This window comes from Pseudomonas sp. NPDC077186, from assembly GCF_044543505.1.
Lineage (GTDB): Bacteria > Pseudomonadota > Gammaproteobacteria > Pseudomonadales > Pseudomonadaceae > Aquipseudomonas.
In genome coordinates this window covers 786,854-843,163 of sequence record NZ_JBITWE010000001.1, presented here as the reverse complement: position 1 = coordinate 843,163, position 56,310 = coordinate 786,854, and the positions used below count along the sequence as shown (strand labels likewise).

Sequence of the window (56,310 nt, the reverse complement as noted above, 5' to 3'; positions counted from 1 at the left end):
CGAGCCCAGCTGTTCTTCCGCCAGCGGCCCTTCGGCGGTGCCGCTATCCGCCGCTGCTTCGCCGTCCGGCGGCTCTGCGGCGGCGCTGTCGTCGCCGCTCTCGGCCGGCTGTGATTCGCTATTGTCGCCGGCTTCGTCTGGGCGGTTCGGTTGCGCCGGTTGGCTCGGCGGCGGCTCGGCCGCCTGGCCGGACGGGGCGTCGTTGGGCTCGCCGCCGTCCGCCTCCTGGCTCGGTTGCTGCTCCTGGCCTTGTTCGCCGGACTGCTGTTGCGCCTGACGCTGGCGCAATGCTTCCTCGACCAGGGCCTTGTTGTGCTGCGCCGCGCTCAGCTCGGGCTGGCGCTCCAGGGCCTGCTCGTAGGCGTCCAGCGCCGCCTCCAGTTCGCCGCCCTTGGCCAGGGCGTTGCCGCGGTTGTAGTGGTCGGCGGCGCCGTCGCCCTGGGCGAAGCGCTCGGCGGCGGCGGCGTAGTCGCCGGCCTGGTATAGCGCCTTGCCCTGCCACTGCGGATCGGCGAAGCGTTGCGCCGCCTCGGCCGGGCGCTGCGCCTGGAGCAGGCGCTGGCCCTGCTGGTCCGGGCGCAGCCACAGGTCGTCGAAGGTCACGGCCTGGCTGGTCTGCGGCGGCAGCATCAGCAGCAGGGGCAGACAGAACAGCCAGCCGCGCCGCCCGGCGCAGGCGGCCAGCAGCAGCAGCGGCAGCAGCAGCCAGTAGCCCTGGTCGATCCGCGCCTCGAGCTGGGTCGGCTCGCCGGCGGCGCGCAGCGCCTGCGGGCCATCGAGCAGGCCGAGGCGGCGCAGGTCGTCGTCGTCGAGGCGGGCTTGGGCGTAGCGGCCGCCGTGGGCCTCGGCGACCTCGCGCAGGCCGGGCGCGTCCAGGCGCGGGATGAGGATGGCGCCGCGCTCGTCCTTGAGGAAGCTGCCGTCCTCCTGCACCACCGGCGCGCCTTCGCGGCTGCCGATGCCGAGGATCAGCAGCGGTGTGGCGCGGCGTTCCAGCGCCTGGCGAATGCCGCTGCGTTCCTGCTCGTCGAGCGCGCTGGTGATCAGCAGCAGGCGGCCCTGGCCCAGTTGCGCCTGCTCGAGCAACTGCAGGCCGCGCGCCACGGCCAGGTCGGCGCGCCGGCCCGCTTCGGGCATCAGCGAGGGCTTGAGCGCTTCGAGCAGGTTGCGGCTGGTGGCTAGGTCGTCGGACAGCGGCACCAGGCTGTGCGCGCTGCCGGCGTAGACGATGATCGCGGTCTGCGCGTCGCGCCGCGCCTCGAGCAGGTCGAGCAGCTTGCGCCGGGCCTGTTCCAGGCGGTTCGGCGGGCCGTCCGCGGCGAGCATCTGCGGCGTCAGTTCGAGCAGCACCAGCAGCGGGTCGGCCGGTTTCTGGTTGCTCTGCTCGACGCGCTGCCAGCTCGGCCCGAGCAGCGCCAGCACGGCCAGCAGCCAGGCCAGGCCGAGGGCCAGCCAGGGCAGCCGGCTGCCACGGCCGTTGCCGCCCGCCAGCAGCGTCTGATGAAAGGCGGCCGGCAGCAGCAGCTGCCAGCGTCCGCTCTGCCGCTCGCGGTGCCACAGGCGCCACAGCAGCCAGACCAGCAGCGGCACCAGCAGCAGCCACAGCGGGCGCAGCCATTGCGGCCAGAGCAGGCTCATGCGCGCCTCCGCAGGCGTTGCGGCAGGTCCGGCCAGAGCGTGCGGCTGGCCAGCAGCAGGCTGCCGAGCAGTGCCAGGGCCAGCGGCCAGGCGTACAGCGCCCGGGCTGGGCGGGCCAGGGTGGGTTGCTGGGCGACCGGTTCGAGGCGGTCCAGGGTCAGCTCGATCTGGCTCAGCTCGGCCTGGCTGCGCGCGCGGAAGTACTCGCCGCCGGTGGCGTCGGCGATGGCACGCAGGCTGGTTTCGTCCAGGTCGAGGGTGCTGAAGCCGAGCGCACCGAGCACGCCGCTTTGCTGCGGATCGGCGCCGATGCCGATGGTGTAGATGCGCACGCCTTCCTCGGCGGCCAGTTGCGCGGCGGTCAGCGGTTCGATCTCGCCGCCGTTGTTGGCGCCGTCGGTGATCAGTACCAGCACGCGGCTCTGCGCCGGGCGCTGGCGCAGGCGCTTGACGGCCAGGCCGATGGCGTCGCCGATGGCGGTGTTCTTGCCGGCGATGCCGATCAGCGCCTCGTCCAGCCAGGTGCGCACGGTGTGGCGGTCGAAGGTCAGCGGCGCCTGCAGGTAGGCCTGGCTGCCGAACAGGATCAGGCCGACGCGATCGCCGCGGCGATCTTCGATGAAGTCGCCGAGCAGGCGCTTGACCAGTTCCAGGCGGCTGATCGGCTCGTCGTCCCAGAGCATGTCGGCGTAATCCATGGAGCCGGAGACATCCACCGCCAGCAGCAGGTCGCGGCCGCTGGCCGGCAGCGGCAGCGGCTCGCCGACCCACTGCGGGCGGGCCGCGGCGCACAGCAGCAGGAGCCAGAGCAGGGCCAGCGGCGCCTGCTGGCGCCAGCTCGGCAGACCGGCGCGGGCGCGGCGGCCGCTGAGCGCCTGCAGCTCGTCGAGAAAGGCCACGCGCAGCGCCGCGTCGCCGCTGTCGGCGGCTGGCAGCAGCAGGCGCAGCAGCCAGGGCAGCGGGGCGAGGGCGAAGAGCCAGGGCCAGGCGAACTCAAACATGCTTGCGAATCCAGATGGCGACGGCCTGCTCGAGCTCGCCGATGGCCTTGTCGCTGAGCGTGCACTGCGGCTTGTAGGCGCCCTCGACCAGCACCATCCAGCGGGTCAGGCCGGCGGCCGGGCAGCGGTTGTCGAGGAAGGCCAGCCAGGCGCGACTGCTCAGCACGTGGCTGTGGCTGTCCGGGTAGCGTTCGCGGCACAGGCGCTTGAGCAGGGCGTTGAGCTGCTGCAGCCAGGGCCCGGCCGGGGCGCCGTCGTAGGGTTTGCGCAGTTGCGCCAGCTCGGCCAGGGCGGCCTGGCGCAGCGGCTCCAGCGGCGCCTCGGCGCGCACCTGGCGGCGGTGGACGCGCCAGCGCCGCAGCAGGCGCCACAGGCCCCAGCCGGCCAGCGGCAGCAGCACGGCCAGCAGCCACCAGCCGGGCGCCGGCGGCCACCAGGGCACCGGCGGCGGGTCGATCAAGGGCTGCAGCTGGTCGAGCGGATTCATGGCGCCTTCCTCGGGCGCAGGGCGCTGAGCAGTTCCTGCAGCTGTTCGATCAGCTCGACCTGGGTGCTCAGCGGCAGCAGCGGCACGCCGAGCTTCTGCGCCAGGCGTTGCCAGCGCGCCTCGCGGGCCTGCGCCTGGGCGCGATAGGCCTGGCGCAGGTCGCCGTTATGGCTGTCGAGCTCCAGCTGCGCGCCGCCCTGGGTGAAGCGCAGCAGGCCGGCGGCCGGCAGGGCGTGGTCGAGCGGGTCGGACAGCGGCAGCAGCAGCAGGTCGGTGTGGCGGGCGAGCAGGGCCAGCTGCTGCTCGGCGTTGTCGTTCAGCGCGCGTTCGTCGCACAGCACTATGACCAGGCTGCCCGGGCGCAGCACCTCGCGGGCGCGGCGCAGGGCCAGGCCGAGCGTGTCGCGCGCGGCGCCGGGCGGGGCGTCGGGGCCCAGCGCCCGGTTGGCGCGGGCCAGCAGGTTGAGCAGTTGCAGCAGGCTCTGCTTGCTGCGCCGCGGCTTGACCTCATGGTGCTCGGCGTCGGCGAACACCAGGCCGCCGATGCGGTCGTTGTGCGCCAGCGCGGCCCAGCCGATCAGCGCCGCGGCGCGGGCGGCGAGCACCGACTTGAAGCATTGCCCGGAGCCGAAGAACAGGCGCTGGCTTTGTTCGGCGAGGATGAAGATCGGCCGCTCGCGCTCCTCGTGGAACAGCTTGGTGTGCGGCTCCTGGGTGCGCGCGGTGACGCGCCAGTCGATGTTGCGCACGTCGTCGCCGGCCTGGTAGACGCGCACCTGGTCGAAGTCGACGCCGCGCCCGCGCAGCTTGGAGTGGTGCAGGCCGATCAGCGGGCTGCGCCGCGCCGGGGTGGAGAACAGCGGCACCTCGTGCACACGGTGGCGCATCTCGATCAGCTCGGCGAGATCGAGGTGGATGCCGTTGGCGCCAGCGGGGCTGGGCATGGTCTAGGCGGCGTTCCCGGATGGCATCCGGGCGACGGCGGTGCGGCCAGGCGCGCGCATTCAGGCCACCGCCACCACGTCGAGGATGCGCTGGATCACCCGGTCCTGGTCGATGCCCGAGGCCTCGGCCTCGAACGACAGGATGATGCGGTGGCGCAGCACGTCGAACAGCATCGCCTGGATGTCCTCGGGGCTGACGAAGTCGCGGCCGGCCAGCCAGGCGTGGGCGCGTGCGCAGCGATCCAGGGAGATGGAGCCGCGCGGGCTGGCGCCGTAGGCGATCCACTCGGCCAGCTCGGGGTCGAACTTGGCCGGGGTGCGGCTGGCCATCACCAGCTGCACCAGGTACTCCTCCACCGCGTCGGCCATGTACAGGCCGAGGATTTCCTTGCGTGCGGCGAACACCGCCTGCTGGCTGAGCCGGTGCTCCGGCTTGGTCTCGCCGTGCAGCGCCTCGCCGCGGGCCTGGGCGAGGATCTTGCGCTCCACCGCGGCGTCGGGAAAACCGATCTTCACGTGCATCAAAAAGCGGTCGAGCTGGGCTTCGGGCAGCGGGTAGGTGCCTTCCTGCTCGATGGGGTTCTGCGTCGCCATCACTAGAAACAGCGGCGACAGGTCGTAGGTCGAGCGGCCCACCGAGACCTGGCGCTCGGCCATGGCCTCGAGCAGCGCCGACTGCACCTTGGCCGGGGCGCGGTTGATCTCGTCGGCCAGCACCAGGTTGTGGAAGATCGGCCCCTGCTGGAACACGAAGCTGCCGGTTTCCGGGCGGTAGATCTCGGTGCCGGTGATGTCCGCCGGCAGCAGGTCAGGGGTGAACTGGATGCGGTGGAACTCGCCCTCGACGCCTTCGGCCAGCTCCTTGATCGCCTTGGTCTTGGCCAGCCCGGGAGCGCCCTCGACCAGCAGGTGGCCGTCGGCGAGCAGGGCGATCAGCAGCCGTTCGATGAGCTTTTCCTGGCCGAGAATCTGGGTGGAAAGAAAGTTTCGCAACGCGACCAGCGCTTCACGGTGTTCCATCGTCGGGCTCTTTGAATACGGAGGGGCGAGGCCTGTGCCGGCCTCGCGTGCAGATCGCCGACTTTAATGCATTTGCCGCGTCAGCCGCTATGCGCCACTCGGCAAAGCCGCCGTCGCGCCGCCCAGCTGGAAGCGCCGCGCGCTGCGATCGAGCGCCTCGACCTGGGACGACAGGCCGGCGCTGTGGCGGTCGAGCGAGTGGCGCAGGTCCTTGCTCTGCTCGGTATGCAGGTTGATGGTGTCCATCTTGCCGGCGATGTCCTCGGTGCTGGTGGAGACCTCCTCGATGGCCACCACCACCTGGCTCATCTCGCCGCTCAGGCGCTCCATGGCCTGGGTGATCGCGCCGATCGCGCCGGCCACCTCGGCGGCGTGGCGCTCGCCGTCGGTGGCCAGGCTCAGGCCGTTGCCCATCAACTGCTGCATGTGCCGGGTCTGCTGCTGGAACTCGCCGACTATGGCGCCGATGTCGGTGGTGGCGGCCACGGTCTTCTGCGCCAGCGAGCGCACCTCGTCGGCCACCACCGAGGAACCGCGCCCGGCCTCGCCGGCGCGGGCGGCCTCGATGGCGGCGTTGAGGGCGAGCAGGTTGGTCTGGTCGGCCAGGCCGTTGATCACCTCGACGATGCCGCTGACCCGCGCGCTGCTCTGCTGCAGGGCGCCGACCTGGGCGTGGGTGGCCTGGATCAGCTGCGCCAGGCGACTCATGCTGTCGACGCTGGCGGCGATCACCGCGCCGCCGTTGCGTGCGGCGTCGTAGGCGCTGTGGGTGGCGCTGCCGACCTCGGCGGTGCGCTGCGCCATCTCGTTGAGCGTGGCGCTGATCTGCTGCGAGGCGCAGGCGGCCTGCTCGGTCTGCAGTTCCACCTGGCTGCCGTTGTCGCCGAGTTGGCGCATGGCCTGGCCCAGGTGGCGGTGCAGGCGGGTCAGCTCGGCGTTGGCCTGCACCACCTGGGCGACTATCGCGCCGATGCCGGCGATCATGCGGTTGGCGGCGTCGGCCAGCTGGTTGAACTCGTCCTTGGGGTTGGTGCCGACCGCCAACTGGCCGCTGAGGTCGCCCGCGGCCACCTGGCCGAGCAACTGGGCGATGCGCTGCAGCTGGGCGACCAGGGTGCGCGAGACCTGCAGCAGGGTCAGTGACAGCAGCGCGGCGACCGCGACGAAACTCAGCCCCATTAGCCACAGCGCGGACAGTCGCGCCTGCTCGGCGGCCTGCGCCCGGCGCAGCAGCAGGCCGCTGGCGAGGTCGCGCGCCTGCGCGTCGATGCGCGCCTGCAGCTGCTGGCCGAGCTGAGCCAGGCGCTGGTTGCTCGCGCCGATCTGCTCGATGCTGCGCTGCGCCGCGGCGAACGCCTCGGCGAAGGCCTGCACGTTCTGCCCGATCGGCGTGTCCTGCCAGTCGAGGTCGGCCACCTGGGCCTGCAGCTTGGCGATGGCCGCCTGGGTGATCTGGGCGAACGCCGGGTCGAAGGTCGCCAGGTAGTCGCGCTGGCTGCTCAGGGCGCTGCCGATGAACGGCTGGATCAGGCCGAAGGTGATCGCCTCCAGCGCCTTGGCCTTGTCGGCCAGGGTCTTGCGCTGGCCCTCGAAGGGCGTCAGGCCGAGGGCCTGGTTGAGGCTCAGCCAACTGCGCTGCTGTGCCACTTCCTCCTGCAGCACGGCCTGGATTTGCTGCGCGTGCTGCAGGGTGGCGGCGTCGTCGAGCGCTTGCGCCTGGGTCAGCAGTTGTCCGACGAGTTCAAGCAGTGCGTCCAGGCTCGCGCCGAAGGCCTCGCGGTTGTCCGCGTCGAGCTGCTGGCGCTGGGCGTTGCCGCGCCACCACTGGTTCATCAGCGCGGTGCTGGCGCTGGCGTATGCCGCCGCGTTATCCCTGGCCTGCAGCGAGGCGTCGAGGCGCTGGCTGGCCCACAGCGAGGCGGCCGCCATCAGCGTCAGGCTGATCAGGGTGAGGGCGATAAGGACTCGGAATTTTTGTTGCCAGGACAGGAAGAACTGCACGGTTGCGCCTCGCCATCTGCGGGATTGTTATTGGAATTCGGCATGTTGTCGTACAACTTGAGGCAATTGTCTATGGCCGATTTGCCAGCCGGCGGCCGCCGCGGCGGCTAGGCCTGCACCTTGTCGGTGCGCCCGTGAAAGAAAATGTCGCAGCGCCGCAAGCCGGGTCGGGGCTTTGCTCGTTAAGCTCGCCGGGCATATGTGACCAGTCGGTCGCTGTCGTCGCGGCGGTCCGCCAGCGGCCGGCGGATGTCATTGCCGCTTCATGGACTAACGTTGAACTAACGGCGAGCGGCCGCGATTCAGACCCGCGATAGCCCCCAGTCGAACCACCAGCCCAACGGAGCACAACCATGGCGTTCTTTACGGCGGCCAGCAAAGCCGACTTCCAGCATCAACTGCAAGCGGCCCTGGCGCAGCACGTGAGCGAGCAGACGCTGCCACAAGTGGCGCTGTTCGCCGAACAATTCTTCGGCATCATCGCCCTCGAGGAGCTGACCCAGCGGCGCCTGTCCGACCTGGTCGGCTGCACCCTGTCGGCCTGGCGCATGCTGGAGCGTTTCGATCACGGCAAACCGCAGGTGCGCGCGTTCAACCCCGACTACGAGAAGCACGGCTGGCAGTCGACCCATACCGCGGTGGAGATCCTGCATGGCGACATCCCGTTCCTGGTCGACTCGGTGCGCATGGAACTCAACCGTCGCGGCTACAGCATCCACACCCTGCAGAACAGCGTGTTCAGCGTGCGCCGCGACGCCAACGGCGAGCTGCTGGAGATCCTGCCCAAGGGCAGCCAGGGCGAGGGCGTGCTGCAAGAAGCGCTGATGTTCCTGGAGATCGACCGCTGCGCCAGCGCCGGCGAACTGAAGACCCTGGAGAAGGCCATTCACGAGGTGTTCGGCGACGTGCGCATGAGCGTCGCCGACTTCCAGCCGATGAAGGCCAAGGCCCGCGAGCTGCTGGCCTGGCTCGACCGCGCCAAGCTCAAGGTGGACAAGGCCGAGCTGGACGAGATCAAGGTGTTCCTCGGCTGGCTGCTGGACAACCACTTCACCTTCCTCGGCTACGAGGAGTTCACCGTGACGCCGAGCGCCGACGGCGGCACCCTGGTCTACGACGAGAAATCCCTGCTCGGCCTGTCCAAGCGCCTGCGCAGTGGGCTCAAGGCCGAGGAGCTGCATATCGAGCCGGAAGCGGTGGCCTACCTGCGCGAGCCGCAGCTGCTGTCGTTCGCCAAGGCCGCGGTGCCCAGCCGCGTGCACCGCCCGGCCTATCCGGACCTGGTGTCGATCCGCGAGCTGGATGCCAAGGGCAACGTGGTCAAGGAATGCCGCTTCATGGGCCTGTACACCTCGGCGGTATACGCCGAGAGCGTGTGGAACATCCCCTACATCCGCCGCAAGGTAGATGAAATCGAGCAGCGTGCCGGCTTTGGCAGCAGCGCCCACCTGGGCAAGGAACTGGCCCAGGTACTGGAAGTGCTGCCGCGCGACGACCTGTTCCAGACCTCGGTGGATGAGCTGTTCAGTACCGCCATGGCCATCGTGCAGATCCAGGAGCGCAACAAGATCCGCGTGTTCCTGCGCCGCGACCCCTACGGCCGTTTCTGCTACTGCCTGGCCTATGTGCCGCGCGACGTCTACTCCACCGAGACCCGGATGAAGATCCAGCAGGTGCTGATGGAGCGTCTGCAGGCCACCGATTGCGAGTTCTGGACCTTCTTCTCCGAGTCGGTGCTGGCGCGGGTGCAGTTCATCCTGCGCGTCGACCCGAAGAACAAGGTGCAGATCGACCCCGTGCGCCTGGAGAAGGAAGTGATCCAGGCCTGCCGTTCGTGGAAGGACGACTACGTCGGGCTGATGGTCGAGAGCCTCGGCGAGGCCCAGGGCACCAACGTCCTGGCCGAGTTCCCCGGCGGCTTCCCGGCCGGCTACCGCGAGCGTTTCGCCCCGCACTCGGCGGTGGTGGACATGCAGCACCTGCTCAGCCTGAGCAGCGAGCGGCCGCTGGTGATGAGCTTCTACCAGCCGCTGGCGCAGGGCGACCAGCAGCTGCACTGCAAGCTGTATCACGCCGACACGCCGCTGCCGCTGTCGGACGTGTTGCCGATCTTGGAGAACCTCGGCCTGCGCGTGCTCGGCGAGTTCCCCTACAAGCTGCGCCGCGCCGACGGCCGCGAGTTCTGGATCCACGACTTCGCCTTCACCTACGCCGAAGGCCTCAACGTCGACATCCAGCAGCTCAACGACACCCTGCAGGACGCCTTCATTCATATCGTCGGCGGCAATGCCGAGAACGACGCCTTCAACCGCCTGGTGCTGACCGCCGCCATGCCCTGGCGCGACGTCGCCCTGCTGCGCGCCTATGCGCGCTACCTCAAGCAGATCCGCCTGGGTTTCGACCTGAGCTACATCGCCGCCACCCTGGTCAACCACGCCGATATCGCCAAGGAGCTGGTGCGCCTGTTCCGCACCCGTTTCTACCTGGCGCGCAAACTCGCCGCGGAGGATCTGGAAGACAAGCAGCAGAAGCTCGAGCAGGCCATCCTCGCCGCCCTGGACAACGTCGCGGTGCTCAACGAAGACCGCATCCTGCGGCGCTACCTGGACCTGATCAAGGCCACTCTGCGCAGCAACTTCTACCAGGTCGACGCCAGCGGCGCGCCGAAGAGCTATTTCAGCTTCAAGCTCAACCCGCGAGCGATTCCGGACATCCCGCGGCCGACGCCGAAGTTCGAGATCTTCGTCTACAGCCCGCGCGTCGAGGGCGTGCACCTGCGCTTCGGCGACGTCGCCCGCGGCGGCCTGCGCTGGTCGGATCGCGAGGAAGACTTCCGCACCGAGGTGCTCGGCCTGGTCAAGGCGCAGCAGGTGAAGAACGCGGTGATCGTGCCGATGGGCGCCAAGGGCGGCTTCGTGCCGCGCAAGATGCCGGTCGGCGGTAGCCGCGACGAAGTGCTGGCCGAGGGCATCGCCTGCTACCGCATCTTCATCAGCGGCCTGCTCGACATCACCGACAACCTCAAGGACGGCGCCGTGCTGCCGCCGGCCAACGTGGTGCGCCACGACGCCGACGACCCCTACCTGGTGGTGGCGGCGGACAAGGGCACCGCGACCTTCTCCGATATCGCCAACGGCATCGCCGCCGAGTACGGCTTCTGGCTGGGCGACGCCTTCGCCTCCGGCGGCTCGGCCGGTTACGACCACAAGGGCATGGGCATCACCGCCAAGGGCGGCTGGGTCAGCGTGCAGCGCCACTTCCGCGAGCGCGGCATCGACGTGCAGCAGGACAACGTCACGGTGATCGGCATCGGCGACATGGCCGGCGACGTGTTCGGCAACGGCATGCTGCTATCGGACAAGCTGCAGCTGGTGGCGGCCTTCAACCACCTGCATATCTTCATCGACCCCAATCCGGACGCGGCCAAGAGCTTCGCCGAGCGCCAGCGCCTGTTCGACCTGCCGCGCTCGAGCTGGGCCGACTACGACGCCGGGCTGATCTCCGAGGGCGGCGGCATCTTCCTGCGCAGCGCCAAGAGCATCGCCATCAGTCCGCAGATGAAGGCGCGCTTCGACATCGCCGCCGACAAGCTGGCGCCCACCGAGCTGCTCAACGCGCTGCTCAAGGCGCCGGTCGACCTGCTGTGGAACGGCGGCATCGGCACCTACGTGAAATCCAGCAAGGAAAGCCACGCCGACGTCGGCGACAAGGCCAACGACGCCCTGCGCGTGGACGGCTGCGAGCTGCGCGCCAAGGTGGTGGGCGAGGGCGGCAACCTGGGCATGACCCAGCTCGGCCGCGTCGAGTTCGGCCTGCACGGCGGGGCGAGCAACACCGACTTCATCGACAACGCCGGCGGCGTGGACTGCTCCGACCATGAGGTCAATATCAAGATCCTGCTGGGTGAGATCGTTTCGGGCGGCGACATGACCGAGAAGCAGCGCAACAAGCTGCTGGTGGAGATGACCGACGACGTCTCCGAGCTGGTGCTGGGCAACAACTACAAGCAGACCCAGGCGCTGTCGCTGGCCGAGCGCCGCGCGCGTGAGCGGCTCGGCGAGTACAAGCGCCTGATGAACGCCCTGGAGGGCGCCGGCAAGCTGGACCGGGCGCTGGAGTTCCTGCCCAGCGACGAAACGCTCAACGAACGTGCCGCAGGCGGCCTCGGCCTGACCCGGCCGGAGCTGTCGGTGCTGATTTCCTACAGCAAGATCGACCTCAAGGAATCGCTGCTCAAGTCCCTGGTGCCGGACGACGACTACCTGGCGCGCGAGATGGAGACCGCCTTCCCGGCGGTGCTCAGCGAGAAGTTCGGCGACGCCATGCGCCGCCATCGCCTCAAGCGCGAGATCGTCAGCACGCAGATCGCCAACGACCTGGTCAACCATATGGGCATCACCTTCGTGCAGCGCCTGAAGGAGTCCACCGGCATGAGCGCGGCCAACGTCGCCGGCGCCTATGTGATCGTCCGCGACCTGTTCCGCCTGCCGCACTGGTGGGCGCAGATCGAGGCGCTGGACTACCGGGTGCCGGCCGAGCTGCAGCTGCAGCTGATGGACGAGCTGATGCGCCTGGGCCGCCGCGCCACGCGCTGGTTCCTGCGCAGCCGACGCAACGAGCTGGACGCCGCGCGCGACGTGGCGCACTTCGCGCCGCGCATCGAGGCGCTGGTCGGGCGCCTGGACGAGCTGCTCGAGGGCCCGGCGCGCGAGCAGTGGCTGGCGCGCTACCAGAGCTTCGTCGAGGCGGGCACGCCGGAGGAACTGGCCCGCGTGGTGGCCGGCACCAGCCACCTGTACACCCTGCTGCCGATCATCGAGGCGGCGGACGTCACCGGCAAGGACGCCAGCGAGGTGGCCACCGCCTACTTCGCCGTCGGCGGCGCGCTGGAGCTGTCCTGGTACCTGCAGCAGATCACCGGCCTGCCGGTGGAGAACAACTGGCAGGCGCTGGCTCGCGAAGCCTTCCGCGACGACCTGGACTGGCAGCAGCGCGCCATCACCGTGTCGGTGCTGCAGATGGCCGACGGCCCGCAGGAAATCGAGGCGCGGGTGGCGCTGTGGCTGGAGCAGCACCACCGCCTGGTCGAGCGCTGGAAGCTGATGCTGGCCGAGCTGCGCGCGGCCACCGGCACCGACTATGCCATGTATGCGGTGGCCAACCGCGAGCTGATGGACCTGGCGCAGAGCGCCTGAGCCGCTAGCTGAATGAAATGGCCCCGCCCCAGTGCGGGGCTTTTTCATGGGGCATATGTCGAGGCTGCGAGCCGCTTTCTGTAGGTTGGCGCTGAGCGCAGCGAAGCCCAACGGGGGGGCACGCAGTGCTCTGCTCGACGATCTCTGGCTCGTTGGGCTTCGGCGCTACGCGCCTCAACCCAACCTAGGATTAAGCCTTAGGCACTTGTTCATGGCGATGTCGCCCGCGCCGAACGCTGGCCCTCGTGGGAGGCGCTTTAGCGGCGAGCCGTCAGCGACTAAAGCCCCTACTGCGAATCTCAGCGCAGCATCTGCTCCACCAAGCGCTTCTCCTCGGCCAGCTCGCGCTGGCGGGCGTCGATGCGCGAGGCCAGCTGGAAGTTGTTGCTGGCGCGGCGCTTGGCGAAGTCGAGCTGTTCGATGGCCTGGTTGTAGTCGCCGACCAGGGCGAAGAACTCGGCGCGGGCCTGGTGCAGGCCGATGGTGTTGCCGCTCAGGCCGCGCACCTCGGCGACCTGGTACCAGACGTCCGGGTCCTTGGCGCGGTTCTTCAGCAGCTCGTCCAGCGCCCGTTCGGCCTCGCGGGTGCGCTGCTGCTTGAGCAGCAGGTCGATATGCGCCTGCTGCAGCGGGTAGTTGCTGGGGTACAGCGCGAACATGCGTTCCTGGCGCTTTTGCGCGGCGTCCAGGCGATTGGCGGCCATGTCCAGTTCGATCTGCGCCAGGTTGTAGACGATATCCTCCGGCGCCTTGCTCAGTAGCGGCGCCAGGGTCTGCCCGGCTTCGCCGAGCTGGCCGGTTTTCATCTGCGCCAATACCAGGCCGTAGCGCGCGGCGTCGAGGCCGGGGTTCTCGTCGAGCATGGCGCGAAAACGCTTGGCCGCCACCCCCGGGGTTTCCTCGTAGGTCAGCTGCACGCGGGCGCGCATCAGCTGGTAGCGCAGGCTGTCTTCGCGGCCCTGGGCCGGGTACTGCTCGGCGCGGTTGCGGGTGTCGGCGATACGCGATTCGGACACCGGGTGGGTGAGCAGGAATTCCGGCGGCTTGGCGTCGTAGCGGTACTGGCGCATCAGCCGCTCGAACATCAGCGGCATGGCGCGCGGGTCGTAGCCGGCCTTTTCCAGGTTGAGCAGGCCGATACGGTCGGCCTCCTGTTCGTTCTGCCGGGAGAAGCGCCGCTGCTCCTGAATCGCCGCCGCCTGGGTCGACATGATCGCCGCCATGCCGGCATCGCCGGCGCCGGCCGCCGCCGCGACTATGCCGGCGAGCATGGCCGCCATCACCGGCAGCTGCATGCGTTGCTGGGCCTCGACGCCGCGGGCGAAGTGGCGCTGCGACAGGTGCGCCAGTTCGTGCGCCATCACCGAGGCGTACTCGGCTTCGGTCTGCGCGTAGAGGAACAGGCCGCCGTTGACCCCGATGATCCCGCCGGGCGCGGCGAAGGCATTCAGCTGTGGGCTGTTGAGCAGGACGAACTCCAGGCGGCGATCCTGCAGCTGGCTGGTTTCCGACAGGCGATAGACGCTGGTCTCGACAAAGTCCTTGAGCTGCGGGTCGTCCAGCTGGGCCACCTGGCCGCGCAGCAGGCCCAGCCAGGCGCGGCCGAGCTGGTGTTCCTGCTGCGGCGAGACGATCGAGGAACTGGCGTCGCCCAGCGACGGCAGGTCACTGGCTCCGATCTGGCCGGCGAACAGGCAGGCGAGCGTCAACAGGGTAGGGCGCAGAAAAGTCATGCACTCAAGGCTCTCGGGCGGCAAAGGCGTTACTGTAGCCGGCCAGCTGCGGCGCTGGCCAGGGTTCTTCGGCCTTGGGTATCCTAGCCGCCTTTATGGAGTAGACGATGACAGACGTACCGGCCTTCGATGCCGAACTGGACGCCTGCGGGCTGAACTGCCCGCTGCCCTTGCTCAAGGCCAAGCTCGAGCTCAATCGCCTGGCCAGCGGCGCGGTGCTCAAGGTCAGTGCCACCGACGCCGGCTCGCAACGCGATTTCCGCGCCTTCGCCAGCCTGGCCGGGCATGCCCTGCTGCACGAAGAGGTGGAGGGCGGGGTGTATCGCTACTGGCTGCGCAAGGCTTGAGAACCAGGTCATGATCTGCTGCGCGTCGGCCCTGCCGGGTTTAAAACAGGTTTTGCGTTCGTTGTCGCAGCTTGCAACATATGCGCTGTCGCCGTTCGCCGGCCGTGCACGTCATTTTTCATGCGTCTGGCCTATGAGTGAGCCGGCATTTCCCCGGGTTAAGGAATTCTGATGGTCAAGGTTTTACGCGATTGGCTGCACCGCTACTTCTCCGACGAGCAGGCGGTGGTGCTGGCGGTGCTATTGGTGCTCGGTTTCGCCGTGGTGCTGACCCTCGGCGGCATGCTCGCGCCGGTATTGACCGGCCTGGTGCTGGCCTTCCTGATGCAGGGCCTGGTCAACGGCCTGGAGCGCCTGCAGGTGCCGCAGGTGCTCGCCGTGTGGCTGGTGTTCGCCCTGTTTCTGGGCGGTCTGACGGTATTCCTGCTGGTGCTGATGCCGCTGCTCTGGCAGCAGCTGAGCACCCTGTTCAACGAGCTGCCGCGGATGGCTGCGGAGTGGCAGTCGGTGTTCCTGCTGCTGCCGGAACGCTACCCGAACCTGATCACCGACGCGCAGATCGTCCAGTTGATCGACAGCATGCGCGGCGAGGCCGGCAAGTTCGGTCAGTGGGCACTGTCGTTCTCCCTGTCCAGCCTGCCGATGCTGGTCAGCATCATGATCTACCTGGTGCTGGTGCCGATCCTGGTGTTCTTCTTCCTCAAGGATCGCGAACAGATCGGCCAGTGGTTCCGTGGCTACCTGCCGCGCGAGCGCGCGCTGATCACCCAGGTGGCGCAGGAGATGAACCAGCAGATCGCCAACTACATCCGCGGCAAGTTCATCGAGATCATCATCTGCGGCGTGGTCACCTATATCGCCTTCGCCTACCTGGGCCTCAACTACGCCGCGCTGCTGGCGCTGCTGGTCGGCCTGTCGGTGGTGGTGCCCTATATCGGCGCAGTGGTGGTGACGGTGCCGGTGGCGCTGATCGGCCTGTTCCAGTGGGGCTGGAGCGACCAGTTCCTCTACCTGATGGTGGTCTACGGCATCATCCAGGCGCTGGACGGCAACGTGCTGGTGCCGCTGCTGTTCTCCGAGGCGGTCAACCTGCACCCGGTGGCGATCATCTGCGCGGTGCTGCTGTTCGGCGGCCTGTGGGGCTTCTGGGGAGTGTTCTTCGCCATCCCGCTGGCGACCCTGTTCAAGGCGGTGCTCAACGCCTGGCCGCGGATCGAGCCGGTGTCTGCCGAGTGAGAGACAAATAGAGCACGGACGGAAAAAAGGCCGCAATTGCGGCCTTTTTCGATAGCGGTGAGGGTCAGGCCTTGTGCAGGGCCTCGGCTGCCACCAGCACCTCGTCGACATGCCCGGCGACCTTGACGCTACGCCACTCCTGGCGCAGCACGCCGTTCTTGTCGATGAGGAAGGTGCTGCGCACGATGCCCATGTATTCCTTGCCGTAGTTCTTCTTCAACTGGTAGACGCCGAACTGCTCGCACAGCAGGTGATCCGGGTCGCTGATCAGCTCGAAGGGGAACTCCTGCTTGCACTTGAAGCTTTCGTGCTTCTTCAGGCTGTCCATCGACACGCCGAAGATCTGCGTGTTGGCCGCCTGGAATTGCTCGAAGCGGGCGCGGAAGTCCAGGCCCTCGGTGGTGCAGCCCGGGGTGGCGTCCTTGGGGTAGAAATACAGCACGACCTGTTGCCCCTTGAGGTCGGACAGTTTCACCTGCTTGCCGTTGGTGGCCTCGGCCTGGAAGTCGGCGACGGCGTGGTCGATGGCGACGGTCATGGGAGCTCCTTGAGGTTGGCGGTCAGGGATTCTGCGGGCGCCAGGGTTCGATCAGCGCGTCCAGGTTGAGGGCGTCGGCGAAGTCGAGGAACTGGTCGCGCAGCCAACTGATCTGGGTGCCGGCCGGCAGGGTCACGGTCAGGGTGGCGTTGAGCATGGTGCCGCCGGTCTGCGGCGCCTGGTAGGTGTCGCAGGTCAGGTTTTCCAGCTCGACGCGGTGGTCGATGAAGAACTGGCACAGCTCGTTGAGGATGTCCGGACGGTACGCCGAGCTGACGTAGGCGACGTAGGGCAGGGCCTGCGGGCGCGCCTCGGCGGCGGCGCTGCGGATCAGGTTGACCGAGAAGGCGTTCTTCTTCGCCAGCAGCGGCAGGCTCGACTCCAGGCGCGCCAGCGCGTCCCAGCTGCCGGAGACCTGCAGCACCAGGGCACTGAACTCGCCGTGGCGGCTCAGGCGCGTGCTGACCACCGCGCAACGGTTCTCGTGGCAGGTGCGGCACAGCAGGTTGGTCAGCGCCATGGCATCGGGGCCGAGGGCGCTGATAAGGAGAAATTGTTCGCGAACGGGGGGGGTGGACATGCAGCCTTCCTAAAGCGATGAACGGTCGGCGAGCGACGGCCGTCGACCAAAGGCAGCAGGTTAGCGAAAAGCACCGCCCAGGGGAATGCCGGTAAGCGCTTCCCACGCGCGGCAAGACGGCCGTGCACGGCCTTGTCCGTTGCTTGTGCAGGACTGGTGGCGCCAGTACCATTACGGCTCAATTTTTCCGGCAGGAGCGGTTGCATGATTGCGGGCAGTATGGTGGCACTGGTCACGCCCATGGATGCGCAGGGTGGTCTGGACTGGGAGGCCCTGAGCAAATTGGTGGATTTCCACCTGCAGGAGGGCACCAATGCCATCGTCGCGGTCGGCACCACGGGTGAATCCGCCACGCTGGAAGTGCCCGAGCACATCGAAGTGATCAAGCGCGTGGTCGACCAGGTTGCCGGGCGCATCCCGGTGATCGCCGGCACCGGCGGCAACTCCACCCGCGAATCGGTCGAGCTGACCCGCGCGGCCAAGGACGTCGGCGCCGACGCCTGCCTGCTGGTCACCCCCTACTACAACAAGCCGACCCAGGAAGGCCTGTACCTGCATTTCCGCCACATCGCCGAAGCCGTGGCCATCCCGCAGATCCTCTACAACGTGCCGGGCCGCACCGTCTGCGACATGCTGCCGGAAACCGTCGAGCGCCTGGCCAAGATCGACAACATCATCGGCATCAAGGAAGCCACCGGCGACCTGCAGCGCGCCCAGGACGTGCTGGATCGCGTGAGCAAGGACTTCCTCGTCTATTCCGGCGACGACGCCACCGCGGTGGAGCTGATGCTGCTGGGCGGCAAGGGCAACATCTCGGTCACCGCCAACGTCGCCCCGCGCGCCATGAGCGAGCTGTGCGCCGCCGCCATGCGTGGCGAGGCGGCCATCGCCCGCGCCATCAACGACCGCCTGATGCCCCTGCACAAGGCGCTGTTCATCGAATCCAACCCGATTCCGGTGAAGTGGGCGCTGCACGAGATGGGCATGATGGGCGACGGCATTCGTCTGCCGCTGACCTGGCTCAGCCCGCGTTGTCACGAACCGCTGCGCCAGGCCATGCGCCAGTGCGGCGTACTGGCTTAATTTAAGGATTTTACGCATGAAGCGACTGGCCGGATTGTCCGCCCTTGCACTGATCGTCTCCAGTACCAGCGGCTGTGGCTGGCTCTGGGGTGAAGAAGGCTACTTCCGCGACCGCGGCAGCGATTACCTGGAAGCGCGGCAGACCGCGCCGATGCAGCTGCCAGCCGATGTCCAGGCCAAGCGTCTCGACCCGCTGCTGCCGGTGCCGGCGCAGGTGGCCAGCTCCGAGGCCAGCGGCAAGTTCGAGGTGCCGCGCCCGCAGAGCCTGCAGGTGCGTGCCGACGAGCGCGAATTCAGCCTGCAGCGCAGTGGCGAGTCGCGCTGGGTGGTGGCCCAGCGCGTGCCGGCCGAAGTCTGGCCGCTGGCCCGTCAGTTCTTCGAGGACAACGGTTTCCGTATCGCCGACGAACGCCCACAGACCGGCGAATTCACCACCGCCTGGCAGCGTTTCGACGAACTCTCCGCGAGCATGGCGCGGCGCCTGAGCAGCCGCGTCTCCGGCGTAGCCCCGGACGCCGAAACCCGCGTGCGGGTGCGTATCGAGCCGGGCGTGCAGCGCAACACCAGCGAAGTCTTCGTCACCGGCGCCGAGCGTCCGGCCGGCAGCACTGCCGATGTCGCCTTCGCCGCGCGCAGCGGCAACGCCAGCCTGGAAGCCGCGCTGCTCGACGAAATGCTGGTGAGCATGGCGCGCAGCGTGGAGCAGGGCGGCTCGGTGTCGCTGCTGGCCGCCCGCGATTTCGATGCGCCCAGTCGCGTCAGCCTCAGCGAAGACGGCAACGGCAACCCGGTGCTCAACCTCGGCGCCGACTTCGACCGCGCCTGGTCGGGCGTCGGCCGTTCGCTGGAGCTGGCCGACGTGCGCGTCGACGACCTCAACCGCAGCCTCGGCCTGTACTACATCAACCTGGCCGAAGGGGCCCAGGTCAACGAGGAGAAGCCCGGCTTCTTCGGCCGCATGTTCGGCAGCGAGCCGAGCAAGGAAGAGCTCGAAGCCCGCGCCGAACGCTACCAGGTGCGCCTGACCCCGGTGGGCGACGGCGTTCAGGTCACCGTGGAAAAAGACCTCAACACCGTGGCCCCGGCCGACGTCTCGCGCCGCGTGCTGAGCCTGATCCAGGACAACCTCGGCTGATCGGCGCTCGCGCCACCTGCCGATAACCGATAGGCGAAACCCTCCAGGGGTTTCGCCTGTTTTGTTTGCCAGAAACGGAAATGCCGACATGAGCACACCCACCACCCTGAGCCTGAAGAAGATCTACTCGGGCAAGGTCCGCGACCTCTACGAAATCGACGACAAGCGCATGCTGATGGTGGCCACCGATCGTCTGTCGGCCTTCGACGTGATCCTTGCCGAGCCGATTCCGGAGAAGGGCAAGATCCTCACTGCCATCTCCAACTTCTGGTTCGACAAGCTGGCCGGCCTGGTGCCCAACCACTTCACCGGCGACAAGGTCGAAGACGTGGTGGCGGCCGCCGAGCTGCCGCTGGTGGAAGGCCGCGCGGTGGTCGCCAAGCGCCTCAAGCCGGTGGCCGTCGAGGCCATCGTGCGCGGCTACATCGTCGGCTCCGGCTGGAAGGAGTACCAGAACAGCGGCACCGTCTGCGGCATCGCCCTGCCGGCCGGTCTGAAGGAAGCGGCCAAGCTGCCGCAACCGATCTTCACCCCCTCGACCAAGGCCGCCGTCGGCGACCATGACGAGAACATCAGCTTCGCCCAGTGCGAAGCCATCATCGGCGCCGAGCTGGCGGCCCAGGTGCGCGACACCGCCATCGCCCTGTACAGCGCAGCCGTCGAATACGCCGCCACCCGCGGCATCATCATCGCCGACACCAAGTTCGAATTCGGCTTGGACGAAGACGGCACCCTGACCTTGATGGACGAAGCGCTGACCCCAGACTCCAGCCGCTTCTGGCCGGCCGACAGCTACGTCGAAGGCCAGAATCCGCCGAGCTTCGACAAGCAGTTCGTGCGCGACTGGCTGGAATCCACCGGCTGGAACAAGCAGCCGCCGGCCCCGGCCGTGCCGGCCGAGGTGGCGCAGAAGACCGCCGACAAATACCGCGAAGCCCTGACCCGCCTCACGGCCTGAGGTCCAAGGCGAACGCTACAGCAAGGCCGGGCATCGCTCGGCCTTTTCACAAGCGCCTGATAGCACAAGAAAATTTTTCAAAATAAGCTTCGCCAAAGCGCATTCAGCTGTTATGATGCGCGCCGCTTGGGAAGATGCCGGAGTGGTCGAACGGGACGGATTCGAAATCCGTTGTGTCAGCAATGGCACCTAGGGTTCAAATCCCTATCTTCCCGCCATATCTCAAGCTTAAGCCCCTGAAATTCCTAGAGTTTCGGGGGCTTTTGCTTTCTGCGGCATGCAAGGTGTCGAAGAAGTGTCGAAAGCGGGTTGAGCCTGCAGGCTAGCCCTGGATCGGCGGCCACATCCTGGTGACGTGCACCAGGGCGAGAATCCAGACCGCGTCACGCTCAGTCTGATACACGAGGCGGTAGTTCTCGTGGGGGATCAAGCTCGCGAGTACCGGCAACCGTTCCCAATCTGCCCTTGTCGGGAAAGTCAGCCAAAGAGGCTGCAGCGGCGCTGAATAGCTCATCCATATGCACGGCAGCGCGAGGGTTGTCGGCGGCGATGTATTCCCAGATATCCAGATGATCCTGCAGGGCCTCGGGCGTCCAAATAACCTGCATCAGTGACCCAGTGCCTTAGCACGGCGAGCGGCGAATTCAGCTTCTACATCGTCATTGGATCGACCACGACCGGCCTCCACCGATGCCCTGGCAACAGCGACCTTACGTTGCACGAACTCGTCATGCTCCTTGGCCTGTTGCTGCTGGCGAATGAAATCGCGCATGAGATCACGCATGACCTGCGAAGCCGGCAGATGAACGGCTTGTGCGGCCTCCATGAATTTTTCCCGCAGTTCAGGTTCTAGCTTGAGGTTGAAAACGGCTTCTTTGGCCATGGCGAGTCACCTTCAATCCTGGTTTGTATTTACAACGTATATACGTTTGAGGCGTGTTAAGACAAGGGGCTGATGCTGAAACGCGGCCGTTGAGTGGCTTTGGCGGGCCCGGAGCGGAGCGCAACCGCCTCCTTATATGAAACCCCTGAAGTTTTCAGCCTCAGGGGTTTTTGCTTTTCAGCGCCCAGCCCTGATTCGTCAGCCTGCCCGTTTCTGTGAAACAAACCGCGCAACTGAGGGTTGGCACAGTGCCACTGTCTGCACTACTCTCCGGTCACCGGGCTAACGAAGTGGCCAACAGGCAGGATGCCGACCCCATACACTTCGTTAGCTCGGTATTCGATTTTCCCGTCGTGCGCAGCCGGCGCACGGACAAGACAAAGCCCTCGCTCGGAGGGCTTTGTCGTTTTGCTGCGGCGCGCGTTGCGTTGGCCGTCGAATAAAAGGCGTCCGTGCCGTCTCTCCATCCCCGCCCTTAGTCCTATCTGTTGCTTAGCCTAGGCGATAACTGGCGCTTTGCCATTATTTTGTGGGGCGTCGCGGTGGCGATCGCGGGCATAGCGTTGCAGCACCCACTGGCCGGCGGGGCGGGCGTGCAGTTGGTCGAGCAGGGCCTGGGTCTCGGCGTCGTGGCCGGCGATGTCGGCCCAGGGCGTGCCGGCTGGGGTGAACAGCGGGGCGAACAGCGCCGCGGCGGCGACATCGGCCAGGCTCAGGCGCTCGCCCACCAGGTAGCGCGCGGGGTCGCCGTCGGTCAGGCGTTCGATCAGCTCGAGCCCGGCGAGCAGTTCGGCCTGGGACTTGGCCACGCGCTCGGGCGTTACCCCGTAGAGCTTCTGCACGCCGTTGATCAGCACCGGCTTCATCAGGTCGCGCAGGCCCAGCAGCGGGCGGTAGACCTTGAGCATGGCGTGCATCACCGAGTCCCACTGGCGGATCTGGCCGTACAGCCAGCGGCGCACGTGCACGCCGAGGCGGTCGAAGCCTTCTTCCAGCTCCAGCACCTGACGACGTTGTTCGGCGTCGCTCGGCAGCAGGGCGTGCTCGGGGTAGCGCTCTTCCAGATACAGGGCGATGGCGGTGGAGTCGCCGATGGCGCGCTCGCCGTCCTGCAGGATCGGCAGGGTGGTGATGCCGGCCAGGCGTTGGCTCTTGAGCCGGTGCAGGCCGGGGAAGAGGTTGTCGACCCGGTAGTCGAGGCCCTTGTGCTCCAGGTGCCAGCGGGTCTTCTCGCAGTAGTGGGAAATGGGGAACTGGTAGAGGGTGCGCATGGCGGCTCCTTGCAAGTGAGCCGCCGAGTGTAGGGGCAAAGCGCCTGACCACCCAGTCGAGTGGCGCGCGCCAGGCTTTGCTTGGGCGCCCCGCCAATGCGGCGGGGCGCTCGGCTCAGTCGGTGCGCTGCAGCTGCGCCTTGTCGGGCTTGGCCGCGATCAGGTGTTCGGGCAGGTCGAGCAGGTCGGTGTCGTAGGTTTCCAGGGGTGGCGGGCGACGTTCGAAGCGGGCGCCGAGCACCAGCAGGCAGGGCGTCAGCAGCAGGGTCAGCGCGGTGGCGAAGGCCAGGCCGCCGGCGATGGCGCTGGACAGCTGGGTCCACCATTGGGTCGAGGGCGCGCCGAAGCCCAGGCTCGGGCTGAGCAGGTCGACGTTGACGCTGAGCACCATGGGCATCAGGCCGAGGATGGTGGTCACCGCGGTCAGCAGCACCGGACGCAGGCGCAGGCTGCCGGTTTCCAGCGCCGCCTCGCGCGGCTCCAGGCCCTGGCGGCGCAACTGGTTGTAGGTGTCGATCAGGATGATGTTGTTGTTCACCACGATGCCGGCCAAGGCGATCAGGCCCATGCCGACCATGACGATGCCGAACGACTGGCCGTTGACCAGCAGGCCCATCAGCACCCCGGCGGTGGACAGGACTATGGCCGACAGCACCAGCGCCGCCTGATAGAGGCTGTTGAACTGGGTGACCAGGATGATCGCCATGAGGAAGATGGCGACGACGAAGGCGGTCATCAGGAAGGTGGCGGCCTCGCGCTGGTCGGCGTCCTCGCCGGCGAACTGCACCTCGACCTCGGCCGGCACCTCGCCGAGCGCCTCGCGCAGCGCCTTGAGCCGTTCGTCCAGGCGCGCGCCCTCGGCCAGGTCGGCCTGCAGGGTGATGGTGCGGTCGCCGTCGACCCGGCGCAGGGTGCCGACCTTGGGCGCCGGTTGCAGGTCGACGAAGTTGCTCAGCGGCACCTGGCCGGTCGGCGTGCTCAGGGTCAGGCGGCCGAGCTGGTCGAGCGAGCGCCAGTTGCCGGGCAGGCGCACGCGGATATCCACCTCGTCGGTGGCGTCCTCGGGGCGGTAGGTGGCCAGCTTCAGGCCGTTGGTGATCATCTGCACCGCGTTGCCGACGCTGAGCACGTCGGCGCCGAAGCGCGCGGCGGCCTCGCGGTCGACCTTGATCCGCCACTCGATGCCGGGCAGGGCGCGGTCGTCCTCGATGTCGGCGAAGCCGCCGAGCCGCGTCATTTCCCCACGGATACGCTCGACCCACTGCTCGCTCAGCGCCGGGTCCAGCGCGCTGATCTGCAGCTTGACCGGCTTGCCGTCGGTGGGGCCCTGTTCCTGCTTGCGGAACTCCAGCCGCACGCCGGGGATGCCCGCCGTGCGCCGGCTCATCTCGGCGAGGATGTCCTTGGCCGGGCGACGCTGGTACCAGTCGACGAACTGGAACTGCAGGGTGCCGATCACGTCGGCGCCGAGCTGGCCGTCCGGCTGGGCCAGGGAGCGCGCATATAGCGCCTTGACCTCGCGCATGCCCAGCACCTGCTTCTCGACCTGCTTGAGCAGGGTGTCCTTCTCCTGCACCGACAGGTCGCCGCGGGCGCGTAGCCAGATCTGCGCGCTTTCCGGCTCGACCTCGGGGAAGAATTCCACGCCGTGGTTGAAGCGGCCGTAGCCGACGTAGATCAGCGCGATCAGCGCGAGCATGCCGAGCAGGGTCAGGCCGGGGCGCCGCAGCAGCTTTTCCAGCAGTCGGCGGTAGGCGCTGCCGGCGCGGCTGGCGTGCTGCGCCTGCGGTTGGGGCGCGCCGCCGGTGACGGCGCCGAGCACCGGCAGGAACACCAGGGCCATGGCCAGCGAGGCCAGCAGGCAGAGGATCACGGTGGCCGGCAGGTACTTCATGAACTGGCCGACCACCCCGGGCCAGAACAGCAGCGGCAGGAACACCACCAGGGTGGTGGCGGTGGAGGCGATCACCGGCCAGGCCATCCGCGTGGCGGCATTGGCCCAGGCCTGGCGTGGGCTCTGGCCCTGGTGCAGATAGCGGTCGGCCAGCTCGGAGACGACGATGGCGCCGTCCACCAGCATGCCGGCGACCAGGATCAGGCTGAACAGCACGACGATATTGAGGGTGAAACCGAGCATCCAGATCAGCAGGATGCCGCTGAGGAAGGCGCCGGGAATGGTCAGGCCGACCAGCAGCGCCGAACGCAGGCCCATGCTCGCCACCACCAGGATCAGCACCAGGACGATGGCGGTCAGCACGTTGTTGAGCAGGTCGCCGAGCATGCTCTGCACTTCCTGCGACTGATCCATGATGTAGCTGACTGCCACGCCCGCCGGCAGCAGCGGTTTGGCCTGCTCCAGCAGCGCCTTGACCTGCTCGATGGTGGCGATGATGTTGGCGCCGCTGCGCTTGGACACCTCCAGCACGATGGCCGGCTGGCCGTTGATGCGGGCGAAGCCGGTGGGGTCCTTGAAGGTGCGGCGGATGCTGGCGACGTCGGCGAAGGTGACCACGCTATTGCCGACCACCTTGATCGGCATGCTCATGACGTCTTCGAGGTTCTCGATCACCCCCGGCACCTTCATGCTCATGCGCCCGGCGCCGGTGTCCAGGCTGCCGGCGGCGACCAGGCGGTTGTTGCGGCTGACCAGGTTGAACAGCTCGTTGTAATCGATGCCGTAGCTGTCCAGCACCTGCGGGTCGACGACGATTTCCAGCAGGTCTTCGCGGTCGCCGCCGATCTCCACCGACAGCACCTCGGCGATGCCCTCGATGTTCTCCTTCAGGCGCCGGGCGATGTACACCAGCTCAGTTTCGGCGATGGGGCCGGACAGGCCGATCGACAGCACCGGGAACAGCGCCACGTTGACCTCGTTGACGGTCGGCTCGTCGGCCTCCTCGGGCAGCTTGCTGCGCGCGGTGTCGACCTTCTCGCGCACGTCGGCCAGCGCCACCTTGGCGTCGAAGCCGGCGTCGAACTCCAGGGTCACCGAGGCGTGTCCTTCACTGGACACCGAGCGCATTTCCTTGACCCCTTCCAGGCTGCGCAGCTCCTGCTCGAGCGGGCGCACCAGCAGGCGTTCGCCGTCTTCCGGGCTGATGCCTTCCAGGGTCACCGAGACGTAGATGATCGGGATCGCCACGTCCGGGTTGGACTCCTTGGGAATGGCGATATAGGCGGCCAGGCCGCCGAGGATCAGGAAGGCCAGAAACAGCAGGCTGGTGCGGCTGCGATCCAGCGCCGCGGCGATCAGGGTGTGCATCTCAGCTGCCCTCTGCGGCGAGTTGCGTGCGCACCTGCTGGCCCGGCTCGACGAAGCCCTGGCCGAGGGTGATCAGTGCCACCTTCGGCGGCAGGCCGCTGACCCAGGCGCCCTGGTTGTCGACGCTGATCAGCTGCACCTGGGTGAACTCCACGCGCTGCTCGCCGTTGACCCACTTGACCCCGTGGCGGCCGGTCTGGTCGAGGCTGAGCAGGGCCGGGGACAGGCGATGGGCCAGCGCCTCGCCGGTCTGGATATGCAGGGTGGCGCTGGCGCCGGCCAGGCGCAGGCCGGCGGGGTTGTCCACCTTGACCTCGATGCGGAAACTGCGCGAGCCGGGGTCGGCGGCGGCGGCGATAAAGTGCAGCTCGCCTTCCAGCGTGCGGCCGTCGAGCAGCTCCACCTTGACCGGCTGGCCCAGCTGCAGCTGGGTCACCTGCTGCTGGGCGATCTGCGCGCTGACCTTGAGGCGATCGATGTCCACCAGGGTCAGCAGGCTCTGCCCGGGCTGGACGAAATCGCCCAGCTCGACCTGGCGCTGATCGTAGATGCCGGCGAAGGGCGCCTTGATCCGCGTGTTGCGCAGTTGCAGGCGGGCGCTGTCGAGTTCGGCGCGGGCCTTGGCCAGCTCGCTCTCCAGGCGCATCAGCTCGTTGGCCGAGATCAGGCTGCGTTCGCGCAGGCGCTTGGCCGCGCTCACGTCGCTCTCGCGCTGGCGCACCTCGGCCTCGCTGCGCGCCACCTGGGCCGGGCGGTCGTCCGGCGACAGGCTCAGCAGCAATTGTTCGGCGGCGACGCGGTTGCCCTTGTCCTGATCCAGGCGCTGCACGCTGCCGCTGACCTGGGCGCGCAGCTCGACCCGGCGCCAGGCCTCGATCTGCCCCTGCACCACGTGCTGGCGCTGCATCGGCTCGGCCTGCAGCCACTGTACCTCGACCCGCGGCAGCTCGACGGCCGCGGCCGGTTGCTCGGCCGTGGCCTGGTCGCGGGCGGCGAAGCGCTCGCCGCTGAGCAGCCAGAGCAGCAGCACCAGGACGATGAGGACGGCGATGATCCAGGGGCGTTTGCTGAGTTGGGCGAACATGGCGGATTACTCGCTGAATGCGGGCGCTGGGTGCAGCCCGGCGGCCTGACCCTGCAGGCCGGCGATGATGAAATCGGTGACGCGCTCGAAGTAGGCGTCCAGGGCAATCGGCTCGGCCCAGTGGACGAAGCCGCCGGAGGCGATGCGCGCCATCACCCCGTTGATGCAGGCCTCGACGCCCCACAGCAGGTACTGACAGTCGGCCGGCGTCAGCTCGAGCTCGGCGAAGCTGGCCTGCAGCAACTGGTTGAACAGCGCCAGGTACTGCCCCTCCAGTTCGAGGAACTGCGTGCGGTAGGGCGGCTCCAGGCGCTCCTGGAAGGCCGGGCGGTCGCACAGCAGACACAGTTGGGCCTGCAACGGATCGGCCAGCAGCTGTTCGAAGGCGCGACGAATCACCCGGCGCATGGCCCGCGGCGCCGGCGCTTCGTTCGCGACCTGACGCAGCTCGGCCAGGTTCTGGCGCGAGCGATCCAGCACCAGGCGCGCGTAGAGCGCCTCCTTGCTGGGGAAATGCTTGTACACCGTGCCCTTGCCGATGCCGGCCTGGTGGGCCACCTCGGCGATGGTGACGCGATCCCAGGACGGGCTCTGGAACAGTTGGCGGGCGGCTTCGAGCAGGGCGCTTTCGCGTTGCTGGAAGAGTTGATCCTGGTAGCGCATTGGCGGCTTCGCAGTGAGTTGTGACTGGTGGTCATGCTATGACTGTTGGTCACGACTGGGCAAGCGACGAGTTGTAACAGGCCGTGGTCGAGCCTTCAGCCGCCCTGGGCCTGGAGGAACAGGGCGAACAGTTCGGACTGCGCCTTGATCCCCAGCTTGCTGTAGATGTGCTTGCGGTGAACCTTCACCGTCTCCGCGGAGATCGCCAGCTTGCGCGCGATTTCCTTGCTCGAGCAGCCGCTGAGCATCAGTCGGGCGATCTCCTGTTCGCGCTGGGTCAGGGCGCTGTCCACCGCCTCCAGGCTCGCCGCGCTCAGGCGCCAGTTCGGTGCTGGCGGCGGGTTGGCCAGCAGCTCCGCCTCGAACGCCGGGCGCTGGCGCATTAGCGCGGCGAGCCAGGGTTCGATCAGGCTGAGCAGGGCGATCTGCTCCGGGCCGAAGCGTTGCCGTGAGCCCAGCGACAGGCACAGGGTGCGCTCGTCGTCGAGCGGCACGTTGAGCTGGATCTCGTCGGCGACCACGTTGAGGCGGAAGTAGCGCTGGTAGTAGTCGGTCTGCTCGAAGCACTCCGGCGCCACCTCGGCCAGGCGCACCAGGCCGGCGCGGCGCTGCTCGCGGCTGGCGATATAGAAGGGGTCGAGCTGGTAGAGGCCGTGCAGGTAGTCCCGGAACAGCGGGTCGGGGCCGCCGTCGGCGCCCGGGCATTCGGCGAACACCAGCGGCCGGCCGTCGCTGAAGAGCAGTACCACCCAGCTGTCGAACGCCAGGTACTGCTCCAGGGTGCGCACCAGGGCGAGCCAGAAACCGGGCTGGTCGAGGTTGTCGATTAGCTGGCCGACGCTGCGGTGCCAGGCGATGTCCTGCAGGCTGAGGCTCATGTCTACCCCTGATGGGTTACCACGTGGGCGTGATGTTCAGGTGCCGGCGGCGGGCGGATACTCGAGCCATCCCGCCTGCCGGCGCAGCCTGCATTCTGCGCGGTCGGGCGGCCGCACAACAATCAGGAGCAGCCATGAAGGTCGAACTCGTGCAACTGGCCGGTCGCGACGGCGACACCGCCTACAACCTGCAGCGCACCCTGGCGGCCATCGCCGACTGCGCCGCCGACAGCGATCTGCTGGTCTTCCCGGAAACCCAGCTGATGGGCTTTCCCACCGCCGCCACGGTGGCCGAGGTCGCCGAGCCGCTGCATGGGCCGAGCCTGCAGGCGGTGCAGCGCGCGCTGCGCGAACGCGGCGTGGCGGCGGTGCTGGGGCTGGCCGAGGCGGACGGCGGACGTTTCTACAACACCACCGTGCTGCTGACCCCCGACGGCGTCGCGCTGCGCTACCGCAAGACCCACCTGTGGGCCTCGGATCGCGGCGTGTTCAGCCCCGGCGACCGCTACGCCACGGCGCTGTGGCAGGGCGTGCGGGTCGGCCTGCTGATCTGTTTCGACATCGAGTTCCCCGAGTCGGCCCGCGCCCTGGCGCAACTGGGCGCCGAGCTGATCGTCGTGACCAACGGCAATATGGACCCCTACGGCCCGGTGCACCGCACCGCGATCATGGCCCGGGCCATGGAAAACCAGGCCTTCGCGGTGATGGTCAATCGCGTCGGCGAAGGCGACGACGGCCTGGTGTTCGCCGGCGGCAGCGCGGTGGTCGACCCCTTCGGCAACCTGCTCTGCGAGGCCGGGCGCGAACCCTGCCGGCAGCAGGTGACGCTGGATATGAGCCGCCTGCAGGCGGCGCGCAGCGACTACCGCTACCTCGACGACCGGCGCATGAGCTTGCCCGGCGAACTGCGCGAATACCCGGACGGGCGCCGCGAACTGCTGATCCCCTGAGCGCCGCGCGGGCTGCGTCGGCCGCCCGCGCTGCACCTGCTTGCCGGCTTCGGCTCTGCCATAACAATCAATAATTCGGAGTAGCAGTAATGGCCCAGCTTCAACGTACGCTTTCACTGTCATCGGTGGTGCTGTTCGGCGTCGCCTACATGACCCCGATCATCGTGCTCGGCACCTTCGGCATCCTCGCCGACGTCACCCAGGGCCAGGTGCCCGCCGCCTACGTGGCGGCGGCGCTGGCCATGCTGTTCACCGCCTTCAGTTACGCGCGCATGGCCGCCGCCTTCCCGGTGGCCGGTTCGGCCTATACCTACGTGCGCAAGGCGATCCACCCGCAGCTGGGTTTTCTCGCCGGCTGGGTGGTGCTGCTCGATTACCTGTTCCTGCCCATGGCGATCTGGCTGATCGGCGCCGCCTACCTGCATTCGGCCTTCCCGGCGGTGCCGCAGGCGGTGTGGGTGCTGAGCTTTATCGGCGTGACCACGGCGATCAACCTGGTCGGCCTGCGCCTGGCCAAATCGGTCAACGCGCTGCTGATGCTGGTGCAGTTCCTGGTGTTGCTGGCCTTCGTCGCGCTGTGCGTGCACTACGTGCTGGGCGATGCGAGCAAGCCGCTGTGGTCGCTGGCGCCGTTCCTGCAAAACGGCCTGAACCTGCCGCTGGTAATGGCCGGCGCGGCGATCGCCTGCTATTCGTTCCTCGGCTTCGATGCGGTGAGCACCCTCAGCGAAGAGACCCGCGAGCCGCGCAAGACCATCCCGCGGGCGATCCTGCTGATCACCCTGATCGGCGGGCTGATCTTCATCGTCACCTCCTACTTCGTGCAGCTGGCCCATCCGTCCGCGGTATTCGAGAGCACCGACGCGGCGGCCTACGAGATCGCTCGCAATATCGGCGGCGATCTGTTCGTCTCGGTGTTTCTCATCGGCCTGATCGTCGGCCAGTTCACCTCGGGGCTGTCGGCCCAGGCCAGCGCCTCGCGCCTGTTGTTCGCCATGGGCCGCGACGGCGCGCTGCCGCAGGCGCTGTTCGGGCGCCTCGGTGCGCGTTTCGGCACCCCGGTCGGCAGCATCCTGCTGTGCGCCGCGGTGGCCCTGCTGGCGCTGAAGCTGGACGTGACCACCTCGACTTCGTTCATCAACTTCGGCGCCTTCAGTGCCTTCGCCCTGGTCAACCTGGCGGTGATCTTCCACTACTGGCTGGGCCGCCCGCAGCGCGGCGCGGCGGATGCGCTGCGCTTTCTGCTGTTTCCCGCCATCGGCCTGCTGGCCACGCTGTGGCTGATGGCCAGCCTCGACCAGTTGGCCATCGCCCTGGGCCTCGGCTGGCTGGCGCTCGGCGTGCTCTACCTCGGTTGGCTGACCGGCGGCTTTCGCCGCAACCCGCCGGAGCTGGCGTTCGAGCAGGTCTGAGGCGTCTTCAGCGCGCCACGCTGACCCCTTCCAGGCTGGCGAAGGAGGTGTCCTTGGCGGTCAGCAGGAAGTCGCGCATAAAGGGCGCATCCAGCATGTCGCTGCGAATGGCCGCGTAGAGGGTGCAGTACAGGCCCTTCTCGCCCAGGCGCTTGGCGCTGACGTAGCCGCGCGAGCTGTACTCGTGCAGCGCCCAGTTGGGCAGGCCGCAGACGCCGCGGCCGCTGGCCACCAACTGCATCATCATCACCGTCAGCTCTGAGGTGCGCACCTGCGCCGGTTCGACGTCGGCCGGTTCGAGGAAGCGGGTGAAGATATCCAGGCGGTCGCGCTCGATGGGGTAGGTGATCAGGGTTTCCGTGGCCAGATCCTCGGGCTGGATATAGGCCTTGGCCGCCAGGCGGTGTTGGTTGGCCACCGCCAGCAGCGCTTCGTAGGTGAACAGCGGCACGTAGGTGATGCCGGCCAGCTCGACGGGATCCGAGGTCACCACCAGGTCCAGGTCGCCACGCGCCAGCGCCGGCAGCGGGGCGAAGGAGAAGCCCGAGGCCAGGTCCAGCTCCACTTCCGGCCAGGCATCGCGGAACTGGTCGATGGTCGGCATCAGCCACTGGAAGCAGCTGTGGCACTCGATGGCCATATGCAGCCGGCCCGCGGTACCACCGGCCAGGCGCGCCAGGTCGCGCTCGGCGCCGCGCAGCAGCGGCAGGGTGGCGTCGGCCAACTGCAGCAGGCGCAGGCCGGCGCTGGTGAAGCGCACCGGCTTGGTCTTGCGCACGAACAACTGCAGGCCGAGGCGTTCCTCCAGCTCCTTGAACTGGTGCGACAGCGCCGACTGGGTCAGGTGCAGGCGCTCGGCGGCCTCCACCAGGCTGTCGGTTTCGCGCAGGGCGTGCAGGGTTTTCAGATGGCGTAGTTCGAGCATGGCGGACTCACGGAACCTAGGGTGGATAACGCTGTGTATCCACCGCCGGCGCGCGCCGCTCGATGGTGGATGGGTAAAGCCTCATCCAGGCTACATGAGTGATTCTATAGATCAATATAAATATCTTGAGTTTGTCTCATTCGGTGTGGCTGCCGGCACCGTTGCGGCATTGCATGCAACAGGACGGTCACGCCATTGCGGCCAGCGCTCGAGCCAGCCGGCCTGGTGACTGACCCCGGTCAGCCGGTGTAGCGCCAGGCAGTCGGCTGGGCCCAGCTGCGCGGCGTATGCGGCCAGCAGGCTGGCCGGCATCACCCGGTCCTCGACCCCGGCCAAATGGCGTTGGGGCAATCCCCTCAGGCGTTCGACGCGGTCCAGTGGCTCCAGCGAGTCTTGCAGCGGAGCCAGTTCGAGTAGTTGCGTCCAGCGCCTCGGGCTCAGATTACCGGCCAGGGTCTGCACTTGGGCGATGTCGTCGCGCTCGGCCGCCAGCAGCAGGGCCAGCGCGCCGCCGCCGGAGTAGCCAATCAGTTCGAAGTCGCTATTGCCATGTTGCCGCTGCAGCCAATCGAGCGCCTCGCTCAGGCTGTCGAGTACCGTTTGGGAAAACCGTCCCTCTGTCCAGTGGTGTGGTCCGCAGTCGGGCGACTGGATGAACTGGCAGGGCCGGGCCAGATAGACGCTGGGGCGAGGGTCGGCCAGCGCCAGGCGGGCCACCAGCAGATCACGCGGGGTCGGGTCCAGGCTGGGCTGGGTGGCGGTGATCCAGGCGCGGCCGTCGCCTTCCAGATAGACCCGCAACCGGCTGTCCGGCTGCCCCGCGTTCGGCAGTACGGCGCGCAGTTCGAACCCGGTCGTCTGCAGCGTCACCGTCCGGTGATTCTGCTGCCGGGCCAGTTCTTCCAGCTGGATGCCGGGAGATGCGCAGCCGCACAGGGCGACTGCCAAACCCAGCAGGAACGATGAGGCCCGCAGCAGCGGGCCCCGGTACAGGCGGGTCATATCAGAAATCGTAACGGACCCTGGCCTGTACGGTGTCGCTGGAGAAGTCGGCCTTGCTCAGGTAGTCGTAGCTGACTCCGAGGCTGACCGCACCAAGTCGGTAGTTGAGGCCAAGGCTGGCTTCATAGCTGTCGCGCGCCGGCTTGGCGCCGCTGGTGACGAAGGGTGTGCCGCCGACCAGGAAGGCGCTGGTGCTGCTGATCTGGTCGGCGATGAGGTCATGGTAGGCCATCAACCGGACTTCCGGCTCGAGGCTGCCCTGGCCTGCACTGAAGTGACCGGCCAGGCGCACGCCGGCACCCAGCTCGCCTATTTCGTAGCGCTGACCGGCGACGGCGAGTGCGGCGGACGAGCCCTTCTCGCGGAAACTGTCGATGCGCACGTTGCTGTACCGAGCGGCCACACGCGGTTCGAGCAGCAGGCCCTGGCCGATATCAAGTCCATAGCCGCCGAGCAGGCTCAGACCCCACAGTTCGCTGTCGTAGTTGCCCTCGGCGCGGGTACCAGCGATATAGCGCTTGCTCTGGTTGTCGCTGCGGCCATAGGTCAGGCTGGCGTCGGCGAACCAGGCATCTCGTTCGAAACCGCTGTAGAGGGTCAGGGCATGGCCCTCGATATCGGTCTTGTTGCCGGTCTGGCTGCGTACGTCGCTGGTCAGGTAGCTGTAGGCCAGGCCGAGGGTGGTCTGGGCGGTCGGCTTACCGTCGGCGCCAATGGCGATGCCCTGGCTGTCGGCGTCATAGCCGGGAATGCCGTGGCGGGTGCCCTGGTCGGCGTCGCTGCTCAGCACCTGCGTCCAGACCCCGGTCTGGCTCAACCCGTCGCCGGAGGACAGGCCCCGGCGCAGGCTGGCGCTGCGCCGGTTAAGACTGTTGCTGATCAGGTGATGTCCACCGACAACCGCCTGGGTCGCGCCGCCGTTGACCTCAGGCGCGAGCTGCTGCGCCAGGCGCACCAGTTGTTCGCCGTTGCTGCTTACCGTGGCTTCGAACAGCGGATCGTCGTTGCGCAAACTGCCGAGGGTGGTGCCGTAGAAGGCGGTAAAGGCGGGCAGCAGATAGGCCTGGGCGCCATGTTCGCTCAGGTAGTCACCGAGCTGTTTCGTGGACAGGCTTTTGACCATGGCGGTGACCTGGGTGTCGGTCACTTCGTAGCTTTCGATCTGCAGCAGGTCGGACAGGCTGGTGACCTGAAGACCAGCATTGTAAGCGGCGCCCCGGTCGTCGATATGGGCGGCGGAGACCAGCACATATTCGCGTAGCGGCAGCCCGCGGAAATCTTCCGACGCGGGCTTCAGGCGGATCTGGTCATTGAATTCAAACGAGGCATTGCCGGTGACTTCCAGAATGGCGCGATGGGCCTCGGTCTGGTTGTACAGGTTGAGGTCGAGGTTACTGTTACCCGCAAGCTCCAGTCTTCCTTCCAGACGGGTATGGGGCTGGCCCAGCTCCAGAGATGAAACGCCGAGCAGAGGACTCTGGATGAGTTGGCCGTTGAATAGTGCATCGCCCGAGGTGAACAGGGTTTGCAACCCCAGTAGGTCGCCTCGAATCTCGCCGCCATCGAAGTTCACCAAGATATTGCCAGAGCCCTTAGTTGAGTGTGGTGGCAGGGTTGCCCTGACTGCTCAGGTTGCCGTTATTGGTGAAGGTACCGGTAATGCTGCTGCCGTCCACGTCGATGGCGCTGTTGGAGTCGCCCGAGGCGTCGAGATCGGCCTGGTTGGTGACATCGCCCTGGATCAGGATGCCACCGAACTCGATGAGATCGTCCGAGGAAGCGGATGCCGTCCCTGTCAGGGTCAGCGATTCGGCCAAATCGCTGGTGAATTCCAGGGGCACCTGGCCGCTGACGTCCTGGGTCTGTGCCTGAAGGCCGAGAGAGGCGCCGAGACTGGCGAAAACGGCAAGGGCGAGCGGGGTCTTGCGGGCAAAGCGCAGGCGCATGGAGTGTTCCTTACTCGATAAGGCTTCCGAAAAAGCACGACGGGGGAGGGATGAAACAGGTAGGGAAGATTAATTGGAGTGAAGGCCAAGTGCCATTTTTTTGCTGGGTGGCAGCTCAGATACGTGGCATATCGCAAAGAATCAAAGCGGTTCGAGGGCGGCGCTTTGGCTCTAGGCTGCATGTTCTCCGGGGCTCGGATATTAGCTACTCGCTCAGCCGCGCCTGCTGCTCCGGGGGCATGCAATCCGCGGCCTTTACATGAAATATTCTATAGATCAATACAAATATCTTGAGTTTGTCTCACTCGATGCGGCTGCCGAGAATAGCGCCATCCCGATTTCCCTATGGAGCGTTCTGACATGGCCCTGTCCCATTCCCTCGGTTTTCCCCGCATCGGTCGCGACCGCGAACTGAAGAAGGCCCTCGAAGCCCATTGGCAAGGCACGCTCGACGAGGCCGGCCTGCGTGCGGTCGGCCGACGCCTGCGCGCCGAGCACTGGCAACTGCAGAAGGACGCCGGCATCGAGCTGCTGCCGGTCGGCGACTTCGCCTGGTACGACCAGGTGCTCGCGCACTCCCTGGCCTTCGGTGTGATTCCCGAGCGCTTTCGTCCTGCCGCCGGCAAGCCGGGCCTCGCTACCCTGTTCGCCATGGCGCGGGGGGCTAGCCACAGCTGCTGCGGCGGCGCCCATGCCCAGGAGCTGACCAAGTGGTTCGATACCAACTACCACTACCTGGTGCCGGAGTTTGCCGTCGACCAGCAGTTCGCCCTGAGCTGGGAGCAGTTGTTCGAGGAAGTGGACGAGGCCCATGCCCTCGGTCACGCCGTCAAGCCGGTGCTGATCGGCCCGTTGACCTACCTGTGGCTGGGCAAGGCCAAGGGCAGCGACTTCGACAAGCTGGAGCTGCTCGAACGCCTGCTGCCGGTCTACGGCGAGATGCTCCAGCGCCTGGCTGCCCAGGGCGTGGAATGGGTGCAGATCGACGAGCCGATCCTGGCGCTGGATCTGCCGCAGGACTGGAAGAACGCCTTCGAGCGCGCCTACAACCTGCTGCAGCGCGAGCCGGGCAAGAAGCTGATTGCCACCTATTTCGGCGGCCTGGAGGACAACCTCGGCCTGGCCGCCAACCTGCCGGTGGACGGCCTGCATATCGACCTGGTGCGTGCGCCGGAGCAGTACCCGACCATTCTCGACCGCCTGCCGGCTTATAAAGTGCTGTCGCTCGGCGTGGTCAACGGGCGCAACGTCTGGCGCTGCGATCTGGAGCAGGCGCTGGAGCTGCTGCGCCACGCCCACGAACGCCTGGGCGAGCGCCTGTGGGTGGCGCCGTCCTGCTCGCTGCTGCACAGCCCGGTGGACCTGGAACGCGAGGATCGGCTGGACGCCGAGCTGAAAAGCTGGCTGGCCTTCGCCGTGCAGAAATGCCGCGAAGTGGCGTTGCTCGGCCAGGCGCTGGAGACGCCGCAGGCGGCCGAGGTGCAGGCCGCGCTGGCGCAGAGCCGTGCGGTGCAGGCCGCCCGCGCCGCATCAACGCGCATCCACAAGGCCGAGGTGCAGGCGCGCCTGGCGGCGATCCGCCCGCGTCATGCCCAGCGTCAGTCGCCCTTCGCCGCGCGCAGCGAGCGGCAGCGCGCGCATCTGCAGCTGCCGCCGTTGCCGACCACCAGCATCGGCTCCTTCCCGCAGACCGCCGCCATTCGCCTGGCGCGCCAGGCGTTCAAGGCCGGCAAGCTGAGCGCGGCCGAGTACACCGAGGCCATGCACGGCGAGATCCGCCACGCCGTCGAGGTGCAGGAACGCCTGGGCCTGGATGTGCTGGTGCACGGCGAGGCCGAGCGCAACGACATGGTCGAGTATTTCGCCGAACAGCTCGACGGCTACGCCTTCACCCGCTTCGGCTGGGTGCAGAGCTATGGCTCGCGCTGCGTCAAACCGGCGGTGATAGTCGGCGACCTGAGCCGGCCCAAGGCGATGACGGTGGAGTGGATTCGCTATGCCCAGGGGCTGACCGCCAAGCCGATGAAGGGCATGCTGACCGGGCCGGTGACCATGCTGATGTGGTCCTTCCCGCGCGAGGACGTGCCGCGCGAGGTGCAGGCGCGCCAGTTGGCCCTGGCCATCCGCGACGAGGTGCTGGACCTGGAGGCGGCCGGCGTCAAGGTCATCCAGATCGACGAGGCGGCGTTCCGCGAGGGTCTGCCGCTGCGTCGGGCCGCCTGGCAGGGCTATCTGGACTGGGCCACCGAGGCCTTCCGCCTGACCGCCAGCGGCGTGCGCGACGAGACGCAGATCCATACCCACATGTGCTACAGCGAGTTCAACGACGTGATCGAAGCCATCGCGGCGATGGATGCCGACGTCATCACCATCGAGACCTCGCGTTCGCACATGCAGTTGCTGGAGGCCTTCGAGCGCTTCGCCTATCCCAACGAGATCGGCCCGGGCGTCTACGACATCCACTCGCCGCGGGTGCCGGACAGCGCCGAGATGGTCAAACTGCTGCGCAAGGCGGCCACGCGCATTCCCGTCGAGCGGCTGTGGGTCAACCCGGACTGCGGCCTGAAGACCCGCGCCTGGCCGGAGACCGAGGCGGCGCTGGTCAATATGGTCGCCGCCGCCAGGCAGTTGCGCGCCGAGCTGGCCTGATCGGCGCTTTGCCCTGCCGGGTTTGCCTGCCTTGCCGTGCGATTGGAGCCAGGGGCGTTGGGCTTCGTCGCAGACTCCTCAACCCAACCTACGTCGTAGGTTGGCGCTGAGCGCAGCGAAGCCCAACGCGGAGGGCGCTGGGCAATGTTCGGCGGTCGTTCCCGTTTCGCTGGGCTCTGTCGCAGGCTCCTCAACCCAACCTACGGGCGTAGGTTGGCGCTGAGCGCAGCGAAGCCCAACGCCGAGGGCGCCGGGCAATGTTCGGCGGTCGTTCCCGTTTCGCTGGGCTTCGTCGCAGGCTCCTCAACCCAACCTACGGACGTAGGTTGGCGCTGAGCGCAGCGAAGCCCAACGGAGAGCGGCAGGGCGACCGCTCGTCCTCCTTCATCAAATTGTCATCGTTGTGTGGCAGCGCTCGCGAACGACTATCACCAGACTCGCGGTTCAGTGGGGTTCTGCGTTTCCGGTGTTTTCATGCGTCTATTGATTTTCCTGGCGGCACTGCTGTGCGGCCTGCCGTCCTGGGCGGCGACTCGTTGCGAGCTCGAGCAACCGACCCGTTACGCGGACGTCGGCGAGGTACGCCTGGCCTACCAGAGCATCGGCAGCCAGCGCGACCCGGCGTTGCTGCTGGTCATGGGCCTGGGCGGGCAGCTGATCCACTGGCCCGACGAGGTGGTCGAGCGCCTGTGCCAGCAGGGTTTTCGAGTGATACGTTTCGACAACCGCGACGTCGGCCTGAGCAGCTGGCGGCAGCCGGCGCCGGCCATCAACCTCGGCTACGAGGTGCTGCGCTACCGCCTCGGTCTGGCGCCGGGCGCGCCTTACCGGCTGCGCGACATGGCCGGCGACGCCCTGGGTCTGATGGACGCTCTGGGCGTCGCGGCTTTCCATGTGCTGGGGGCGAGCATGGGCGGCATGATCGCCCAGCACCTGGCCGACCTGGCGCCTGCGCGGGTGCTCAGCCTGACCCTGGTGATGACCAGCTCCGGCGCCCAGGGCCTGCCAGCACCGGACGAGTCGCTGCTGCGCCTGCTGGCGCGGCGCGAGGCGGGCAGCCGCGAGGCGGCGCTGCAGCAGCAGGCCGATCTGCTCGCCGCGCTGGGCAGCCCGGCGGTGCGCGACGACCGTGCGCTGTTGCTGCAGCAGGCGCAGCTAGCCTACGACCGCGCCTTCAACCCCGAGGGTGTGCAGCGTCAGCTACTGGCGATCCTCGCCGAGCCGAGCCGGGTGGCGCTGCTGGGTCGCCTGCGGGTGCCGACCCTGGTGGTGCACGGCACCGCCGATCCGCTGCTGCCGGTGATGCACGGCGTGCACGTGGCGGCGCATATCCGGGGCGCCGAACTCAAGCTGATTCCGGGGCTGGCCCATCGCTTTCAGGAGGCGTTCAAGGAGCCGCTGCTGGCCGCGGTGCTGCCGCATCTGGCCGCGCACCGGCAGGATCTGGGGCTGGCAAGGCTTTGAGTTTAGGGGCGGGGGCATGCACCCCGGGCAAGTCAACAGGCGCCGCCCGCGGGGGATGGCGGCCCTGCATGCAGCTGCGCTCAGAGTTCCTGGTTATGCTTGATCGCCGCGCGGCGTTGCAGGTTGTCGATATGTTCGCTGCTGTGACGCAGCAGCTTGTCGGCCATGTTTACCCGGTCGATGTAGCGGGCGATGCTCTGTTCGGCGTCGTGGCGGGACATGAAGGGCCCTTCCAGGGTGCCTTCGCGGGTGGCGAAGAAATACTGGCCGTTGACCGCGCTCAGGCGCGAACTGCGGTAATGGGTCCCGGGCTGGGGATCGAGGTTGCGTTGGCCGAACATAGCGCGGGCTCCATCTGCAAAGGGCTGGATGACTTGAGTCTACTGCGCGCCCTGCGCGCTGCCGAGCGAAGCGACCAGTGGTCGAGGTTGTCGGTCTGATTGGTGCTTTTTGTCGAGTTTTTCAGATTTTGACGCCGGAACCCTGACAGTGTCGGGCGTGTGGCCGGTACAGTTGCGCCGTGCAACGCCGCCTAACTGTTACTGTGCCGGTTGCGGCCCGCCTCCTAGAATGGCGCTTTGCGGCCCGCGCGACTTGCCGGGTCGCCCGTTTCGAGGTCGCCATGCATATCTCCTCCGGCCGTTGGCTCTACGGCCTGCTGCTCGCCCTGACCACGTCCGTGCTCTGGGGCATCCTGCCGATCAAGCTGAAAGAAGTGCTGCAGGTGATGGACCCGGTCACCGTCACCTGGTATCGCCTGCTGGTGGCCGGCTCGCTGTTGCTCGCCTACCTGGCCGCGTCGCGCCGGCTGCCGCGCTTTCGCCCGCTGGGGCGCAAGGGCGCCTGGCTGCTGGCGCTGGCCATCGGCGGGCTGACCGCCAACTACGTGCTGTACCTGGTCGGCCTCAATCTGCTCAGCCCCGGCACCACGCAGCTGGTGATCCAGGTGGCGCCGATTTTGCTGCTGGTCAGCAGCCTGTTCGTCTTCCGCGAGCGGTTCAGCCTGGGCCAGGGCATCGGCCTGGCGATCCTGCTGCTGGGCTTCGTGCTGTTCTTCAACCAGCGCCTGGGCGAGCTGCTGACCTCGCTCACCGCCTACACCGCCGGGGTGCTGATCGTGCTGGCGGCGGCCTTCGTCTGGACCTTCTACGGCCTGGCGCAGAAGCAGTTGCTGACGCTGTGGAACTCGGTGCAGGCGATGATGGTGATCTACCTGGCCTGCGCCCTGCTGCTGGCGCCCTGGGCGCAGCCGCTGCAGGCGCTCGAGCTGAGCCCGCTGCAGGGCTGGCTGCTGCTGGCCTGCTGCCTGAATACCCTGGTGGCCTACGGCGCCTTCGCCGAGGCGCTGGCGCACTGGGAGGCCTCGCGGGTCAGCGCGACCCTGGCCATCACGCCGTTGGTGACCTTCGCCTCGGTGGCTGTGGCGGCCTCCTGGTGGCCGGATCACGTGCAGCCCGAGCAGATCAACTGGATCGCCTACGGCGGCGCCCTGCTGGTGGTGCTGGGCTCGGCACTGACCGCGCTGGGGCCGTCGCTGCTGGCCGGGCTGCGCGCGCGCAAGGCAAGGCGGCTGGCCAGGGCCTAGGGGGCATCGCGCGCACCACGAACCGGCAATCCAGGCCAGCGCTACGCGCTGCCTAGGCCTTGACGCCCAGTGCCTCGGCCTTGCGCAGCCAGGCCTGGCGCTGCTCCTCGCTGGACGGTCGCACCGGGGCGAATTCGGCCAGGCGGCGGGTCTTGATCCCGCAGAAACCGAGGATGGTGCGCACCATCTGCCGGTGCGCCGGCGCGCCGTAGATCCAGCGGAAGTACCAGGGCGGGGTGTCCAGGGTCACCAGCAGGTCGGCGCTGCGCCCGCTCAGCAGCTTGTCCCACAGCTGCGAGCGGCCCCGGTACTTGAAGGCGAAGCCCGGCAGGAACACCCGATCGAAGAAGCCCTTGAGCAGCGCCGGCACGCCGCCCCACCAGACCGGGTAGACGAACACCAGGTGCTCGGCCCAGTGGATCAGGCGCTGCGCCTCGAGCAGGTCGGGCTCCAGGTTCTGGCTCTGGTCGTAGCCGTCGCGCAGGATCGGGTCGAACTGCAACTCGCCCAGCTTCAGCTGGCGCACCACATGGCCCTGGTCGCGCGCGCCCTGGGCGTAGGCGGCGCCGAGGGCGTGGCACAGGCTCTCGCGCTTGGGCGTGCCGAAGATCATCAGAATGCGTTTGCCGTCGCCTTCCAGCGGCGTGGCGCCGCTCTTGCCCTCAGTCATGCTTGCCGGCTCCGAGCATGTCCTGCGGCCGCACCCACTGGTCGAACTGGGCGTCGTTCAGGTAGCCCAGCTGCAGCGCCGCCTGGCGCAGGGTGCTGCCCTCGGCGTAGGCCTTCTTGGCGATCTCGGCGGCCTTGTCGTAGCCGATATGCGGGTTCAGCGCGGTGACCAGCATCAGGCCGTTCTCCAGATGCGCGGCCATCTGCACGGCGTCCGGCTGCAGCTCGGCGACGCAGTGCTGCTGGAAGTTGCGGCAGCCGTCGGCGAGCAGGCGGATCGACTGCAGCAGGTTGTGGATGATCACCGGCTTGAACACGTTCAGCTGCAGGTGGCCCTGGCTGGCGGCAAAGCCGATGGTGGCGTCGTTGCCCAGCACCTGGCAGGCGAGCATCGACAGCGCCTCGCACTGGGTCGGGTTGACCTTGCCGGGCATGATCGAACTGCCCGGTTCGTTGGCCGGCAGGCGCACCTCGGCCAGGCCGGCGCGCGGGCCGGAGCCGAGCAGGCGCAGGTCGTTGGCCAGTTTCATCAGCGCCACGGCGAGGGTTTTCAGCGCGCCGGACAGCTGCACCAGCGGCTCGTGGCCGGCGAGGGCGGCGAACTTGTTCGGTGCACTGGTCAGCGGCAGGCCGGAGAGTGCCGCCAGCTCGGCGGCGATGGCCTCGGCGAAGCCGGGGGGGGCGTTGAGCCCGGTGCCCACCGCCGTGCCGCCCTGGGCCAGTTCGCACACTGCCGGCAGGGCGGCGCGGATGGCCGCCTCGGCGTAGCCGAGCTGGGCGACGAAGGCCGACAGCTCCTGGCCGAAGGTGATGGGGGTGGCGTCCATCATATGGGTGCGCCCTGTCTTGACCAGGCCCGCATGGCGCTGCGCCTGCTCCTGCAGGCCGTCGCGCAGCTCGGCGATGGCCGGCAGCAGGCTGTGCCTGACCGCCTGCGCCGCGGCGATGTGCATGGCGGTGGGGAAGCAGTCGTTGGAGCTCTGCGCGCGGTTGACGTGATCGTTGGGATGCACCGGGTTCTTGCCGCCGCGCGTGCCGCCGGCCAGTTCGTTGGCGCGGCCGGCGATTACCTCGTTGACGTTCATGTTGCTCTGCGTGCCGCTGCCGGTCTGCCACACCACCAGGGGGAACTGCGCGTCGTGGTCGCCGCCGAGCACCTCGTCGGCGGCCTGTTCGATCAGTCGGGCGATATCCGCCGGCAGCTCGCCGCTGCGGCTGTTGACCCGCGCCGCGGCCTTCTTGATCAGCGCCAGGGCGTGCAGCACCGCCAGCGGCATGCGCTCGGCGCCGATGGCGAAGTTGATCAGCGAGCGCTGCGTCTGCGCGCCCCAGTAGGCCTCGTCGGGGACTTCGATGGGGCCAATGCTGTCGGTTTCGGTGCGGCTCATGGCGATCTCCGGGAGTAGGACGGCTGGCAGTTTAGGCCGCGTCGTCGGGCACTGGTTCCGCGGATTTTCTATCGCGACTGTCACCAGCGGGCGTGGGTCGCGCCGAGCCAGCCGAGGGCGCCGTCCACCGGCACCCGCTCGCCCTTGGGACCGCGCAGCACGCCGTCGTAGCGACCGAACCACTGCTGGGTGTCGGCATGGAAGGGGCCCAGCTTGGGGCAGGCGCGGTGCAGCTGGCGCGGGCTGAAACGCAGCGCCACGCGCTCGTCCGCGCTGTCCAGGCGCCAGGGCGCCAGCGGCGCCTGGGCGCTCTGTTCGATGCTCAGCGGGCTGTCCAGGCGCTGCAGTTCGCCGCCGAACCACAGGGCGTTCTCCGACAGGCCGCTGTGTTCCAGCCAGCCGGAGCCGAAGTTGCCGGCGATGCCGCCCGGTGCGGCGAAGGCGGCGCGCTGCCAGTGGCTGTTCAGCGGCCACACGCCGCGGCCGAAATCCAGGGCGGCGAAGCTCTGCCCGGGAGCGCAGCTGTACTGCTTGCGTCCCAGCTGCAGGCTGCCGGCGGCTGGCAGGCCGAGCTGGCGGCTGGTGGCGTGGAAGCCGCCGCCCTGCAGCGGCGCCACCAGGTTGACCGATTGCAGGTGGGCGGGGCGCTGAATGTCCAGCGCCACCTGCAGCGGCTGGCCGCCGATATCCGGGGCGGCGGCGGTCAGGCGCAGGCGGCCGGGATGCTCGTCGATGCGCAGTTGCAGGCGCGGGTGGTTGAAGGCGTGGCTCTCCAGCGGCAGGTCGGGCAGCTGGCAGCCGAAGGCGAAGGGGCGTAGCTGGGTATGGGCCACGGCTTGGCCGTTGTCCAGGTCGAGGAAGTAGGCGGCGCCGTAGCCCAGGTAGTCGAGGTCGGCCAGGGTCAGCGCGAGCATCCACTGCGGGGTGGTGATGCACCAGTGGTTCCAGCGCTTGCGCCGGCCGAGGTGCCCGCGCAGGGCGCAGTGCACCTGCGGTCGGCTGGACCAGCCGATGGCTTCGGCCAGCAGCCGGCCCTTGCTGTCGCACAGCGGCTGGGGGGGAAATTCGGCGGGGCTGGCGAAACTGGTCATCGGGCACGTCCATGTGTGTGCGCAGGCTGGCGATCAATTGCCGGGGCGAGGAGTGCGCACGCCATTCGAATCGGGGGCGCACAGCATGCCGAGCACGCTCAAGCATGGGCAAGTACTGGCATTTTGGCAACCGACCAGCGGGTGCGGCAGTGTGCAGGGTTTCTGTGCGCTGGCGCACGATGCGGGCGACTTGAGGTAAACCGGGCTTGGGCACAAAATGCCGCCAGCGCAGTCTACCCAGACTCACCCATCACCCCGGAAGCCTTCCCATGCCTCATCTATTCAAGCTGTGCACCGCCGTTCTGCTCAGCGCCTCGGCGTCCCTGGCCCTGGCCGATGCCGCCAGCCATGCCGCCGATGCCGAGCGTTTCCTCAAGCTGGCGCATGCCGACAAGCTGACCGTGCCGGTGTATGGCCAGGTGCAGCAGATGTTCGCCCAGCGCTTCGCCCAGGCGCCGGACGGCAAGCAGGCGCTGCTGGAAAGCTATCAGGCCAAGGCCAATGCCGCGCTGGACAAGGCGGTGGGCTGGGACAAGCTCAAGCCGGACATGGTCAAGCTCTACACCGGCAACTTCGACGAGCAGGAGCTCAAGCAACTGATCGCCTTCTACGAGTCGCCGCTGGGGCAGAAGGTGCTGCAGAAGATGCCGACCCTCACCGCACAGTCCGCACAGATCACCCAGAGCAAGCTGGAAACCGCCGTGCCCGAGGTGAACAAGCTGCTGGCCGAGATGAGCGACGAGCTCGGCGTGGCCAAACAACCCTGATGGAGCCCACGATGTCCAAGCAAGACCTGATCGTCGCCGCGCTGGCCGATCTGCAGCCCGAGCACCTTGAGGTGCTGGACGAGAGCCATATGCACAGCCGCGGCCTGGAGACCCACTACAAGGCGGTGATCGTCAGCCCGGCGTTCGCCGGACTGAACGCGGTCAAGCGGCATCAGAAGGTCTACGCCACGGTCGGCGAGCTGATGACGCAGATCCACGCCCTGGCCCTGCACACCTACACCCCCGAGGAGTGGGCGGCGCAGGGCGTGGCGCCGGCCTCGCCGACCTGCCGCGGCGGCCACTGATCCAGGCCGGGTGCGCCGGCCCGCTGCACTGCGGTAGAATCCGCCTCGCGCCGGCCCACGCCGGCGCTTTCGTTTGGCTTCTCGATTCGGCGGGTTCGCGCCGATCGAGCCCCAGTCCGCCCTTTACGTGGGCGACTACTGAGAGAACTGTTCATGACCGACAAGATCGTCGTCGCGGCGTTGTATAAATTCGTCTCCCTGCCGGACTACCAGGCGCTGCGCGAACCCCTGCTGCAAACCCTGCTCGACAATGGCATCAAGGGCACCCTGCTGCTCGCCGAAGAGGGCATCAACGGCACCGTCTCCGCCAGCCGCGCCGGCATCGACGCGCTGCTCGCCTGGTTCGCCGAGGACGCCCGTCTGGCCGATATCGACCACAAGGAGTCCTACTGCGATGAGCAGCCGTTCTATCGCACCAAGGTCAAGCTGAAGAAAGAGATCGTCACCCTCGGCGTGCCGGGCGTCGACCCCAACCAGCGCGTCGGCACCTATGTCGAGCCGCAGGACTGGAACGCCCTGATCAGCGACCCCGAGGTGCTGCTGATCGATACCCGCAACGACTACGAGGTGGCCATCGGCACCTTCGAGGGCGCCATCGACCCCAAGACCCAGTCGTTCCGCGAATTTCCCGCGTACATCAAGGCCCACTTCGACCCGCGCCAGCACAAGAAGGTGGCGATGTTCTGCACCGGCGGCATCCGTTGCGAGAAGGCCTCCAGCTACATGCTCGGCGAGGGCTTCGAGGAGGTCTACCACCTCAAGGGCGGCATCCTCAAATACCTCGAGGAAGTGCCGCAGGAAGAGACCAAGTGGCGGGGCGACTGCTTCGTCTTCGACAACCGGGTGACCGTGCGCCACGACCTGACCGAAGGCGACTACGACCAGTGCCACGCCTGCCGCACGCCGATTTCCGTGGCAGACCGCCAGTCCGAGCGTTACAGCCCCGGGGTCAGCTGCCCGCATTGCTGGGACTCGCTGCCGGAGAAGACCCGCGAAGGCGCCCGCGAGCGGCAGAAGCAGATCGAGCTGGCGCGCGCGCGCAACCAGCCGCATCCTCTGGGACGCGACCCCCGCCAACTGAACGAGGCCTGACCATGGCAAGCCGCCTGCTCTACGTGATGGACCCGATGTGTTCCTGGTGCTGGGGTTTCGCCCCGGTGGCCGAGGCCCTCGCCGGGCAGGCCGCGGCGGCCGGCGTGCCGCTGCAACTGGTGGTCGGCGGCCTGCGCCGCGACCAGGTGGCCATCGACGCCGCGGCGCGGGTGCGTTACCTGGGCTACTGGCAGGCGGTCAACGCCAGCACCGGGCAGCTGTTCGACTTCGAGCGCGGCCTGCCCGAGGGCCTGGTCTACGACACCGAGCCGGCCTGCCGCGCCCTGGTCACCGCGCGCAGCCTCGACGCGGCCAGCGCCTGGCCGCTGCTCAAGCTGATCCAGCAGGCCTTCTACACCGAGGGCGTCGACGTCACCCAGGCCGGCGTGCTGGTGCAGCTGGCCGAGCGCGCCGGCATTCCGCGTATCGAGTTCGCCGAGGCCTTCGACAGCCAGGCCATGGTTGATGCCACCGCCGCCGATTTCAGCTGGGTGCAGGATCTGGGCATCGCCGGCTTTCCCACCCTGCTGGCCGAGCGCGACGGCCAGCTGGCGCTGCTGACCAACGGCTATCAACCGCTGGAGGTGCTGGCGCCGCTGCTCGGCCGCTGGCTGGAGCGCGCCGCCCATGCCTGATCGGTTGAGCTGGGCAGAAATCCGTCGCCTGGCCCTGCAGCACAAGAAGGCACTGATCCTGGCCAACCTGGTGGCGGTGTTCGCCACCCTGTGCAGCGTGCCGATCCCGCTGCTGCTGCCGCTGCTGGTCGACGAGGTGCTGCTGCACGACGGCGACGCCGCGCTCAAGGTGATGGACAACTTCCTGCCGGCCAGTTGGGAAACCGCCGCCGGTTATATCGGCCTGATGCTGCTGCTGACCCTGCTGCTGCGCGGCTCGGCGCTGATCTTCAACGTGCTGCAGGCGCGGCTGTTCGCGCGGCTGTCGAAGGATATCGTCTACCGCATCCGCATGCGCCTGATCGAGCGGCTCAAACGCATTTCCCTCGGCGAGTACGAGAGCCTCGGCGGCGGCACGGTCACCACCCATCTGGTCACCGACCTGGACACCCTGGACAAGTTCGTCGGCGAGACCCTCAGCCGCTTCCTGGTGGCGGTGCTGACGCTGGTCGGCACCTCGGCCATCCTGATCTGGATGCACTGGCAACTGGCGCTGCTGATCCTGCTGTTCAACCCGCTGGTGATCTACGCCACGGTGCAGCTGGGCAAGCAGGTCAAGCACCTGAAGAAGCTCGAGAACGACAGCACCGGCCGCTTCACCCAGGCGCTGACCGAGACCCTCGACGCCATCCAGGAGGTGCGCGCCGGCAATCGCCAGGGCTATTTCCTCGGCCGCCTCGGTGGGCGGGCACGCGAGGTACGCGACTTTGCCGTGGCCTCGCAGTGGAAGAGCGATGCGTCGAACCGCGCCAGCGGCCTGCTGTTTCAGTTCGGCATCGACGTGTTCCGCGCCGCCGCCATGCTCACCGTGCTGTTCTCCGACCTGTCCATCGGCCAGATGCTCGCGGTGTTCAGCTACCTGTGGTTCATGATCGGCCCGGTGGAGCAGCTGCTCAGCCTGCAGTACGCCTTCTACGCCGCCGGCGGCGCGCTGACGCGGATCAACGAGCTGCTGGCGCGACGCGACGAGCCGCAGTACCCGGGCCGCGTCGATCCGTTCAAGGGCCGCGACACCGTCGGCATCGAGGTGCGCGGGCTGACCTTCGCCTACGGCGAGGAGCCGGTACTGGATCGCCTCGATTTGTCCATCGCCCCCGGCGAGAAGGTGGCCATAGTCGGCGCTTCGGGCGGCGGCAAGAGCACCCTGGTGCAGCTGTTGCTGGGGCTCTACACGCCGCAGGCCGGCAGCATCCGCTTCGGCGGCAGCAGCCAGGAGGAGATCGGCCTGGACTGCGTGCGCGACAACGTCGCGGTGGTGCTGCAGCACCCGGCGCTGTTCAACGATACGGTGCGCGCCAACCTGTGCATGGGCCGCGAGCGCAGCGACCAGGCCTGCTGGCGCGCACTGGAGATCGCCCAGTTGGCGCCGACCATCCAGGCGCTGCCGCAGGGCCTGGACAGCGTGGTCGGGCGCAGCGGCGTGCGCCTGTCCGGCGGCCAGCGCCAGCGTCTGGCGATTGCCCGCATGGTATTGGCCGAGCCCAAGGTGGTGATCCTCGACGAGGCCACCTCGGCGCTCGACGCCGCCACCGAATACGCCCTGCACGAGGCGCTGGCGCAGTTCCTCAACGGCCGCACCACGCTGATCATCGCCCACCGCCTGAGCGCGGTGAAGCAGGCCGACCGCGTGCTGGTGTTCGACGGCGGCAGCGTCGCCGAGGACGGCGACCACCAGCAGCTGATCGCCGACGGTGGCCTGTACGCCAAGCTCTACGGGCATCTGCAGCGTTGACGACGTGCTCGACTCCAGGTGGACAAGCTGCGGGTTGTCCGCTCTGATCTGGATTGCATTGCAACTACTTGTGCCAAAAGCATTTTTTGGGTGCAAATAGTGTCCAGTTCGAAGGCTTCATGGGTTGCATGCAGTTGCAATGCAACCGACGAAGCCTAGGTGTTGTGGGCGCGGCTATCTGTGGGAGGCGCTTTAGCGGCGAGTTCGCGGCTGAAGCCCCTCCCACATAGGTCGTCACCCGATTCGCGACGATGATCGGCTTTTCTTTGCCTGCGCCGCGACAGCTCGTCTGGCAGCCTGGCGAACCGCTCTGGCAAGAAAACCTTACGCATTTACAGGTCTTGCCAGGCCGCATCCCCTGGTTTTTCAGGGTGTAAGGAAAACTTGCCGATACCTCGCTGAGATCGCCCCAACCGGGCGGTTGCGCCGCCTTGTTCGCCGTCTGCCATCGGGTTGTTATGGGTTCATCTACACGCGCCTCGCGGCGCAGCCCACAACAACAACGAGGAGGCGAAATGACCGCCGTGGCCAAGATCGAGCAGCACAACCCCATAGGTACCGACGGCTTCGAGTTCGTCGAATTCACCGCGCCCAACGACGAAGGCATCGCCCAGCTGCGCCAGCTGTTCACCGCCATGGGCTTCACCGAAACCGCCAAGCACCGCTCGAAAGAGGTGTGGCTGTTCCAGCAGAACGACATCAACATCGTGCTCAACGGCAGCCCCACCGGCCACGTGCGCGCCTTCGGCGAGAAGCACGGCCCCAGCGCCTGCGCCATGGCCTTCCGGGTGAAGAACGCCGCTCAGGCCGCTGCCTACGTCGAGCAGCAGGGCGCCAAGCTGGTGGGCAGCCACGCCAACTTCGGCGAGCTGAACATTCCCTGCGTCGAAGGCATCGGCGGCTCGCTGCTGTATCTGGTTGACCGTTACGGCGACAAGAGCATCTACGACGTCGACTTCGAGTACATCGAAGGCCGCAGCCCGAATGACAACGCCGTCGGCCTGCAGTGCATCGATCACCTGACCCACAACGTGCGCCGCGGGCAGATGGATGTCTGGTCCGGCTTCTACGAGCGTATCGCCAATTTCCGCGAGATCCGCTACTTCGATATCGAAGGCAAGCTCACTGGCCTGTTCTCCCGCGCCATGACCGCGCCCTGCGGCAAGATCCGCATTCCGATCAACGAGTCGGCCGACGACAAGTCGCAGATCGAGGAATTCATCCGCGAATACCACGGCGAAGGCATCCAGCACATCGCGCTGTCCACCGACGACATCTACGCCACCGTGCGCCAACTGCGCGCCAATGGCGTGGACTTCATGACCACCCCGGACACTTACTACGAGAAGGTCGATACCCGCGTCGCCGGGCATGGTGAGCCGACCGACGTATTGCGCGAGCTGAACATCCTGATCGATGGCGCGCCTGGCGATGACGGCATCCTGCTGCAGATCTTCACCAACACGGTGATCGGCCCGATCTTCTTCGAGATCATCCAGCGCAAGGGCAATCAGGGTTTTGGCGAGGGCAACTTCAAGGCCCTGTTCGAGTCGATCGAGGAAGACCAACTGCGTCGCGGTGTGATCTCCGAGGAGTGATGCCATGAGCCGTCAATGGATCCGCTTTCCCTTGCGTGAAGGCGAGTGCTCGCGCCAGGCGCATTGCGACCTGCCGCAGGGCACCTATGAGCGCGAGATGGGCCGTGAGGGCTTCTTCGGCCCCACCGCGCACCTGCACCACAAGCATCCGCCGACCGGCTGGATCGACTGGGAAGGCCCGCTGCGCCCGCACGCGTTCAACTTCAACGACATCCCCAGCGAGCGCGACTGCCCGCTGGCGGCGCCGCTGACCTTGCACAACGCCGACGTCAAGTTGCGCGTCTGGCGCACCCATGGCGCCATGCGCCACCTGGTGCGCAACGCCGACGGCGACGAGCTGCTGTTCGTTCACGAGGGGGCAGGGCACCTGTACTGCGATTTCGGCCACTTGGAATATCGCGACGGCGACTACCTGCTGATTCCGCGCGGCACCGCCTGGCGCATCGAGGCCAGCACGCCGAGCTACTTCCTGCTGATCGAGAACAGCGACGGCGCCTACCAGCTGCCGGACAAGGGCCTGCTCGGCCCGCAGGCGATCTTCGACCTGGCGGTGCTGGAACACCCGCATATCGACGACGCCTTCAAGGCGCAGCAGGACGAGAACGCCTGGCAGATCAGGATCAAGCGGCGCAATCAGATCAGCACCGTGACCTACCCCTACAACCCGCTGGACGTGGTCGGCTGGCATGGCGACAACACGGTGGTGCGGCTGAACTGGCGCGACATTCGCCCGCTGATCAGCCATCGCTACCACCTGCCGCCGTCGGCGCACACCACCTTCGTCGCCAACGGTTTCGTGATCTGCACCTTCACGCCCCGGCCGGTCGAGTCCGACCCCGGTGCGCTCAAGGTGCCGTTCTTCCACAACAACGACGACTACGACGAAGTGCTGTTCTACCACCGCGGCAACTTCTTCAGCCGCGACAACATCGAGGCCGGCATGGTCACCCTGCACCCCTGCGGCTTCCCCCACGGCCCGCATCCCAAGGCGCTGAAGAAGAGCCAGGAGGACCCGGCCACCTTCATCGACGAGGTGGCGGTGATGATCGACACCCGCCGCGCCCTGGAAGTGGCCGATGCCGCCGCTGCGGTGGACGTGGCCGAGTACGTCAACTCCTGGCGCGCGCCAGGTGCTCTTTAACTCCCTCTCCCGTTTACGGGAGCGGGTTGGGGAGAGGGGCTGTGCTTGCCCACACCCTCTCCCCCGGCCCCTCTCCCACAGGTGGGAGAGGGGAGGTCAAGCCGGCGTGCGGCCATCAACGAACAGGAATAACCCATGAAACTCGCATCACTGAACCAGGGCCGCGACGGTGTACTCGTCGTGGTTTCCCGCGACCTGTCCCGCGCCGTGCGCGTGCCGCAAGTCGCCGCCACCTTGCAGGCCGCGCTGGACGACTGGGCCGTGGCCCGGCCCAAGCTCGAAGCGGTCTACCAGCGCCTCAACGACGGCCTGGAGCAGGGCGCCTTCGCCTTCGACCAGGCCGCCTGCCACAGCCCGCTGCCACGCGCCTATCACTGGGCCGACGGCAGCGCCTACGTCAACCACGTCGAGCTGGTGCGCAAGGCACGCGGCGCCGAGATGCCGGAATCCTTCTGGCACGACCCGCTGATGTACCAGGGCGGCGCCGACAGCTTTATCCCGCCGCACAGCCCGATCCGCCTGGCCGACGAGGCCTGGGGCATCGACCTGGAGGCCGAGCTGGCGGTGATCACCGACGACGTACCGATGGGCGCCACGCCGGCCGAGGCCGGCGAGCATATCCGCCTGCTGCTGCTGGTCAACGATGTGTCGCTGCGCAACCTGATCCCCGGCGAGCTGGCCAAGGGCTTCGGCTTCTACCAGAGCAAGCCGTCGTCGAGCTTCTCGCCGGTGGCCATCACCCCGGACGAGCTGGGCGAGAGCTGGAAGGACGGCAAGGTGCATCGGCCGCTGGTCTCGCATATCAACGGCGCGCTGTTCGGCCAGCCGGACGCCGGCGTGGACATGACCTTCAACTTCCCCACCCTGGTCGCCCACGCCGCCAAGACCCGTCCGCTGGGCGCCGGCACCATCATCGGCTCGGGCACCGTGTCGAACTACGACCGCAGTGCGGGTTCTTCCTGCCTGGCGGAAAAGCGCATGCTGGAAATCGTCGAGTCGGGCGAGGCGAAAACGCCGTTTCTCAAGTTCGGCGACCGGGTGCGTATCGAGATGTTCGACGCGGCCGGCCAGAGCCTCTTCGGCGCCATCGATCAGGTGGTGGAAAAGTATGAGTAGCCCGGATGAAATCCGGGAAATTCCCAGGCCAGCCCCGGATTGCATCCGGGCTACGGGGGATGATCGATGCTGAAACTCTATGGCTACTGGCGCTCCAGCGCTGCCTACCGTGTGCGTATCGCCCTCAACCTGAAGGGCCTGGCTTACCAGCAGGTGCCAGTGCACCTGGTCAAGGATGGCGGGCAGCAGCACGGCGCCGACTACCGCGCGTTGAATCCGCAGGGGCTACTGCCGCTACTGGTGGACGAGGAGAGCGGCGGCGTACGCATCGCCCAGTCGCTGGCGATCATCGAATACCTCGAAGAGATCTTCCCGGTGCCGGCGCTGTTGCCAGCCGATCCAGCCGAGCGTGCCCAGGTACGGGCGCTGTCGCTGCATATCGCCTGCGACGTGCATCCGCTGAACAACCTGCGCGTGCTGCAGTACCTGTCCAGCGAACTGGGCGTCGCCGATGAGGCGAAAAACGCCTGGTACCGGCACTGGGTCGCGCTGGGTCTGGCCGCCGTGGAGGAGGGCCTGGCTGCGTTCGACGGGCGCCTGTCGCTCGGCGAGCGGCCTGGATATCTGGAAGCCTGCCTGATTCCGCAGCTGTATAATGCGCGGCGTTTTAACTGTGACCTTGCCGCGTACCCACGCATTGTCGCCATGGCGGCGCGCTGTGAACCCCTGGAGGCCTTCCAACTGGCCGCGCCGGAGGCACAAGTCGACGCCCAGTGACACCTTCGGCTTCAACCCAAGCCTTGCATTCCGCTGCGCCACAAGCGCGGCGGGTCCGATTCCGTCACAGATAAAAACAAACAGGTGACGCATGACCCGTGAAAAACCGAAGAACCTCTGGCTCTCGCGCTGGGGCTTCATCCTCGCTGCAACCGGCTCGGCCGTCGGCCTGGGCAATATCTGGAAATTCCCCTACATCACCGGTGAATACGGCGGCGGTGCCTTCGTGCTGATGTACCTGGCGTGCATCCTGGCCATCGGCATTCCGGTGATGATGACCGAGATCGCCCTCGGCCGCCGCGGCCGCGGCAGCCCCATCGATGCTATCGGCCGGGTGGTCCGCGAGAACGGCGGCAACCCGCTGTGGAAGGCGGTCGGCGGCATGGCCATGCTGGCCGGCTTCATGATCCTGTGTTTCTACGTGGTGGTCGCCGGCTGGGCCTTCGCCTATACGTGGAAGATGCTCGATGGCTCGCTGGCCGCCAGCAGCGTCGAGGCGCTCGGCGGCGTGTTCGAAGCGCACAACGCCAACCCCTGGCAGCTCGGTGGCTGGAGCCTGCTGGTGGCGCTGCTGACCCTGTGGATCGTGGCCAAGGGCGTGCAGCAGGGCATCGAGCGCGCGGTGCGCTGGATGATGCCGGGCCTGGCGCTGATGCTCATCGTGCTGGTCGGCTACGCCTTCACCAGCGGCAGCTTCCAGGCCGGGTTCGACTTCCTGTTCCACTTCGACGCCTCGAAGATCACCGGCGAGGCGCTGCTGGCCGCATTGGGCCATGCCTTCTTCACCCTCAGCCTGGCCTCGGGCGCCATCCTCACCTACGGCTCCTACATCCCCGACGGCCAGTCCATCGCCCGCACCACCTTTATGGTGGCGATCTGCGACACCTGCGTGGCGCTGCTCGCCGGCCTGGCGATCTTCCCGATCATCTTCGCCAACGGCATGAGCCCGAGCGCCGGGCCGGGGCTGATCTTCATGAGCCTGCCGCTGGCCTTCCAGCAGATGCCGTTCGGCACCGCCTTCGGCGTGCTGTTCTTCGCCATGGTGTCGATCGCCGCGCTGACCTCGGCGATCTCCATGATCGAGGCCAGCGTCGCCTACCTGAACGAGAAGCACGGCATCAGCCGTCTGCGCGCCGCCGTGGTTTCCGGCGCGGTGCTGCTGGTCATCAGCCTGCTGGCGATGCTCTCGTTCAACCTGCTGGCCGGCTGGACGCCGCTGGGCAAGAACTTCTTCGACTGGCTGGACTACCTGACCTCGCGCTGGATGATGCCCTTGGGCGGCATCTGCATGGTGATCCTCGCCGGCTATGTGCTGCGCGGCGAGATCATGCGCGACGAGCTGAACCTGCCGCCGGCCGGCTACGCGCTGTGGCTGTTCATGGTGCGCTACGTCAGCCCGGTGCTGATCCTGGTGGTGTTCCTGCATGCCCTGGGCTGGCTGCTGTTCGACCCGGTGGCGCAGTGGTACTGGATCGCCGGCGCCATCGGCCTACTGGCAGTGGCCGGCGAGGTGCTGCGACCGCGGGTGATGCCGGTGCTGGCCGGGCGCTGAGTCCTCTGCGCACAGCGAGGCGCAGCTCCGCAAGGGGCTGCGCCTTTTTGCGTCTGGGCAAAGCGGTGGGGTGCGCCGTGCGCACCAGCCATCTGCAGTGTCCCGGCATGCCCGGGCGCTCTTTCTGCGAACTGCCGTCTCCGCCGACCTTTGGCGAAAAACCGCCAGTTAGTCGGCGTCAATAAGCGGATCATTGCCGAGTCGGGCGGGGCGCCCGCCGACGGCAGGCCCCGCTCGGCAATCAGCTCTTGGCCATATGCCAGCACTCAAGCCTCTGCCCGTGTCGGCCGATGTGCTGTCACAGGCCTGGCACAAGGGTTGCCTAGGCTATCGACCAGGTCGCGCTCACGAGGTGCGACCCTAATAAGAAGAACCTGGAGTTGCCCTGTATGTTCGAGCCTGCCACACGTCTGTTCGCCAACCTTGCCGTCGGCAAGAAATTACTCATCGGCTTCGGTCTGGTGCTGTTGCTCACCGCGGCGATGACCGGCAGCGGCTTTCTCGCCGTGCAGGCGGTGCTGCAGGGGCATGCTCAGGTCGGCCAGCTGGCCCAGGTCAATCAGGAGATTCTCCAGGCGCGCCGTCTGGAGCGCAGCTTCGCCATCGAGCTGAGCCCGCAGAGCGCCGAGCGGGTGCGCGCCAGCCTGACCCAGGTGCAGGGCATGCTGGAGCGCCTGGCGCAGGGCTCCGCCGCGATGGAGGGCACGCGCCTGCAGACCATGCAGCAGGCGGTCGCCGAGTACCTCAAGCAGTTCGACAACTACGTCGAGCAGCAGGATCGGGCGCGCGAAGCGCGGCAGGACATGCGCAACGCCGCCACTGAGGCGCGCGATCAGTTCGAGGTGATCGAGCTGGACATGTACGACGCGGTGCGCGAACTGCGCCTGCAGGGCGACAAGCTGCGCGGCAGCGATCCGCTGACCCTGGCCGAGACCGCCTCCGGTCTGAGCAAGCGCATGCTCGATCTGCGCGGTCACGAGAGCCTGTACATCATCGACGGCTCGGCCGAGGCGCTGGAGGAGTGGGAGTACGTCAGCGAAGACCTGCAGACCGTGGCCCGCAGCCTGATGATCTGGCTCGACGACGAACAGAAGGCGGCGATCGAGACCGCGCTGCAGGCGCTGACCCTGTACCAGCGCTCCTTCCTCTACTACCAGCAGCTGCGCGAGCAGAACCTGGCCACGGAAAACGCCATGATCGAGCGTGCGCGCTCGGTGGTGGACCTGGCCGAGGCCGCCCAGGCCGGCGCGGAGCAGGGCATGCTCGACGACAGCCGACGCTCGCTGCTGTTGCTCGGCCTGATGGGCGCCGCCGCGGTGGTGCTGGGGCTGTGCGCCGCGCTGCTGATCAGCCGCCTGATCGTCGTGCCGCTGCGTCAGAGCGTGGGCTTCGCCCAGCGTATCGCCGCCGGCGACCTGAGCCAGGACATTCCCCTGCAGCGCCGCGACGAGGTCGGCCAGCTGTTCGCCGCCATGCAGGACATGACCCTCAGTCTGCGCAACCTGGTCGGCCGCATCGGCGGCGGGGTGGGGCAGATCGCCGCCGCCGCCGAACAGCTCTCGGCCATCACCGCGCAGACCAGCGCCGGGGTGCAGACGCAGAAGCTGGAGACCGAGCAGACCGCCACCGCCATGCACCAGATGGCCGCCACCGTGCAGGAAGTGGCGCAGAACGCCGAGCAGGCCTCGCTGGCGGCGCGCGACGCCGACCGGGAGGCGCAGCAGGGCAACCGCGTGGTGCAGCAGGCGGTGGATCAGATCGACGGCCTGGCCGGCGAGGTGGAGCAGTCCGCCGAGGCCATCGCCGCGCTCAATCAGGAAAGCGCGCGCATCGGCAGCGTGCTCGAGGTGATCCGCAACGTCGCCGAGCAGACCAACCTGCTGGCGCTCAACGCCGCCATCGAAGCCGCCCGCGCCGGCGAGCAGGGTCGCGGTTTCGCCGTGGTCGCCGACGAGGTGCGCGCGCTGGCCAAGCGCGCGCAGGACAGCACCGAGGAAATCGAGAGCCTGATCGCCGGCCTGCAGCGCATGGCCAAGGGCGCCGTGGAGCAGATGGACAGCAGCCGCGAGCTGACCCGGCGCACCGTCGAGCTGGCGGGCGAGGCGGGCGATGCCCTCGGCCGCATCACCCAGGCGGTGAGCACCATCGAGCAGATGAACCAGCAGATCGCCGCCGCCGCCGAGGAGCAGAGCGCGGTGGCCGAGGCGATCAATGAAAGCGTGACCCGGGTGCGCGACATCGGCGAGCAGAGCGCCACTGCCAGCGAACAGACCGCCGCCTCCAGCGCCGAACTGGCGCGCCTGGGCGTGGAGCTGCAGGAGCTGGTGCGGCAGTTCCGCACGTAGGGTGCGCCGTGCGCACCAGGTTTCTGGGGGAAGCGGGCGTGGCCCGATTTGTGCGCACCGCCGGTAAGCGAGGCGGTGCGCGCGGCGCACCCTACGCAGCGCTGTCCCTGGTTACCGCTGGCTGAAGCGCTGCCCGGACAGCGCCGGGTGGTACAGCGGCTGCACCTTGTTGCCGGCCGGATCGAGCAGATGGAAGCTGCGCGCCCCGTCGCCATGGTCGAAGGGGCGATCCAGCAGGGTCGCGCCGCGGGCC

46 protein-coding genes, 1 tRNA gene and 2 pseudogenes (2 of these 49 only partly in view) are annotated in these 56,310 nt (G+C 67.6%); 24 read left to right on the top strand and 25 right to left on the bottom strand.

What is annotated here, in order from left to right; all coding sequences use genetic code 11:
- The 6 genes from ACIGKL_RS03855 to ACIGKL_RS03830 form a co-directional block, all read right to left on the bottom strand.
- On the bottom strand, positions 1-1,638 hold the 5' portion of the coding sequence (locus tag ACIGKL_RS03855) for a VWA domain-containing protein (RefSeq protein ID WP_397485373.1). 120 nt of this gene lie to the left of the window's left edge; only the first 1,638 of its 1,758 coding nucleotides appear in the window; it begins with the start codon at positions 1,636-1,638; its stop codon lies off the left edge, out of view.
- The gene (locus tag ACIGKL_RS03850; RefSeq protein ID WP_397485372.1) at positions 1,635-2,639 is read right to left on the bottom strand and encodes a vWA domain-containing protein; all 1,005 of its coding nucleotides are present in this window, start codon (positions 2,637-2,639) and stop codon (positions 1,635-1,637) included. The genes ACIGKL_RS03855 and ACIGKL_RS03850 overlap by 4 nt, the downstream gene beginning before the upstream one ends.
- Positions 2,632-3,126: a DUF4381 domain-containing protein gene (locus ACIGKL_RS03845; protein WP_397485371.1), complete on the bottom strand. Its 495-nt coding sequence runs from the start codon at positions 3,124-3,126 to the stop codon at positions 2,632-2,634. Before ACIGKL_RS03845 ends, ACIGKL_RS03850 begins: the two co-directional genes overlap by 8 nt.
- The gene (locus tag ACIGKL_RS03840; RefSeq protein ID WP_397485370.1) at positions 3,123-4,070 is read right to left on the bottom strand and encodes a DUF58 domain-containing protein; all 948 of its coding nucleotides are present in this window, start codon (positions 4,068-4,070) and stop codon (positions 3,123-3,125) included. The genes ACIGKL_RS03845 and ACIGKL_RS03840 overlap by 4 nt, the downstream gene beginning before the upstream one ends.
- A gap of 60 nt (positions 4,071-4,130) precedes the next feature.
- Positions 4,131-5,090, bottom strand: a complete 960-nt coding sequence (locus tag ACIGKL_RS03835) for an AAA family ATPase (protein ID WP_397485369.1) — start codon at positions 5,088-5,090, stop codon at positions 4,131-4,133.
- An 87-nt stretch (positions 5,091-5,177) separates the two neighbouring features.
- Positions 5,178-7,091, bottom strand: a complete 1,914-nt coding sequence (locus ACIGKL_RS03830) for a methyl-accepting chemotaxis protein (protein WP_397485368.1) — start codon at positions 7,089-7,091, stop codon at positions 5,178-5,180.
- Between the two features lie 353 nt (positions 7,092-7,444).
- Here ACIGKL_RS03830 and ACIGKL_RS03825 point away from each other — a divergent pair, with 353 nt between their 5' ends.
- Complete coding sequence (locus ACIGKL_RS03825) at positions 7,445-12,286, top strand: NAD-glutamate dehydrogenase (RefSeq protein ID WP_397485367.1); 4,842 nt, start codon at positions 7,445-7,447, stop codon at positions 12,284-12,286.
- Positions 12,287-12,585: 299 nt separating this feature from the next.
- Here ACIGKL_RS03825 and ACIGKL_RS03820 read toward each other — a convergent pair whose 3' ends face one another.
- Complete coding sequence (locus ACIGKL_RS03820) at positions 12,586-14,019, bottom strand: M48 family metalloprotease (protein ID WP_397485366.1); 1,434 nt, start codon at positions 14,017-14,019, stop codon at positions 12,586-12,588.
- Positions 14,020-14,126: 107 nt separating this feature from the next.
- Here ACIGKL_RS03820 and ACIGKL_RS03815 point away from each other — a divergent pair, with 107 nt between their 5' ends.
- A complete protein-coding gene (locus tag ACIGKL_RS03815) occupies positions 14,127-14,366 on the top strand; it encodes a sulfurtransferase TusA family protein (RefSeq protein ID WP_021444960.1) in 240 nt (79 codons plus the stop codon).
- Between the two features lie 171 nt (positions 14,367-14,537).
- Positions 14,538-15,602 (top strand): AI-2E family transporter, encoded by a 1,065-nt coding sequence (locus ACIGKL_RS03810; protein ID WP_397485365.1) that lies wholly within the window; start codon positions 14,538-14,540, stop codon positions 15,600-15,602.
- Between the two features lie 64 nt (positions 15,603-15,666).
- On the opposite strand, the gene ACIGKL_RS03805 is transcribed toward ACIGKL_RS03810, so the two are convergent.
- Complete coding sequence (locus tag ACIGKL_RS03805; protein WP_397485364.1) at positions 15,667-16,140, bottom strand: peroxiredoxin; 474 nt, start codon at positions 16,138-16,140, stop codon at positions 15,667-15,669.
- A gap of 22 nt (positions 16,141-16,162) precedes the next feature.
- Positions 16,163-16,720, bottom strand: coding sequence for a glycine cleavage system protein R (locus ACIGKL_RS03800; protein WP_397485363.1), 558 nt, complete (start codon positions 16,718-16,720; stop codon positions 16,163-16,165).
- 204 nt (positions 16,721-16,924) lie between these two features.
- On the opposite strand from ACIGKL_RS03800, the gene dapA reads away from it, so the two are divergent.
- The 4 genes from dapA to ACIGKL_RS03780 all read left to right on the top strand — a co-directional run bounded on the left by dapA (position 16,925) and on the right by ACIGKL_RS03780 (position 20,114).
- Entirely contained in the window at positions 16,925-17,803 is an 879-nt protein-coding gene (dapA, locus tag ACIGKL_RS03795) for a 4-hydroxy-tetrahydrodipicolinate synthase (protein WP_397485362.1), read from the top strand.
- Between the two features lie 16 nt (positions 17,804-17,819).
- Positions 17,820-18,938 (top strand): outer membrane protein assembly factor BamC, encoded by a 1,119-nt coding sequence (bamC, locus tag ACIGKL_RS03790; RefSeq protein WP_397485361.1) that lies wholly within the window; start codon positions 17,820-17,822, stop codon positions 18,936-18,938.
- Positions 18,939-19,026: 88 nt separating this feature from the next.
- Positions 19,027-19,896, top strand: coding sequence for a phosphoribosylaminoimidazolesuccinocarboxamide synthase (locus tag ACIGKL_RS03785; protein WP_397485360.1), 870 nt, complete (start codon positions 19,027-19,029; stop codon positions 19,894-19,896).
- Between the two features lie 128 nt (positions 19,897-20,024).
- Positions 20,025-20,114, top strand: a tRNA-Ser gene (locus ACIGKL_RS03780).
- Between the two features lie 104 nt (positions 20,115-20,218).
- Here ACIGKL_RS03780 and ACIGKL_RS03775 read toward each other — a convergent pair.
- The 7 genes and pseudogenes from ACIGKL_RS03775 to ACIGKL_RS03745 form a co-directional block, all read right to left on the bottom strand.
- Positions 20,219-20,504 (bottom strand): annotated as a pseudogene (locus tag ACIGKL_RS03775) (type II toxin-antitoxin system RelE/ParE family toxin).
- Positions 20,504-20,779, bottom strand: a complete 276-nt coding sequence (locus ACIGKL_RS03770) for an antitoxin of toxin-antitoxin stability system (protein WP_397485359.1) — start codon at positions 20,777-20,779, stop codon at positions 20,504-20,506. Before ACIGKL_RS03770 ends, ACIGKL_RS03775 begins: the two are co-directional and overlap by 1 nt.
- 497 nt (positions 20,780-21,276) lie before the next feature.
- Positions 21,277-22,050 carry a glutathione S-transferase family protein gene (locus tag ACIGKL_RS03765; protein ID WP_397485358.1) on the bottom strand — a complete coding sequence of 258 codons (774 nt, stop codon included), beginning with the start codon at positions 22,048-22,050 and terminating at the stop codon, positions 21,277-21,279.
- A gap of 115 nt (positions 22,051-22,165) precedes the next feature.
- Positions 22,166-25,312, bottom strand: coding sequence for an efflux RND transporter permease subunit (locus tag ACIGKL_RS03760; RefSeq protein ID WP_397485357.1), 3,147 nt, complete (start codon positions 25,310-25,312; stop codon positions 22,166-22,168).
- A 1-nt stretch (position 25,313) separates the two neighbouring features.
- Positions 25,314-26,396 (bottom strand): efflux RND transporter periplasmic adaptor subunit, encoded by a 1,083-nt coding sequence (locus tag ACIGKL_RS03755; protein WP_397485356.1) that lies wholly within the window; start codon positions 26,394-26,396, stop codon positions 25,314-25,316.
- 6 nt (positions 26,397-26,402) lie between these two features.
- Positions 26,403-27,059 (bottom strand): TetR/AcrR family transcriptional regulator, encoded by a 657-nt coding sequence (locus tag ACIGKL_RS03750; RefSeq protein WP_397485355.1) that lies wholly within the window; start codon positions 27,057-27,059, stop codon positions 26,403-26,405.
- Between the two features lie 95 nt (positions 27,060-27,154).
- Positions 27,155-27,937: a response regulator transcription factor gene (locus ACIGKL_RS03745; RefSeq protein WP_397485354.1), complete on the bottom strand. Its 783-nt coding sequence runs from the start codon at positions 27,935-27,937 to the stop codon at positions 27,155-27,157.
- Positions 27,938-28,071: 134 nt separating this feature from the next.
- On the opposite strand from ACIGKL_RS03745, the gene ACIGKL_RS03740 reads away from it, so the two are divergent.
- Both ACIGKL_RS03740 and ACIGKL_RS03735 read left to right on the top strand, forming a co-directional pair.
- Positions 28,072-28,887 (top strand): carbon-nitrogen hydrolase family protein, encoded by an 816-nt coding sequence (locus tag ACIGKL_RS03740; RefSeq protein ID WP_397485353.1) that lies wholly within the window; start codon positions 28,072-28,074, stop codon positions 28,885-28,887.
- A gap of 89 nt (positions 28,888-28,976) precedes the next feature.
- Entirely contained in the window at positions 28,977-30,299 is a 1,323-nt protein-coding gene (locus tag ACIGKL_RS03735; protein WP_397485352.1) for an APC family permease, read from the top strand.
- Positions 30,300-30,306: 7 nt separating this feature from the next.
- Here the strand turns inward: ACIGKL_RS03735 and metR are convergent, their stop codons facing one another.
- The 4 genes from metR to ACIGKL_RS03715 all read right to left on the bottom strand — a co-directional run bounded on the left by metR (position 30,307) and on the right by ACIGKL_RS03715 (position 34,172).
- Positions 30,307-31,224 carry a transcriptional regulator MetR gene (metR, locus tag ACIGKL_RS03730; RefSeq protein ID WP_397485351.1) on the bottom strand — a complete coding sequence of 306 codons (918 nt, stop codon included), beginning with the start codon at positions 31,222-31,224 and terminating at the stop codon, positions 30,307-30,309.
- Positions 31,225-31,335: 111 nt separating this feature from the next.
- Positions 31,336-32,226, bottom strand: coding sequence for an alpha/beta hydrolase (locus ACIGKL_RS03725; RefSeq protein WP_397485350.1), 891 nt, complete (start codon positions 32,224-32,226; stop codon positions 31,336-31,338).
- 1 nt (position 32,227) lies between these two features.
- On the bottom strand, positions 32,228-33,799 hold the full coding sequence (locus tag ACIGKL_RS03720) for an autotransporter outer membrane beta-barrel domain-containing protein (protein WP_397485349.1): 1,572 nt from the start codon (positions 33,797-33,799) through the stop codon (positions 32,228-32,230).
- Between the two features lie 19 nt (positions 33,800-33,818).
- Entirely contained in the window at positions 33,819-34,172 is a 354-nt protein-coding gene (locus tag ACIGKL_RS03715; protein ID WP_397485348.1) for a hypothetical protein, read from the bottom strand.
- A gap of 360 nt (positions 34,173-34,532) precedes the next feature.
- Between ACIGKL_RS03715 and metE the strand changes: the two genes are divergently transcribed.
- Together metE and ACIGKL_RS03705 are read left to right on the top strand one after the other, a co-directional pair.
- Positions 34,533-36,821 (top strand): 5-methyltetrahydropteroyltriglutamate--homocysteine S-methyltransferase, encoded by a 2,289-nt coding sequence (metE, locus tag ACIGKL_RS03710; RefSeq protein WP_397485347.1) that lies wholly within the window; start codon positions 34,533-34,535, stop codon positions 36,819-36,821.
- Between the two features lie 474 nt (positions 36,822-37,295).
- The gene (locus ACIGKL_RS03705) at positions 37,296-38,285 is read left to right on the top strand and encodes an alpha/beta fold hydrolase (protein ID WP_397485346.1); all 990 of its coding nucleotides are present in this window, start codon (positions 37,296-37,298) and stop codon (positions 38,283-38,285) included.
- Positions 38,286-38,365: 80 nt separating this feature from the next.
- Here the strand turns inward: ACIGKL_RS03705 and ACIGKL_RS03700 are convergent, their stop codons facing one another.
- On the bottom strand, positions 38,366-38,626 hold the full coding sequence (locus ACIGKL_RS03700; RefSeq protein ID WP_397485345.1) for a DUF6316 family protein: 261 nt from the start codon (positions 38,624-38,626) through the stop codon (positions 38,366-38,368).
- 281 nt (positions 38,627-38,907) lie between these two features.
- Here ACIGKL_RS03700 and ACIGKL_RS03695 point away from each other — a divergent pair, with 281 nt between their 5' ends.
- Positions 38,908-39,870 (top strand): DMT family transporter, encoded by a 963-nt coding sequence (locus tag ACIGKL_RS03695; protein WP_397485344.1) that lies wholly within the window; start codon positions 38,908-38,910, stop codon positions 39,868-39,870.
- Between the two features lie 52 nt (positions 39,871-39,922).
- On the opposite strand, the gene ACIGKL_RS03690 is transcribed toward ACIGKL_RS03695, so the two are convergent.
- The 3 genes from ACIGKL_RS03690 to ACIGKL_RS03680 form a co-directional block, all read right to left on the bottom strand.
- On the bottom strand, positions 39,923-40,540 hold the full coding sequence (locus tag ACIGKL_RS03690) for an NAD(P)H-dependent oxidoreductase (RefSeq protein WP_397485343.1): 618 nt from the start codon (positions 40,538-40,540) through the stop codon (positions 39,923-39,925).
- A complete protein-coding gene (locus tag ACIGKL_RS03685) occupies positions 40,533-41,927 on the bottom strand; it encodes a class II fumarate hydratase (protein ID WP_397485342.1) in 1,395 nt (464 codons plus the stop codon). Before ACIGKL_RS03685 ends, ACIGKL_RS03690 begins: the two co-directional genes overlap by 8 nt.
- An 80-nt stretch (positions 41,928-42,007) precedes the next feature.
- Positions 42,008-43,018: a DUF2804 domain-containing protein gene (locus ACIGKL_RS03680; RefSeq protein ID WP_397485341.1), complete on the bottom strand. Its 1,011-nt coding sequence runs from the start codon at positions 43,016-43,018 to the stop codon at positions 42,008-42,010.
- Between the two features lie 269 nt (positions 43,019-43,287).
- On the opposite strand from ACIGKL_RS03680, the gene ACIGKL_RS03675 reads away from it, so the two are divergent.
- The 12 genes and pseudogenes from ACIGKL_RS03675 to ACIGKL_RS03620 all read left to right on the top strand — a co-directional run bounded on the left by ACIGKL_RS03675 (position 43,288) and on the right by ACIGKL_RS03620 (position 56,057).
- Positions 43,288-43,785, top strand: a complete 498-nt coding sequence (locus ACIGKL_RS03675) for a DUF2059 domain-containing protein (RefSeq protein WP_397485340.1) — start codon at positions 43,288-43,290, stop codon at positions 43,783-43,785.
- A gap of 11 nt (positions 43,786-43,796) precedes the next feature.
- Positions 43,797-44,090, top strand: coding sequence for a BolA family protein (locus ACIGKL_RS03670; protein ID WP_397485339.1), 294 nt, complete (start codon positions 43,797-43,799; stop codon positions 44,088-44,090).
- Between the two features lie 153 nt (positions 44,091-44,243).
- Positions 44,244-45,182 carry a rhodanese-related sulfurtransferase gene (locus ACIGKL_RS03665; RefSeq protein WP_397485338.1) on the top strand — a complete coding sequence of 313 codons (939 nt, stop codon included), beginning with the start codon at positions 44,244-44,246 and terminating at the stop codon, positions 45,180-45,182.
- A 2-nt stretch (positions 45,183-45,184) separates the two neighbouring features.
- Positions 45,185-45,817, top strand: a complete 633-nt coding sequence (locus ACIGKL_RS03660; protein ID WP_397485337.1) for a DsbA family protein — start codon at positions 45,185-45,187, stop codon at positions 45,815-45,817.
- Positions 45,810-47,588, top strand: a complete 1,779-nt coding sequence (locus tag ACIGKL_RS03655; RefSeq protein ID WP_397485336.1) for an ABC transporter ATP-binding protein — start codon at positions 45,810-45,812, stop codon at positions 47,586-47,588. The genes ACIGKL_RS03660 and ACIGKL_RS03655 overlap by 8 nt, the downstream gene beginning before the upstream one ends.
- Before the next feature lie 515 nt (positions 47,589-48,103).
- Entirely contained in the window at positions 48,104-49,186 is a 1,083-nt protein-coding gene (hppD, locus tag ACIGKL_RS03650; protein ID WP_397485335.1) for a 4-hydroxyphenylpyruvate dioxygenase, read from the top strand.
- A gap of 4 nt (positions 49,187-49,190) precedes the next feature.
- Entirely contained in the window at positions 49,191-50,327 is a 1,137-nt protein-coding gene (locus ACIGKL_RS03645) for a homogentisate 1,2-dioxygenase (protein ID WP_397485334.1), read from the top strand.
- A 135-nt stretch (positions 50,328-50,462) separates the two neighbouring features.
- A complete protein-coding gene (locus ACIGKL_RS03640; RefSeq protein WP_397485333.1) occupies positions 50,463-51,443 on the top strand; it encodes a fumarylacetoacetate hydrolase family protein in 981 nt (326 codons plus the stop codon).
- Positions 51,444-51,509: 66 nt separating this feature from the next.
- A complete protein-coding gene (gene maiA / locus ACIGKL_RS03635) occupies positions 51,510-52,160 on the top strand; it encodes a maleylacetoacetate isomerase (RefSeq protein WP_074914105.1) in 651 nt (216 codons plus the stop codon).
- A 91-nt stretch (positions 52,161-52,251) separates the two neighbouring features.
- Positions 52,252-53,712, top strand: coding sequence for a sodium-dependent transporter (locus tag ACIGKL_RS03630; protein ID WP_397485332.1), 1,461 nt, complete (start codon positions 52,252-52,254; stop codon positions 53,710-53,712).
- A 389-nt stretch (positions 53,713-54,101) separates the two neighbouring features.
- A pseudogene (locus ACIGKL_RS03625) lies at positions 54,102-55,199 on the top strand (HAMP domain-containing protein); the annotation flags it as partial.
- Entirely contained in the window at positions 55,185-56,057 is an 873-nt protein-coding gene (locus ACIGKL_RS03620; RefSeq protein ID WP_397486243.1) for a methyl-accepting chemotaxis protein, read from the top strand. The pseudogene ACIGKL_RS03625 and the gene ACIGKL_RS03620, both read left to right, overlap by 15 nt.
- Positions 56,058-56,168: 111 nt before the next feature.
- Here the strand turns inward: ACIGKL_RS03620 and ACIGKL_RS03615 are convergent, their stop codons facing one another.
- A protein-coding gene (locus tag ACIGKL_RS03615) for a VOC family protein (RefSeq protein ID WP_397485331.1) crosses the window boundary here: on the bottom strand, positions 56,169-56,310 show its 3' portion. 269 nt of this gene lie beyond the right edge of the window; 142 of the gene's 411 nt are visible here — the last part of the coding sequence; the start codon falls outside the window, past its right edge; its stop codon occupies positions 56,169-56,171.

What these genes read in the sequence shown, in the direction of transcription:
- ACIGKL_RS03690 (WP_397485343.1), bottom strand. Translation starts at nt 40,540, where the DNA reads ATGACTGAGGGCAAGAGCGGCGCCACGCCGCTGGAAGGCGACGGCAAA.
- ACIGKL_RS03755 (WP_397485356.1), bottom strand. Translation starts at nt 26,396, where the DNA reads ATGTTCGCCCAACTCAGCAAACGCCCCTGGATCATCGCCGTCCTCATC.
- ACIGKL_RS03805 (WP_397485364.1), bottom strand. Translation starts at nt 16,140, where the DNA reads ATGACCGTCGCCATCGACCACGCCGTCGCCGACTTCCAGGCCGAGGCC.
- ACIGKL_RS03735 (WP_397485352.1), top strand. Translation starts at nt 28,977, where the DNA reads ATGGCCCAGCTTCAACGTACGCTTTCACTGTCATCGGTGGTGCTGTTC.
- bamC (WP_397485361.1), top strand. Translation starts at nt 17,820, where the DNA reads ATGAAGCGACTGGCCGGATTGTCCGCCCTTGCACTGATCGTCTCCAGT.
- ACIGKL_RS03665 (WP_397485338.1), top strand. Translation starts at nt 44,244, where the DNA reads ATGACCGACAAGATCGTCGTCGCGGCGTTGTATAAATTCGTCTCCCTG.
- ACIGKL_RS03655 (WP_397485336.1), top strand. Translation starts at nt 45,810, where the DNA reads ATGCCTGATCGGTTGAGCTGGGCAGAAATCCGTCGCCTGGCCCTGCAG.
- metE (WP_397485347.1), top strand. Translation starts at nt 34,533, where the DNA reads ATGGCCCTGTCCCATTCCCTCGGTTTTCCCCGCATCGGTCGCGACCGC.
- ACIGKL_RS03760 (WP_397485357.1), bottom strand. Translation starts at nt 25,312, where the DNA reads ATGCACACCCTGATCGCCGCGGCGCTGGATCGCAGCCGCACCAGCCTG.
- ACIGKL_RS03675 (WP_397485340.1), top strand. Translation starts at nt 43,288, where the DNA reads ATGCCTCATCTATTCAAGCTGTGCACCGCCGTTCTGCTCAGCGCCTCG.
- ACIGKL_RS03835 (WP_397485369.1), bottom strand. Translation starts at nt 5,090, where the DNA reads ATGGAACACCGTGAAGCGCTGGTCGCGTTGCGAAACTTTCTTTCCACC.
- ACIGKL_RS03765 (WP_397485358.1), bottom strand. Translation starts at nt 22,050, where the DNA reads ATGCGCACCCTCTACCAGTTCCCCATTTCCCACTACTGCGAGAAGACC.
- maiA (WP_074914105.1), top strand. Translation starts at nt 51,510, where the DNA reads ATGCTGAAACTCTATGGCTACTGGCGCTCCAGCGCTGCCTACCGTGTG.
- ACIGKL_RS03715 (WP_397485348.1), bottom strand. Translation starts at nt 34,172, where the DNA reads ATGCGCCTGCGCTTTGCCCGCAAGACCCCGCTCGCCCTTGCCGTTTTC.
- ACIGKL_RS03800 (WP_397485363.1), bottom strand. Translation starts at nt 16,720, where the DNA reads ATGTCCACCCCCCCCGTTCGCGAACAATTTCTCCTTATCAGCGCCCTC.
- ACIGKL_RS03695 (WP_397485344.1), top strand. Translation starts at nt 38,908, where the DNA reads ATGCATATCTCCTCCGGCCGTTGGCTCTACGGCCTGCTGCTCGCCCTG.
- ACIGKL_RS03725 (WP_397485350.1), bottom strand. Translation starts at nt 32,226, where the DNA reads ATGACCCGCCTGTACCGGGGCCCGCTGCTGCGGGCCTCATCGTTCCTG.
- ACIGKL_RS03745 (WP_397485354.1), bottom strand. Translation starts at nt 27,937, where the DNA reads ATGAGCCTCAGCCTGCAGGACATCGCCTGGCACCGCAGCGTCGGCCAG.
- ACIGKL_RS03740 (WP_397485353.1), top strand. Translation starts at nt 28,072, where the DNA reads ATGAAGGTCGAACTCGTGCAACTGGCCGGTCGCGACGGCGACACCGCC.
- ACIGKL_RS03680 (WP_397485341.1), bottom strand. Translation starts at nt 43,018, where the DNA reads ATGACCAGTTTCGCCAGCCCCGCCGAATTTCCCCCCCAGCCGCTGTGC.
- ACIGKL_RS03850 (WP_397485372.1), bottom strand. Translation starts at nt 2,639, where the DNA reads ATGTTTGAGTTCGCCTGGCCCTGGCTCTTCGCCCTCGCCCCGCTGCCC.
- hppD (WP_397485335.1), top strand. Translation starts at nt 48,104, where the DNA reads ATGACCGCCGTGGCCAAGATCGAGCAGCACAACCCCATAGGTACCGAC.
- metR (WP_397485351.1), bottom strand. Translation starts at nt 31,224, where the DNA reads ATGCTCGAACTACGCCATCTGAAAACCCTGCACGCCCTGCGCGAAACC.
- ACIGKL_RS03785 (WP_397485360.1), top strand. Translation starts at nt 19,027, where the DNA reads ATGAGCACACCCACCACCCTGAGCCTGAAGAAGATCTACTCGGGCAAG.
- ACIGKL_RS03640 (WP_397485333.1), top strand. Translation starts at nt 50,463, where the DNA reads ATGAAACTCGCATCACTGAACCAGGGCCGCGACGGTGTACTCGTCGTG.
- ACIGKL_RS03645 (WP_397485334.1), top strand. Translation starts at nt 49,191, where the DNA reads ATGAGCCGTCAATGGATCCGCTTTCCCTTGCGTGAAGGCGAGTGCTCG.
- ACIGKL_RS03660 (WP_397485337.1), top strand. Translation starts at nt 45,185, where the DNA reads ATGGCAAGCCGCCTGCTCTACGTGATGGACCCGATGTGTTCCTGGTGC.
- ACIGKL_RS03620 (WP_397486243.1), top strand. Translation starts at nt 55,185, where the DNA reads ATGCAGGACATGACCCTCAGTCTGCGCAACCTGGTCGGCCGCATCGGC.
- ACIGKL_RS03845 (WP_397485371.1), bottom strand. Translation starts at nt 3,126, where the DNA reads ATGAATCCGCTCGACCAGCTGCAGCCCTTGATCGACCCGCCGCCGGTG.
- ACIGKL_RS03670 (WP_397485339.1), top strand. Translation starts at nt 43,797, where the DNA reads ATGTCCAAGCAAGACCTGATCGTCGCCGCGCTGGCCGATCTGCAGCCC.
- ACIGKL_RS03825 (WP_397485367.1), top strand. Translation starts at nt 7,445, where the DNA reads ATGGCGTTCTTTACGGCGGCCAGCAAAGCCGACTTCCAGCATCAACTG.
- ACIGKL_RS03685 (WP_397485342.1), bottom strand. Translation starts at nt 41,927, where the DNA reads ATGAGCCGCACCGAAACCGACAGCATTGGCCCCATCGAAGTCCCCGAC.
- dapA (WP_397485362.1), top strand. Translation starts at nt 16,925, where the DNA reads ATGATTGCGGGCAGTATGGTGGCACTGGTCACGCCCATGGATGCGCAG.
- ACIGKL_RS03815 (WP_021444960.1), top strand. Translation starts at nt 14,127, where the DNA reads ATGACAGACGTACCGGCCTTCGATGCCGAACTGGACGCCTGCGGGCTG.
- ACIGKL_RS03750 (WP_397485355.1), bottom strand. Translation starts at nt 27,059, where the DNA reads ATGCGCTACCAGGATCAACTCTTCCAGCAACGCGAAAGCGCCCTGCTC.
- ACIGKL_RS03630 (WP_397485332.1), top strand. Translation starts at nt 52,252, where the DNA reads ATGACCCGTGAAAAACCGAAGAACCTCTGGCTCTCGCGCTGGGGCTTC.
- ACIGKL_RS03770 (WP_397485359.1), bottom strand. Translation starts at nt 20,779, where the DNA reads ATGGCCAAAGAAGCCGTTTTCAACCTCAAGCTAGAACCTGAACTGCGG.
- ACIGKL_RS03705 (WP_397485346.1), top strand. Translation starts at nt 37,296, where the DNA reads ATGCGTCTATTGATTTTCCTGGCGGCACTGCTGTGCGGCCTGCCGTCC.
- ACIGKL_RS03840 (WP_397485370.1), bottom strand. Translation starts at nt 4,070, where the DNA reads ATGCCCAGCCCCGCTGGCGCCAACGGCATCCACCTCGATCTCGCCGAG.
- ACIGKL_RS03700 (WP_397485345.1), bottom strand. Translation starts at nt 38,626, where the DNA reads ATGTTCGGCCAACGCAACCTCGATCCCCAGCCCGGGACCCATTACCGC.
- ACIGKL_RS03820 (WP_397485366.1), bottom strand. Translation starts at nt 14,019, where the DNA reads ATGACTTTTCTGCGCCCTACCCTGTTGACGCTCGCCTGCCTGTTCGCC.
- ACIGKL_RS03810 (WP_397485365.1), top strand. Translation starts at nt 14,538, where the DNA reads ATGGTCAAGGTTTTACGCGATTGGCTGCACCGCTACTTCTCCGACGAG.